Origin of the sequence: Acidovorax sp. JG5 (assembly GCF_017939685.1) — a bacterium.
Lineage (GTDB): Bacteria > Pseudomonadota > Gammaproteobacteria > Burkholderiales > Burkholderiaceae_C > Acidovorax.
On sequence record NZ_JAGKSE010000002.1, the window covers coordinates 1 to 57,252 of the forward strand.

The window sequence follows — 57,252 nt, forward strand, 5'->3', positions numbered from 1 at the left end:
ATTGGAGTTGGCTCAAAATGTTCTGCTGCCCAGACTCCTAGGTCAATATTCGCGGACAGGTATGCACGGGTCTGCGCTGTTTCGCGAGAGCATCAAAGAGTTCCTGAGAGCCCTGGCCTCAAAAAAAACGGCTGAGTTTTCCGCGCCGTTGAACGTCCTTTATTGCGGCGATCAGCTTATCGCGGCTCACCTAGGGCTTCTCGGTTCCGGAAGATTGCATTACTGGTTTCCCGTCTATGAACCAACATACGCGAAATACTCGCCAGGAAAAATTCTGCTGTCTGAGGTGATGAAGCACTGTAGTTCGTTAGGCGGTGACGTGATCGACTTCGGCGAAGGTCACGCAGACTACAAAGAGGCCGCCGCCTGCGAGACGCACGAGCTGGCTAAGGTGGTGATGGCGCCGGGCGTGCGGGGGGCTTTGTCCATGCTGCCGCTTCGATGGGCGTGGCGGAAGGGGCTGCAAAATTAAACTAACGTCCTTCGTAAAATATCGGCGATGGACGCTAATTCGTTGTCGGAAGGTGCTATTTTTTCTGCCTGATTGAGCTGCATTAAATAATCTGACCCAGGGAGTTTAAATGCACGCTGATGTAAAAATTCCAACATCGAAGCGTCTTGAGTTGCTCGACTCTGCGCGATTCTTGGCTGTGTTGATGGTGATGATGTTTCATTACACGTTCAACGGAATTGTGAACGGGAAAATCACCTCCATCGGACAAGAGATTTGGGTGGTCGACTTCACCAAGTATGGCTACTTGGGTGTTGAGCTGTTTTTCATGATCAGCGGGTATGTAATATTTTTCTCTGCGCAGTCTGGCAGCGCGTCGAAATTTGCGGTTAGTCGCGCTGTGAGGCTTTTTCCAGCTTACTGGCTTGCCGTTTTATTTACCTCATTTTTTGCGATCAGCTGGGGCGGTGACTTAATGTCAGTGACCCCAATGATGGTGCTTGCCAACTTAACAATGCTCCAGTCATTTCTTGGTGTCAACGACGTGGATGGATTTTACTGGACTTTAGCGTATGAGATCAGATTTTATGTCGCGGTCTTTGTCGTTCTTTTGGTGGGGTGGTAAAAGCATTTGCGTAAAATTTTCATGTGCTGGCCAATATTTTTTTGCATTGCTCTCTTTTTGGGTCAGAACCACCGAACTTATGCGGGTGGTTACTACTACTACTTTTGTGCAGGAGCACTGTTCGCTGTGCTGAAGGAGAGATTTGACTGGCGGGTCGTGGTGAGCTTGCTGATTACTTTTGTCTTGTGCATCACCTATTCTTCTGGCAAAGCAGCAGAAATCACGCTCGCCAAGGGTAGCGCCTACAGTGCAGCTGTCATCGGAGTACTTGTGTCATCCTTCTTCTTTTTGTTTTTTCTTCAAAATGCCAAGGCAATACAGCAAGCGAGGATTCCGCATTCAAAGATTTTTGGATCGCTAACTTATCCAATATATCTTGTCCATGCGCACTTTGGATACATTTTTCTTAATCAATTTGCGAGCGATGGCAACAAATTTTTCGCCTACCCGCTTGTGATTATTGTTGTCCTAGCTGTTGCATATTTCATCAACTCATTTTTCGAGGTTCGCTTGGCGGTGTTTTGGCGAGATATTTTTAACTCTACTCATCGGTCGGATGACCGATGCGGTGCAGGAAAAGTTGAAAAGTTTTATATCCCTTAGTGTTCCTCGTTGATAATTTAGGGGGCGATGCTTTTGAGTGTCCGCAAGTAACTTGCCAGAAGTTCTTGTCGTTGTGTTTTAATCTTCGTCCGCTCGCGTGCTGAATTTTGGAGAAGTTCAAATGATTTCTGTAGCAGCACGCCGAGATTGATTGGATTGGCTCTCAGGCAGTACTCGCCCCGCTTCATCAGCTCGAAGAAGCCGAAGTGCTTTTCGTCGTACGCCAGGCCTATGCAGGGTGTGCCGGCCGCGGTGGCGATAATGCAGGAGTGCAGCATGCCGCCGATGTGCAGGTCCATCTTGGCGTACTCGTCGGGCAGCTCGGCGGCATCTGTGTTGACCATCGCGATGGAAAGCCCTTGGTCCCGGATGAGGGCGGCGATCAGCACTTCTGAGTCGTAATGCACGAAGTAGGTGAACTCGCAGTCCGTGGCCTGCTGGAGCTTCTTCAAGGTCGCGACAAATTCCTTGAGGTACTTTTTGATCCACTCCGTGGGTTCATGCCCGTGAAAAGGAATGTTGATGCCGATTCTGGGTTTGGCGCTCTTGCAGTCTTCCGGGTGGACGGGTGAGCGGGTTTCCAGGAACAGGGCGGGGTCACCAATCACGGCGATGTCCTGGCCGGTGTAGTTGGCCAGGAATTTTCGCGTGTTCTCGTCGCGCACCGTGAGGGTTGCGGCCCGGGTGAGGAGTCGCCGGAGCAGGTCCACCGATTCCTTTGGCAGCCGCGATTCATTGGACGGCCGCCAATCGAGCAGGTAGTTGTAGCCCACGCCCAGAAAGTGCAGTTCTGCACCGGACTGCTCGATGGCTTGCAGGTCTTGGTGCAGGCGCCTGGGAAAGACGCCCTCAGGATTGGGAAAAAAATACCCGCTGCCGCATACCAACACCTTGTCGTCGCTGCTGAGGCCGCTGGAGCCCAAGTCCTCCCAGTTGACGGTCACGATGTTGCCCTGGGGTTTGAGCTTTTTCAGTTGTTGGGCGGTGGCCACGATGATCGAGTGATCGCCGCGGTTGTAGGTGTACGAGGCTGTGTAATTTCTATAGTTCAGTTTGGCCGTGTATCCCAGGCGAAATGCGATCCGGTCGAGGATCGTTTTTATCCACGTCTTGGTGTCCGACGCCGACTGAATGGGTTTGTTGGCGACGGCACCATAAAGAACGTAGCGTGCACTTTCTTGGGATGCATTCATTTTTGTTGTTGATTCTGGTTCTAATGGGATCGGTTCAGCGCGAGATCGATGATTTTCTTGATGGCTGGGTTTGAAATGGCTAGGTAAAGAATGGACCTGAATCGTCGGTGCTCACCCGATAGAGATTGTTGGAAATGCCGTCTCGCCACCGCCAGATCGCCATGCCAGAAATGGGAATAGGCATGGTCAAAGTGGGTGATGGCCACCCGCTTCTTGAAGGCGTCTGATGAGGCCTGGTTGCCGTGTTGGTCGTTCAAGCCCCATCGCATAGTCGCCATCTTCAGGAGGATGGAGAGCTGGTTGTCCTCGCTCAGCTTGTGCATGGCGCTGGCGGAGTGAATGCGGTAGAGCGCGACATTGCCCTCCAATGAATGCATCTGGGCAATGCGGGAAGCCTTGAGCCAGAAATCGTAGTCCTCGCCCTGCCGCATGGCCTCGTTGAAACCACCGATTGCTTCGTACACCGACCGTCGCACCACGGCGGTGTTCATGCCCACCAGCAAGCCATCGAGCAGCCTCGTGTACAGCCACCCCGACCGTTCGGGCTCTGCCGTCGTGAGGTGACTCGCGTCTTGTATCAGCGAACTGGCCGGCGCAAACCCGCCCTCAGGCAGGGCATGCCACCGAATGAACTTGCCAAAGACGACGCCTACATCCGGGTGCTCGTCAAAGTACCTGACCTGCGCCTGCAGTTTGCCGGGAAACCAGACGTCGTCGGCATCGAGAAAGGCGATCAACTCGCCACGCGACTGGGCCATGCCTGCATTGCGCGCCCGCGAAACGCCAGTGCCCGTCAGATGAATCACCCGTATGCGTTCGTCCTGGAGGGCGTATCTGTCGTAGTCGTCATCGGTGGAGCCGTCGTCGATCAGCAGCAACTCAAGGTCGGTGAACGATTGTTGCAGCACGCTGTCCAGGGCTTCCTGCAGGTAGTCCTTGCCATTGCGCACCGGGATGACGACGGAGACTCGTGGGTTGCTCATGGCTGCCTTGAGGGTATGGGCGACGGCATCATTTCTGTAAACCTTGTACTCCGTGCGATCGGGGCGGCCTAATGCTGCAAAGCGTTTGAGTGCAACCTGTTCCACGTAGAGCGGCACGGCGTCATGTCTTCTGCCTGTGCTGTAACAGGGTTTTCTGCATTCGCTTTAACTCGTCGGCCATGGGCAGCGAAAGCAGGAAGCAGCCAGCCAGGAATGCAGCCGCTGCACCAACACCCGTTATCAATATAGCCGCCCACGGGGCCAGGCCGAGGGGCAACGCACCGCGGATGCCCAGGCAAACGCCTCCCACCAGCAGTGCGTGCGCCAGCACAGGCAAGGTGCTCCGGGTCCATGTGGCCCATCCCAGGTTCAGGTGCCGCTCATGAATCCACAAGTTGTACGGCACGCTCAGCAACTGACCAAGCGCCATGGCCAGGGCGAAGGTGCCCAGGGTGCCGTCCATCAGCCACGCAGCGCACGCCACCTTGGTCACCACCAACAAGGCGTTGGGCCCGATAGCGGCACAAGGCTTGCCCACGCCGGTAAGGGCCGGGGCGCTGAGCGTAAACAAGCTGTTGATTGCATAGGCCAGGCACAGCCACGGGATGGCGGGCACGGCCTGCAGCCACGCGTTGCCATACAGCAAACTCACGATGTCGTGCGCCAGCACTGCAATGGCGGCGAGTGCGGGCAGTATCAGCGCATTGATCAGCGATGTGGCTCGAAGGTATTCCCCGGCCACTGGTCCGTTGGCGTGGTGCACCTTGGCCATGTAGGGCAAGGCGAAGTAGTTGACTGTGGGCAGGAGGGCTGTGCTCACCATGTTCACGGTAGAGTTGGCGCGGCTGAACAGGCCCACTGCGGTGGGTGTCATCCACCGGCCGAGCAATATGTCGGGCAGGGCGCTGTCGGCGGCCTTCAACAGGGCCGTCAGCAGGTTGCCCAGGCCGAAGTGCACGATGCCCTTGAGTTGGTGGAAGGCCGGCAACCAGGGCAGGGGGCGGGCTACCGCCCAGCGGGCCATGGCCCCGGTGACGAGGATGTTGATCAGGTTGGCCCAGGCCATGGTCATAGGGCCAAACCCATCCAGGGCCAGTCCCACCGAGGCTCCGAAATACACCACGGTGGTCACCGCGGTGATGCGTGCCGACTTCTCCACGGCCATCTCGCGCGAAATGATGGCCATGGGAATGGCCCCAAAGGGAATGAACACAAAGCCCAGGGCCAGCACCTGCACTACGGGCACAACCCGCGCTTCGTGGAAGAAGTACGCCCAGTACGGTGCACTCAGGTACATGGCCGCCGCCACGCTCCAGGAGGTGACCAGCAGCACGCCGAGCGCGTTGCGCAGGCTCTCGGGGGTCAGTTCCTTCTCGCGCCGGATGAACGCAGTGACGCCGAAGTCGCGAAACACATGGGCCACCGTCATGAGCACAGCGCTCATGGAAAAAATGCCGATGTCTTGTGGGCTGAGCAGGCGTGCCAGCACGATGGTCAGTACAAAGTTGGCCACCAGGGCCAGGTTGCTGACGATGAATTGCAGGGCGACTTTTTGGCGAACCGAGGACACGTGGACAGTTTCCAAAGACCAGATGGGCCACCTGAGCGATGCTCAGGCAGCGAATGCTACAGGGTTAGTCTTGGCGCACACATCTTTTCCTGAGCCGATCGGTTTTGTCGCGAGAAAAATAGCGCACTCCACTTGCTTACTAGTTAAAGTGGCTCTCGTGCTCAAGACAACCTTTGTTGGGGCTGCCTCACGAGACTCGTGCAAGGCTGACTCTGTCAAGGTTGACCCAGTTATTTAGTGCATCACACGCAGTGGCCTGTGCCACTTGGTTTGCGAGCGGGATGCGCTGACTCAACGCTAGGCAAGAAGATGGACAAACGGTCTACTGAATACCGACGAGGAATGGGCAACTGGGAGGCTTGGGGCGACGACGTTGCACCCATCTTTCGTGCCGCCGAAAAATGGGCGACGGCATTGTCGGGGGTGCAACGCCCGTGGCTCTGTTGGAACGTCGACTCGGACTGGTGTCTTTTGCAGCAGAGATTGGTGAAGAACGCTGGATGGACCCCAGTGGTGGGGTTTGACCCGAGGGTGGGGGTGCCAGAGCATGTGGTGCCGGGCGCGGTGGTGGTTGATTTCAACGCCGATCTGCAGTTGCCGGTGCTGTACCCGCACTTTCCCCTGGAGTTCGCCTTTTTGTTTGTGGACCGCATTGCTTTTTGGCACTCAGATCTCTTGCTGCCAGAGTTCAAGATGCGTGAGATGGCCAAGCTGTTCGCTGATCTTCCCGATGGCGCCACTGTGGCTGTCAGCACTGCTGGGTGGCGCGACCTCTTTTTCCTGAGCCACCGCCGTTATTGGGAGTTGATCGGTTGCACCACGCGTTCAGCTAGCCGTGATCAATACGAGAGGGGTTGTGGTTGGTGGCTCAATTTCCAGTCTCACCGAAATCGCTCGGTCAACTCAGATGATCCGCAGCTTTCTGATTACTACTGGGATCATGGAACCGGTATTTATTACTGGAAACGGCGCTATGGTGGCAAGGTCTTGGCTGTGAAGGAAAATGAATTTAGTGCAGGGCATTTTTCTCAGATCAAATTTGAAGGATACAAGCGGATATCTCCAAATAATGAGTTTCGTGATTTGTCTCGTGATTTGAATGGAAATTTTGAACTAAAAGCTTGTGCACAAAAAGTTGGCGTCGCACACTTGCTTGATGGTGTTGGAGTGATTAAATGAGTGTTCGGGTCTCTGTCGTCATTCCCACCTTCAATCGATCTGATGATATTGCTGCTCTGTTGATGGATATATCTGCTCAGAGTGAAAAAGACATAGAGGTTGTGGCTGTTGATGATGGTTCGGACGAGTCCCATCTTTTGCATTATCAGGAGTTGATGCGCAAACATGGCGAGCGTTTTCGCTTCATAGAGAAAGACCCCTCTGACAAAAGCAAGGGGCCGGGTGCTGCCAGAAACCGTGGAATGGTTGCTTCTCAAGGAAGATTCATTGCCTTTTGTGATGACGACGATCGCTGGATCAGAACAGATCACTTGGAAATTGCTTGCGATAGCATGGACGCATCCGGTGCTGATATGTTTTGGGCAGACCTGCAGACCCATCATGGTGACGAGGTGCTGAACCAAGGTATGTATGGAAGCTTCTCGATGCTAAGACGGCGGAGGGCTCCCGGTTTTCAAGATATATTTGAAGTGGATCACAATGCGCTGAGTCAATTTTTGAGGCACAGAATTATTTCCTGTGACTCGTTGGTTGTGAAGAAGGCATTGGTCGATGTATCTGGCCACTACTGGGAGCACCTTCGGTTTGCGGAGGACCACGATTTCTGTTTTCGCGTGGCAGACGCGTCCCGTAAAGCTTTGTATCGAAACGTGCCGACTGCCTCTGCTAATGTGAGCCAGCACGTGAGTGTGGCGCGATCGATTGATGCGCGCGATCGCTTGTTGTACGGGATCATGGCATTGAACCATGCTGAGGCGGTTTTGAGTGATGAGCGTCTGATAGCAACGGCTCGAGCAAATCGGAGTTGGAAGCTTTTGGAATTATCGGAAATTATGGCGTCGTCAAAAAACAAAGGCGCCGCGAGGCGCCTTGTTTGGGAAAGCTTTTTTGTTAAGCCTTCGCTTGCAGGAATGGCCCGGTGCTTGCGGACCATTTGGTAGTTTATTTATCGGGGAACGATTGCCCAGGTCGGATCGGCAGCCATAGTTGAATCCATGCCGCTGGTCAGTTGTTTCCACCTCGTGTAGGCCGAAGAGGCATTGATCACTCCTGCGTTGGTTGCAGCGCCAAGCATCCCCCTTGAGTAAGCTGCATAGCCATCCGCCGCATTGGGGGAACCCATGATGGCGAGATCTGAACTGCAGGTGACGCCTGGCCAGTTCCGCTGGAACAATTGTGCCCAGCTGTTGATTGTTTGGTTGTTGCTATCGAGGTCGTAGACGTCATACGCCGGGGCATAAGCGGTGCAATAACCCTCGCTCTGTTTGTTGAAGCGCTCGACCGTGAACCGCGTTATCCAGTTCAAGTAGGTCGCTGCATTGGGAACTTCATTCTCGACGAGTTGCGAAAGAACAATTGTGACAAAGTCATTCTGCCAAGGGCTCGTGACGTATGGTGCGCTTGTCTGCGGCATCATTCCCATGGGAGGAGCTTCTGGGCTTTGCGCGGCGTTTGGATAGTTCTGAACCAACCAGTCGACGTTGTATTGCAGCAGGTTGGAAAAATAGCCCCGCAGAGGGTGATTGTCGGGCGTAGCTCGTGTCGCCTCTCCTAGTGATCGAATACCCCAGGCGCGGCCTCTTACCTGCTCACTGTAAAAAATCCCTTTCTCCATCATCCGGTAACCGGGATTGCGAGCGGCCACATTCCAAGTTGCCCAGAACTGAATTTCGTCGAGATAAAAGGCATCACCGGTGATTAAGTAAGGTACGTATGCGAAAGATGCTTGGTGCGGCGTATCCGGCGTCCAAATGGTCGTTCCATTGACGACGGCGGGCAGCAAGGGCTCCGATGGTCCTTCGGTTGACAAGTTTACCTTCGGATATTTGCTGATTTCGATCGGGTTTTTTGTGCCTTCATCCCGATAGTGAGTGGGAGCCGCGGCTGCTGCGTCAGCATTGGCTAGCATGACTTCTCGTAGTCGCGAATCTTGATTCAAGAGGTACATCGCCGTCCATTGCGGGTAAGGACCAATTTCCATTCGTCCACCTGTCGTCGGGAAATAAGCCGTGAGCATCAGATTGGCCATCGGGCCTAAACTGGCTTGCTCAGCGCGGCGCTGTGTCAGGAGCGAATATTGCCTTTCTATGGCTGAGTCGGGAATAGTCAGACCCAAGTCGTAATTCCACACCGCCTTGCTCGCCATGAAGTAAGGCATGTTGTGCCGCACCCGGGCCTGCGGCTCGGCCGACGAACCCGTCCACAACACCTTGTGCCACCGCGCATGGTGGTAGTGGGTGAACTTGGGTTGGGTGTAGATGGTGCTGCCGTTGCGCTTCACAGCGAACGAATACGTGATGTTGCCGGGGTTGGCCGTCCAGGTGCGGGTGTTTTCCATCACCACGTCGGTGCGGATGCGCTGGCCGTTGTCCACCAGGCGGGTGTGCAGCCGGGCGCTCAGGTGCGGGTGCGGGGCGCCGGTGGCCTTGTCCTTCAAGGGCAGGGCCACGGTGTACTCGGTGGCCACGGCGCCAGCCAGGCGGCGCCCGGTGTTGTTGGCGATTTGCGTGGCCAGTTGGGTTTGGGGTTGTGCCACCAGCGTGGAGGTCACATTGCCGTTGGCGTCATACACCTGGGCTTCGAGTTCCAGGTTCCAGTCAGGGGCTGCGGGCACGCTGGGGGTGCTGCTGGTTTTGGCGCCTGGGAAGATGTTGATGATGCGTGCTTCGCCCGGCTGGACGTTGCTCAACTGGGCGCTGAGCACGGCGAAACGGGCGGAGCCGTCGCGGTGCGACGAGATCTCGTCGGTCTGCAGGGGAATGGTTGCTCCGCCTACCTGTGCCACAAGGCCTTGCGTTGTGTGCAACCAGTCGCCCGCCTTGAAGGGTTGACCAAAGGTGACTGGCAGGCTGGCCTGCGCCTGAGAACTGGTGGATGCCACCTCGACGCAGGTGATGGCACCGGCAGCGCAGCTGAATGGGGCTTTGGCAATCGGGGCCGGGGCCGGTGGTAGGGCTGGAGCTGGAGCTGGAGCTGGAGCTGGAGCTGGAGCTGGAGCTGGAGCTGGAGCTGGAGCTGGAGCTGGAGCTGGAACGATGCCCGGGGTTGAAATAATGCCCGGCGTTGCTGCAACTTGGGTGGACGTTGAAGACGATGGGCGCTGCCGTTGTCGCTGCAGTTCCAGTGCGGATTCTGACGCTTGCGCGGACTCGACTCCGACTGCAGCGCTGTCGCTGCCCCCCCCCGCACGCGGACAGGGTTACTAAAAGGAGCAGGCTTGTAATTCCGTTGCGACAATCGTGTCTGATTGTGGTGGGATGAGTGGGCTCGGTGATCATGTGAATTGGATCGTTCAATTGGAGGTTTTGCAGGAGTGGCGGCATAAGGTTTATGCCTATGCAGGGTGACGCCATGGAACCAGGTCGAAATGGCGGCGCGCCAGCAATAACTGGGTCGCGCAACATGTGGGGTTTGCGGGTATTGGTTACCGAAAATGCTCGTTTCGGCCTGCAGCAGACGATCGATTGTCCGAGAGGGTGCGATCTCAGACGAAACTGGTTGTCACAGCCAGAAATCGAGTTTTGCCTTGTTTTAGACTGTGGATGGGTGCTGTTCGAAGAACTTGAAAGAACCTTGAGCGCATGATGCCCAAAGCGAAAAACGTGTAGCACTCAACCCAGGTTAGGTGTGCGATTGGGTTGAATAAGTCAGCTAAAAAATCGCCATCTGCTTTAACAATGCTGCTACTGCATTTAACGCGGGCATACACGCCGAAAGATGGGTATGAACTGCCCCACTCGCCTGCAACATCTTCAAACATATTTGTGTTAACTGGCTTGTGCGGGCCCGCGACCGGCGCAAGTTTGAATCGCTGCCAATGGCACCCTGCCGTGCCGGTTGGCGTTGTCCGCATTGCAATTCGCTGGAATGCTATGATTTAAATAGCTTTCAGCGCTTTATTGACGTGCGTTTTAGCCCATTTTCTTTATGATCTGTGGGGCTGCAGCGTGCAGAAAGAAAGCGGGATTTTTCGGGATATCTGCTACAACTTGCCTCACACAGTGAAGGAGGGGCGGATGGGGGATACATCGAACATGCCGTTGGTCGTGGACTTGGACGGCACCCTCACGCCCACCGACACCTTGCAGGAGTCATTGGTCCGCCTGCTCAGGCATTCTCCGATGAGCCTCCTGTGCCTGCCGCTGTGGCTGATGCGGGGCCGGGCAGGGTTCAAGGAGGCCATCTCAAAGCGCGTCACCATTGACGCCCAAAAAATCCCCTATTGCGCACCGTTGCTGGCGTATCTCCATGAGGAAAAATCCAGGGGCCGCCAGATCGTCCTTGCCACGGCGGCGCATCACACGACCGCCGAGGAGGTGTCCAGGCACCTTGGCATTTTTGACAAGGTGCTTGCCACCCACGCTGGAAACAACCTGAAGGGCCTGGCGAAACTCAAGGCGATCCAGGAAAACGTGGGCGGGGCTTTTGTGTATGCGGGCGATTCCAAGGCTGACCTTCCCATCTGGAAGCAGGCCCGGGCGGCGATCCTGGTGGGTGTGGCGCAACGCACGGCGGCGCAGGTGCGGTGCGAGGTGCCGATTGAACGCGAATACCCGAAGCTGAGCAGTGGCGTGGCCGTGTGGCTGCGGGCATTGCGGGTGCACCAATGGATCAAGAACCTGTTGCTTTTCGTGCCTCTGCTCACCACGTTCGCATTTGCCGACATCAACAAGCTGGGCAGCGTAGTGCTGGCCTTCTTGGCTTTTTCCTTCGCTGCATCAGCGACCTATATCGTCAACGACCTGTGGGACCTCGAAAGCGACCGTGCTCACCCCCGCAAGCGTCTGCGCCCTTTTGCCTGTGGCGCGCTGCCGATCCTGCATGGGCTCCTTGTGGCGGGCGTGGTTCTGGGGCTGTCGCTTGGGGTAGCCAGCGCGGTATCGCACGGCTTTTTGGGGATGCTGGTGACCTACCTGGTGTTGACCAGCCTCTACAGCTGGGTGATCAAGGAATACGTGTTGATGGACGTGCTCATGTTGTCGCTGCTCTACACCATTCGCATACTGGCGGGCTCCGTGGTGATCGGTGTGGTCATCAGTTCCTGGCTGCTGGCGTTTTCGGCCTTCCTGTTTCTGAGTCTGGCGTTGGTCAAGCGCTGTGCCGAGCTGGTGTCGTTGAACGAGGTCGGCGCGGGTGCTACCCGGGGACGCGACTACAGGGTCAGCGACCTGGTGGTGCTTTGGCCGCTAGGTGTTGGCGCTGCGCTTTGTGCCGTGGTGGTGTTCGGCCTGTTCATCAGCGCCCCCGAGACCCAGGCACGTTACGCCACCCCGAAAATGCTGTGGCTGGTGGCTATTGGGCTGGTGTATTGGATGGCCCGCCTGTGGGTCAAGACTTCACGCGGCGAGATGCACGACGATCCGGTTGTCTATGCCATCAAAGATCGGGGCAGCCGCCTAACGGTGATCGCCATGATTGGTGCAGCCATGGCTGCTTATTTTGTTACTTTGGAGCTTCAGCCATGAACACCTTTGCGATTGCCCTGTTGAGCGTCGCGCTGTCGGTGGCTGCGCAGTTTGCGCTGAAAGCCGGCATGTCAGACCAGGGGGTGCGGGAAGCAATGGCCCAGCCATATTCGCTGGGCAATATCGCGTCGGTGATTGCCAACAAGTATGTCTTGGGGGGCTTTCTGCTCTATGCCCTGGGGGCGGTCGTCTGGCTGGGCGTGCTGTCGAAATGGGACGTGAGCAAGGCCTACCCGCTTGTCGGGCTGGGGTTTGCATTGACTGTGGTGGTGGGGCTCATGGCGGGCGAGCAGGTTTCGCCGCTGCGGGTGGGGGGTGTGGTGTTGATCTGCGCAGGGGTTTTTTTGGTTGCACGCTCCTGAAAAATTGGCTCCCGCGCTTTGATGGGGCGGCATTGCAGATTCAACTTCCATGGCAATTTTGCTTTGCTCTTTTGCCCACGTTGTACGTGCAACTTGGCAAGTTGTGGCAGCCTGGTGCACTGTTTGCACGAGTGCGTTCAACCTGATGCCGTGGCTATGATGCATTTGTTGCATTCCCAAGTGGTATGGCTTTTTTTAAACAGGTGTCATGAAAATTACAGTAATCGGGACAGGGTATGTGGGGCTGGTCAGCGGGGCTTGCCTGGCTGAAGTCGGCAACGATGTTCTGTGTTTGGACCTCGACCTCGAGAAGATTCGCGTTCTGGAGGCAGGTGGCATCCCTATTTTCGAACCCGGCCTGCAGGACATGGTGCAGCGCAATGTGGCGGCTGGGCGCCTGCACTTCACCACCGATGTGGCGCGCGCCGTGCAGCACGGCACCATCCAGTTCATTGCGGTGGGCACGCCGCCTGATGAAGACGGCTCGGCCGACATGCAATATGTGCTGGCGGCGGCGCGCAACATTGGCCGCCTCATGACCGATTACAAGGTGGTGGTGGACAAGAGCACGGTGCCGGTGGGCACGGCCGACCAGGTGCACGCAGCCATTGCCGACGAACTGCGCCAGCGCGGCGTGCAGACGCCTTTCGCGGTGGTGTCCAACCCCGAGTTCCTCAAGGAAGGCGCGGCGGTGGAAGATTTCATGCGCCCCGACCGCATCATCGTGGGCGCGTCCGACGAGCAAGCCATTTTGCTCATGCGCGCACTCTATGCGCCGTTCCAGCGCAACCGCGAGCGCCTGATCGTGACCGACGCGCGCAGTGCCGAACTGACCAAATACGCCGCCAACGCCATGCTGGCAACGCGCATCAGCTTCATGAACGAGCTGGCCAACCTGGCGGAAAAACTGGGTGCCGACATTGAAATGGTGCGCCAGGGCATGGGCTCAGACCCGCGCATTGGCTATCACTTCCTGTACCCGGGCTGCGGCTACGGCGGCTCATGTTTTCCCAAGGACGTGAAAGCCCTTATCAAAACCGCGTCCGGCGAAGATGACCTGGACCTAAAAGTGCTTATGGCTGTGGAAGCGGCCAATGAGGCGCAAAAACACGTGCTCGGCCGCAAGATCAAGCAACGCCTGGGCGACGATCTCACGGGCCGGCATTTTGCTGTGTGGGGCCTGGCGTTCAAACCCAACACCGATGACATGCGCGAAGCTCCCAGCCTGGATCTGGTGGCCGACCTGCTGGCCGCCGGTGCCACGGTCACCGCTTACGATCCGGTGGCCATGCCCGAAGCGCAACGCGTGCTGGGTAACGAGCCACGCGTTCGCTATGCGCAGGCGCTCAACGATGCGTTGGTGGGGGCGGACGCGCTGGTTATCGTGACCGAATGGAAAGAGTTCCGTAGCCCGGACTTTGACCTCATCAAGGCACGGCTCAAACAACCACTCATTGTGGATGGCCGCAACCTGTACGACCCTGCGCTGGTGCGGAGTCAGGGGTTTGACTATCTGGCCATTGGCCGCTGAGCGAAGCAGGCAGGGCGGCGGCATGCCCGGCGACGTGTTCGAGACAGAGGCCTGGTTTGCCAATCTGCTGGCCCATGGTTTCGAGCGGCCCCCCCATCAGCACCGGGCCTGGCAGCTGCCTGCCGCGCCGTGCGGCGAAGCAGCCCACTTTCACTTGATGCAGCAACGGCCTGGCGGCCCACTGCTCGCTTTGGGCAATTACTACAGCGGTCTTTATGGTCCCGTGGGCTCGGCCGAAGCGGTGCATGGACTCTCGGCAACGCAGTGGCACGCCGCAGCCGAGGCCTTGCGACAGCTGCCCGGCAGCGCCGTGCTGCGGCTGCAGCCGCTGGATGCCGCCAGCCACTGGCTGCCCGCGCTGGAGGCCGGTCTTCGCACCGCCGGCTATTGGACCAGCCGGTACTTCGCCTTTGGCAACTGGTGCCAGCCCGTGCCCGCTGGCGGGTTCGCCCTCTACTGGGCCGACCGGCCTTCAGTCCTGCGGCACAGCGTGGAGCGCGGCCGGCGCCGCTTGCAGAAAGCTGGCGCCTGGCGCATCGATATCGTGACCGCTGGTGCGCCCGCGGATGCCGTTGCGCTCGACACTGCGTTGGCGGCTTACCAGGCTGTCTATGCCCAGAGCTGGAAGCAGCCCGAGCCATGCTCGGATTTCATGCCAGCCCTTGTCCGCCTGGCAGCGCGCAAGGGCTGGCTGCGGCTGGGCGTGCTGTGGCTCAACGATCAACCCCTGGCCGCGCAGGTCTGGCTGGTCTTTGGCGCCAAGGCCAACATCTACAAGCTGGCTTACGTGAAGGGGCAAGACAGGCTGTCCGCCGGCTCCGTGCTTACGGCGGCGCTGATGCAGCACGCCATGGATGTGGACAAGGTGCAGGAGGTGGACTACCTCAGCGGCGACGACACCTACAAGGCCGACTGGATGGCCCTGCGGCGCGAGCGTGTCGGGCTGGTGGCGTTTGACCGCAAGCGCCTGTCCGGACTTTGGGGCGCCGGGCGGCATGCGCTGGGGCTCGCGAAAAAACGCCTCATGGATTGAGGGTGGTGGGGCCGGGTACCAAGCCCGTTGTGCTGAGCGAAACGGAAAGAAAAGAGGGGTGCTTGGCACCCCTCCTTTTGTCACGGACTGTCTTGCCAAGGGCACCGACTCCCTCCGCTTGGATGGCTTTACTTCGTTGCATTTTTCCGGCGGCTGGCACCCAGGCCCAGCAAGGCAATGCTCAGCAGTGCGAGGCTGGTCGGCTCGGGAACCTGAAAACTGCCGCCTTCCAGTGCCAACCGGATCACCAAGTCGTCGTGGTTGTCGTCACCGCTGGCGCCACCGTCATCCAGGAAGAGCCAGGCAACCTGGCCTGAGCTGGGTGTGCCATCAGCCAAGTTAGTGTCGAAGGCGTTGCCGAGTGTGACGAAAAAGTTGGGCACAGCCTGCGAAACATCGCCGTTGTTGGCACCGTTAAAAAGAGTCGGTGCCCCGTTCATGCCTGTGAAGAAAAAGTTGAGCAAGCCAGAGGCTACGTTGGTCAGGTTGCAAGTCGATCCGACTTGGGCGCCGCCGGCAAGGATTGTGTTTCCGCCAGCATGGGTAAACCCGCAGGCGCCAAAAGTGAAGGAGTTGCTGTAGGTGCCTTCGCCGCCGAAAAACTGCACAGAAATGTTGGCGGGCCCACCGAACAGGTAGAGGTCGGCGTTGAACCAGCCTTGAACGGGTCCACTGCCAATGGCCCCGAGGTAGTCGTTGGTAGCGGCTCCACCGGGAATAGATCCGACGAACGCTGCATTGGCTGGTGCGGCAGCCAGCGCGGCCACTGCCAGTGCGCCTGCTGTCAGGGCTTTGCTAAAGAACTTCATATCGTGCTCCTTGGGTTCAAAGGGTGCTACAGATGACCGCTGGATTGCGGTGTGCACTGAGAATGCATGTTGCATGCCAGCTTTGAAAATCCAATGAAATCAATGGTTTGCGATGAATTTTGTGCGGTGCAACGATCGGTGTGTAATAAATTTCGACGGTGTTTCCAAAGAGGGCGGCGCGTGCTGGGCGACGAGCCGCGTATCCGTTATGCGCAGTCCCCCAACGAGGCCCTGGTGGGGGCAGACGCGCTGGTCATCGTGACCGAATGGAAAGAGTTCCGCAGCCCGGACATTGACCTGATCAAGGCGCGGCTCAAGCAGCCGCTCATCGTGGACGGCCGCAACCTGTTCGACCCTGCGCTGGTGCGTGCCCAGGGGTTTGACTACTTGGCCATCGGCCGCTGAGCGACCAAGGCAGGGCGGCAGCATGTCCGGCGACCTGTTCGAGACCGAGGCCTGGTTTGCCAACCTGCTGGCCCATGGTTTCGAGTAGCCGCCCCATCAGCACCGGGCCTGGCAGCTGCCTTCAGCGCCGTGCGGCTAGGCAGCCCATTTTCATTTGATGCAGCAACGGCCTGGTGGCCCACTGGTCGCTCTGAGCAATTACTACAGCGGCCTTTATGGTCCCGTGGGCTCGGCTGAATCTGTCCACGAACTTTCGGCCCTGCAGTGGCAAGCGGCGGTAAAAGCCTTGCGGCGGCTACCCGGCAGCGCCGTGTTGCGGCTGCAACCGCTGGATGACGCCAGAAACTGGCTGCCCGCTCTGGAGGCCGGCCTTCGCACTGCCGGCTTTTGGACCAGCCGGTACTTTAGCGTCAGTGCCGCCAGTGGTCCAGCCCCGATGGCTTTCCAAAAAACTCTATTGAACGGTTGCTCGATTTGTCAAATCTTCTGACTCTCGAGGGTTTTTTCTCTGAGGGGAATCAAAAAAGGGTTTTCAAAGCACTTTCTTGATCAAAAAATGTCTTCAGGGATGCTTGGATATGCTGTAGCGCCATGAAATGGCGCGCCGCTTAGGGTGCGAGTGCCTGTGCTTGCAGCTTTGAATGAAGAAGGCGACCCGGAGGTCGCCTTCTTCATTCAAGAAAATGCACAACCGAGGCTCAATACGCGTTCCTGCGGCGGTTAAAGAACACCAACCCTGCCATGGCCAAGCCCAGAAGCGCCAGGGAACCTGGTTCTGGTACTTGCTGGATTTCGCGTCCGATCTTGTTGGTTACTGCGGTAGAAAAATCTGCAAAATCATCCACCCGAACCACGAAGCCGTTGGCACCGCCCTTGATGTTGGTGTTGTACCAAGCTTCGAGGGCCAGACCACCAATGGCCAGGCCGTTGATGGCGTCCACGCCCGCTGCAAGGGCGGCGTTGCGCGCAGTAGCAGTGTTAGCGCCGTCATTTTGCTCACCGTCACCCGAGACATCGATGACTTGTCTGGTTGAATCGAAGGTGTTCGAAAACATCCCAGTCACTGCATAGTTGATGGCGCTTCCTGGTGCAGTCGAACCGCCGAAGTTACGAGTGGCGCCGCTGATGGCCGCCGCGAAAGCTGAAGCACTAGCGGCATCCGTGATATGGGTCCACGCCACTTCGGTCGACTGTTGAGCGGCGCCTGACCATTCAATGTAAGTCACTGCAATGCCATTGGCGAAAGAAGCGATGGCGCTCTGTATGGTTGCATTGTTGAAAGCGTTGACATATCCCTGTTTTTGCAGGGCGTATTCGCCGGCATCGACGCTTCCAGAAACGTCCACCAACAGAGCCAGTTCAAGTGCCACAGGCACAGCCTGGGCGCCACTTGCGAAGCCGAGAGCACTTGCGGCTACGGTGAGGGATATCGCCAATTTTTTAAACAACATGATGACCTCCAGTTTGTTCAGATGGTTGATGCGTTTGCCTACGTGTTGCCTGAGTGACGAGGTGGTTGCATGCTCAAGCACTTCAGCAACGAGCGTTACAAAGCACCAACTGTGCCAATCCGTGGCGGGGTGAAAATCACGAGAAAATTCAAGGGGTTAGGAGGTGTGGCGTGCCGACAAGGCAGAGCGTAGTGCGCCGGATGTCAACTTTCTCGACACCATGCTGCCACCAACTCACCCACCGGCGAGCCGTTCAAGAGCGTGGTTGCGGGTGTGCCGTCGAGCCCAGCCAGTCCCTTACCAGGGCTTGCACAGCTTGCTGTGACTGGGGCGCAGAGCAGGTGTGGTCGGCCCGGGGGAGCGTGTGCCGGGTGAGGGTGGCTTTTTGGGCCCAGCCAGCCCAGCCCGCATGGCTGTTCGCGTGTTCTGCGAATTCCTGCGCCGTCAGGTCCCGCTCGCTCAGCAGCAGCAGGATAGGGCCGGGAAACGCTCGCCAGCCCTGCGCCATGCGCTCTTGAAATGTGAGTGACTGTGCTGTGGTCTGGCGCATGGTGCGCAGGTTTTTCCACAGCCCGTGCAGCGCCCTCCAGCCCACACCGCCGTGCAACAGCTTGCGCCAGAAGCCAGATTCCAGCAGGCGCTGGCGGTAGTAGTGCTTCACCTGCGCCCGTGCCAGGCCTGCTTCGGAGCGCACCCAGGGATTGAGCAGCGCCAGCCCCGTCACGCGCGGGTCTTGCGTGGCCTGCACATACAGCAGGCTGGCCGAGGCGCCGTCGCACAGGCCCCAGAGCACGGTGCGGTCTACGTGGGCCGCAAGTTGCATGGCTCCAATGGCGGCAGCGATGTGGGGGGCTGTGTCTTCAAACGGCACGGGTTCGCCCGGACTGTCACCCATGCCGGGCAGGTCAAAGCGCAGCACGGGGTAGCCGGCCGTGGCCAGGTGGCGCGCCAGCCGCACGAACTGCCGGTGGCTGCCCACGCGGTACTGTGTGCCGCCCACCACAATCACCACGCCTGTGCGCTGGACGGGCGTGCCGGACGCGGGCAGGCTGAGAATGCCCAGCATGTCGAAGCCGTGGCCCGCAATCTGAAGGGGCTGTTCCGGGGCGTTCATGGCGGTGGCGTGCCGGTATACGTGGCAACTGCTGTCAGCGTGGCGTGAATCAAGGCCGGGGCTTCGTCGGGACCCACGGTTTGCCAGAAGGCCGGGCCGCTTACCGCCTGTGCCTGCACCTGCCAACCGGCTGCGCGCCAGGCGGTGAGTGGCTTGTCGGCAGCGGGGCTCAGTGTGGGGGCTTCTTGTTGGGACACCTCAAGCCACACGAGCCGCGCCGCTTGCGGCAATGCGGGGGGGCTGCAGGCGGGCGTCGCCCAGGCCTTGGGCCAGGGCAGGGCTCAGGGTATAGCCCGCAATGTCGACCGGCTGGCCTTGTGCCAGCGCCTGTGGTGGCGGCGGCTCGCTGGTGTTGTTGGCGCCCAGCCACTGGCTGGCGGTGCGCAGGCGCAGAAACTGCTGCAGCATTTGCTGACCGCTGGCCACGGGTTGCCAGAACAGCAGGTGGGCAGGTTCGCTTTCGTTGTGCAGCAGGCTGGCCAGTTGCGCTGCGAGCAAGGCCCCCGAGCGTATGCCCCAAAGCCACAGCGGGCCGCTGCCATGCTCGGCCAGCCAGCGGTGGGCCAGTTGCGCGTCGCTCAGCCAGGCGGGCCAGGTGGCGTCGGCAAAGTCGCCAGCGCTGTCGCCGCAGCCCAGCAGGTCGATCTGCAGCACGCTGTATCCAGCGTGGGCGAGAGTACGCGCCTGCTGCGCCACCATGCGGCGTGTGCTGTTGAGTTCTTCGGCAAAGGGGTGCAGATACAGAACTCGCCCCTGCGGCGCGGCGCCTTGCGCGGGGTGGAACAGGCAAAAGCGCGGCCCGGTGCCGGTCGGCAGGAAGAATGCCTGTGGCAGCGCAGCGCGCTCGGGAGGGCTCATGTGGCTTGCCGGGCCCGCGCCTGCTCCACCAGGTCGCTCAGGCTGCCCACGGTGGCAAAGACCGAACCATGGATTTCATCGTCGCTGAAGGTGACGCCAAAGTGGTTCTCCAGCCCGGTTAGGAGGGCCAGCACCGCCATGGAATCGAGCTCGGGCAGGGCGCCGAGCAGGGGGGTTTCACGCGTGAAACTGGCGGCGCGCCCTTGCAGGTGGAGTGCGCCGTCGAGCACGTGCAGGACTTGTTCGGTCAGGTTCATGGCGAGTACTTTTTTGTGGCGGAGTGTTGGCTGGATTCTATGGACTGGCGCAGATTGCGTGTGGCTGACCACCGGGATGCGTGGCAATGGCTTACCATCCGCCACATGCCCCAAGCGCCGGATTTCAACAGGGGAGTGCCCCCCGTTTTGCTGCACGAGTTGCCGGCCCGGGCAGCCGTCTGTTGGCCTGCTCACCAGGCCTTGACGGTAGAGGGGCGGCATTGGTCGTATGCCGACCTGCAGTCGCAGATGGAGCGCTGCGCAGCGGGCCTGCAGGCCCTGGGGCTGGAGCGCGGTGCACGCGTGGCGGTGTACCTGGAAAAGCGGGTGGAAACCGTGGTGGCCAGCTTTGCGGCGCCTGCTGCGGGTGGCGTGCTGGTGCCCGTGAATCCCTTGCTGAAAGCGGCGCAGGTGGCGCACATTCTGCACGATGCGCAAGCGCAGGTGCTGGTGACATCCGCTGCGCGGCTGGCGGGTTTGGCCCCGGTGCTGGCCCACTGCCCCGGCTTGCGGCATGTGGTGTTGTGCGACGGGTTCGCGCAGGCCATTCCTGACGCCTGGCCTGCCCGCCTGGCCTTGCACGCCTGGCCTGGTGTGTTGGCGACTGCGCCGGTTGAACTGCCCGCCTTGCTGGACACCGATGTGGCGGTGATTTTTTACACCTCGGGCAGCACCGGCCAGCCCAAGGGGGTGGTGCTGTCGCACCGCAATCTGGTGGCCGGTGCCACCAGCGTGGCGAGCTACCTGCACAACAGCGCCGACGACACCTTGCTGGCCGTGCTGCCGCTGTCGTTCGATGCCGGATTCAGCCAGCTCACCACGGCCTTTCTGGTGGGCGCGCGCGTGGTGCTGCTCAATTACCTGTTGCCGCGCGATGTGTTGCAGGCCATGGTGCGCGAGCGGGTCACGGGCCTGACCGCCGTGCCGCCGCTGTACATGCAGCTGGCGGCGCTGGAATGGCCGGCCGGTGCCACGCAGCATCTGCGCTATTGGGCCAACACCGGCGGGCGCATGCCCCGGGCTACGCTGCAGCGCTTGCGCGATCTGGCGCCAGCGGCTGCGCCCTATCTGATGTATGGATTGACCGAGGCGTTTCGTTCCACCTACCTGCCGCCCGACGAGGTGGACCGGCGGCCCGATTCGATCGGGCGGGCGATACCGAACGCCGAGGTGCGCGTGCTGCGCGAGGACGGCAGTGAATGTGCGGTGGACGAGCCCGGCGAGCTGGTACATCGCGGCCCGCTGGTGGCCTTGGGGTATTGGCGGCGGCCCGAAGAAACCGCGCGCCGCTTCAAGCCCTGGCCGCAGGCCTTGCTGCCGGTGGGTGGCGACTGGCGGGCGCCCGAGCTGGCGGTGTATTCGGGCGACACCGTGCGCCGCGACGCCGACGGGTTTCTGTATTTCGTGGGCCGGCGCGACGAAATGATCAAGACCTCGGGCTACCGCGTCAGCCCGACCGAGGTGGAAGAGGTGCTGTACGCCAGCGGCCTGGTTGCCGAAGCGCTGGTGCACGCGGTGCCCCATGATGCGCTGGGCAGCGCCATCTGCGCGGCGCTGCTGGCTTCGCCCACGGCCAGCGGTATGGTCGATCAGGACAATGCGGCCCTTATGGCGCATTGCCGCGAGCACCTGCCGGCGTTCATGCTGCCCAAAGTGCTGAACTGGGTTACCCAGCCGCTGCCGCGCAGCCCCAACGGCAAGCTGGACCGCCAACGCTGGATACTGGAATATGGATCGATTCGACACCTCCCGCAATGAACTGCAGGTCGGCGGCCTGCCGCTGTCCTTGCTGGCCGAGCGGGTCGGCCAGACGCCGTTTTACGCTTACGACCGCGCCCTGATTGCCGCGCGCATCCACGCGGTGCGCCAGGTGCTGCCGCAAGAAGTGCGCCTGCACTACGCCATCAAGGCCAATCCCATGCCGGCGCTGGTGGGCTTGGTGCGCCCCCTGGTCGATGGCATGGACGTGGCCTCGGCTGGTGAACTCAAGCTGGCTCTGGACGCCGGCGCCGATGTCCAGGCCATCGGTTTTGCCGGGCCGGGCAAACGCGATGCCGAGTTGCGCCAGGCGGTGGCCGCGGGTGTGCTGCTGCATGTGGAGTCCGCCCGCGAGTTGCGGGTGCTGGCCGATGCCGCACAGGCCCTCGGGCGGCCGGCGCGCGTGGCATTGCGTATCAACCCGAATTTCGAGTTGCGGGGCGCCGGCATGCACATGGGCGGCGGGCCCAAGCCCTTCGGAATCGACGCCGAGCAGGTGCCGGCCCTGTTGCGTGGCATGGCCCACGATGGCCTGGCGTTCGAAGGCTTCCATGTGTACCCCGGCTCGCAGAACCTGCGGGGCGAAGTCATTGCAGAGAGCCTGCACCGATCACTCGATCTGGTGCTGCGCCTGGCGCACGATGCCCCCGCACCCGTGCGCCACGTCAACCTGGGGGGCGGCTGGGGTATACCTTATTTTCCGGGTGAGCGGGCGCTGGACCTGGCCCCGGTGGCCGATGCCCTGGTGCAGGTGCAGACGGATCTGGCGCGTGCGCAACCTGCGGCGCGGCTGGTGCTGGAACTCGGGCGTTATCTGGTGGGCGAGGCGGGCATTTATGTGGCGCGGGTGATTGACCGAAAGGTGTCGCGTGGGCAGGTGTTTCTGGTGACCGATGGTGGCATGCACCATCATTTGGCCGCCTCTGGCAATTTTGGCCAGGTGATTCGGCGCAACTACCCGGTGGTGATTGGCAACCGGCTGCAATCGCCTGAGCGCGAAACCGCCTGTGTTGTGGGGCCGCTGTGCACCCCGCTGGACGTGCTGGCCGACCGGGTGGCGCTGGCCGTGGCGCAGCCCGGTGACCTGGTGGTGGTGTTCCAGTCTGGGGCCTATGGCGCAACGGCCAGTCCGCAGGCCTTTCTGGGGCACCCGCCGTGTCCCGAAGTGCTGGTGTAAGCGCAGGCAGCACAGCGTCCGCCGCGGTCCGGGCGGGCGTGCCGGGCTTGTGGGGTGGCTTGTTCGCTGCAGCCGCCTTGGCTGGCGCCCTGCAGCATCCGGTGGCCCCGGTGCTGGCCGTGCTGGTGCTTTGCGGTGTGGTGGCCTGGGCCGCACGGCGGCCTGCCGATTTGTGGTTCATGCTGCCGGCCTTGCTGCCCGTGGCCAGTTTCACGCCCTGGACGGGCTGGTGGCTGGTGGACGAATCCGACCTGCTGATCCTGGCGGCCATGGGCGGCGCCTGCCTGCGCTGGAGCCTGGATGCTGCGGGCCAACCGGCAGCGGCCTTCTGCCGGACGCCGCGCAGCATGGCGTGGGTGTACGTGGTCATGCCGGTGCTGCTGCTGGTGGGCGTGTGGCGCGGTTTGGACGACGCGCGGGGCGCCACACCTTGGGCCGCGATGCTGGCCGACCTGTGGGCCCAAGGCGTCTATGGCGACTACGATTTGCCAGGCAATACGCTGCGCGTGGCCAAGAGCATGGTGTGGGGGCTGCTGCTGATGCCTGTGCTGTACCGGTATGGTCAAGCTGCGCCGGTGCGGCTGGCGCGCGGCATTGTCTTTGGGCTTTTTGGGGTGTGCTTCGCAGTGCTGTGGGAGCGCGGCATGTATGTGGGCGCCATGGATTTCAGTGACCACACTCGCATCACCGCCTGGTTTTGGGAAATGCATGTCGGTGGCGGCGCCATCGACGTTTACCTGGCGTTGGCGGTGCCGTTTGCCTGGTGGGCGGCTTGGACTGCACCACATGGCTGGCGCTGGTGCGCGGCGGGGGCGCTGGTGCTGTTGTCGATTTATGCGGTGCTGATGACGTATTCGCGCGGCGTCTATCTGACCGTGGCGCTCGCCTTGATTGCTCTGGCTGCGTTGGCGCACCAATACCGCCTTGTTGCGCCCGATGGCTCTGTATGGCACCGGCGCGCCATGGCGCTCCTGGTGCTTGCGTTGGTGATTGAGACGCTGGGCGTTTTCATGGGCGGCAGCTTCATGCCGGACCGCGTGGGCCGGTCGAATGCGGACCTCTACCAGCGCGTCGCCCATTGGCAGCGCGGTGTTGACTTGTTGAAGACGCCAGGCCAGTGGATTTTGGGACTGGGCGTGGGAAGGTTGCCTGCGCACTACAGCACGCAAACCCCTGAGGGCGCCCTGCCGGGCCAGGTGCGCTGGGTGCGCAATGCAGAGGGCCACACCCAGGCGTGGCTTTCGGGGCCGGTACAGTCTGGCGTCAAGGGCGAACTGGCGCTCACCCAGCGCGTGGCTTTGGCGCCTGGGGGGGCTTACGGGGTCCGCTTGCGGGGGGGCGCGCAGGCACCTGCGCGGCTGTTGGTCCAGTTGTGCGAGCAGCATCTGCTGTATGCCTTCGAGTGCCAGGCGCAAACGGCCCATGTGCCTGCATCCAGCGCTGCCGCTGCCGCTGGCGGCTGGACGGCGTTGCAACTGCACGGCCCCGCTTTGGCGTCCACCGGAACCCGCTCGGCCTGGCGATCGGGCGTGCTGTCGATCGCGGTGCTGCAAGCGACGACGCCTGTGCGCCTGGATGCGGTGGAGCTGGTCGATCCCCGGGGCCGGCAGGTGCTCAAAAACCCGGCTTTTGCGCAAGGGCAGCGCTACTGGGGCCGCATCGCCCAGGCGAACTTCCTGCCCTGGCACATGGACAACCTGTATCTGGAGTTGTTGATCGAACGCGGCCTGCTGGGCCTGGCGGCGCTTGCCGCCTTGGCCGTATGGGCGCTGGTGATGGCGGCTCAGGGCGTTGCACGCCAAAAACCCCTGGCTCTCATCGTCGGGATATCTATTGCAGCCACCCTTTTGATTGGCGCGGTAATAAGTTTTATTGAAATTCCACGTGTATCCACTATGCTGTGGCTGTTGCTTGCCGTATCACCATTCATCCGTGATGGCTAGCTGAATGCGCGTCAATTATTTTCGATCCGCAGGGTGTTTGCCGCTCAAGGAGCGAACTGTCAAGAAAATTTTGCCACATCAGGGGCGGCGATTATTTAAACGTTTTGTTTCATAAATTGCCGGATGTGGGTGATTTTTTATCTGAATTTTTGGCATCAGAGGTCGGGTGCGGCAGGAAAAAATGATAAATATTTCCAGTCATTATTTTCATCGGCGAACCATTTTGCAAATAATGGTATACGCCGTACTGATTGTTGGCGCGTTGATTGTTTCGTTGACAATGCAGGCGGGAACGGGCATGTTCAATGTCTCAGCGATCGTCTCGGGTGTCATTCGGGGCGCTTTGATGGCCATCGGAATTCTCACAGTGAATTTTGCCCTTGGTTTATACGAGCATCCAAGCACACTGACGGTTGGTCAGGTCCGGGCGCGGGCTGTTTTGTCTTTTTTCTTTTCCATGGCCATTGCTGGTGGTGTTTTGTTTATATTGCCCCTCAATTTTCCATATCGTAATGAGCAGGCACTGGTCGCACTGCTAATTATGATTAGTGGAATGTTGATTATCCGGCTGTTTGGTGGGGATATATTTCCCGCTTCCTATACGCGCCAGCGTGTTCTTATTTTTGGTACCGGATCGCGTGCCGATGTGGTGGGTCAATCTCTGCAGGAGAATGATCCAAACATTGAATTGGTGGGGTATTTTTCCAGTTCCACTGAAAAGGAACCCGCTGTTTCCGCATTGAGAGTTATTTCCTCTGGGCAAACGCTGACCGATGCCGTAAATAAGCACCGCGTCGACAAAATTGTGGTGGCACTGAGTGAGCGCCGTGGCGGCAGCATGCCGATGCGTGAATTGCTCGATTGCAAGGTCAATGGTATCCAGGTCATCGACATTGCAACTCATTTTGAGCAGTTTCTTGGGCAAATCCATCTGGAAGCCGTTTCGGCGGGGTGGCTGATTTTTGGAGACGGATTTAAACAGGGGCTTGTACGATCCATTGTCAAATGGCTCTTTGACATGATCGGAGCAAGTTTGTTGCTGATCATTGCATCTCCTGTGATGCTTGTTACCGCATTTTTGATTTGTATGGAAGGTGGAGGTCCCGTTCTTTATCGCCAGGAGCGTGTCGGCCGCAATGGTCGGATTTTCAATGTGATCAAGTTCCGTAGCATGCGCAACGATGCGGAAAAAGACGGTATGCCGCGCTGGGCCAGCGCCGGAGATGCGCGGGTTACGCGCATCGGAAAAATCATCCGCAAAATGCGCATCGACGAACTTCCCCAGCTGTTTTGCGTACTCAAAGGGGACATGAGCCTGGTGGGGCCTCGGCCAGAGCGGCCCTATTTCGTGGACCGCCTAACACTTGAGATTCCCTACTATGCCTTGCGGCATGGCATTAAGCCGGGATTGACCGGATGGGCACAGGTGCGTTACCAGTATGGCGCGTCCATCAAAGACACCGAAAACAAGTTGCAATACGACCTTTACTACGTCAAAAACCATTCATGGTTTCTTGACCTGGTCATCCTGTTCGAAACGGTGGGCGTAGTCCTGACCGGCAAAGGCGCGCAGTAAGACGGGTCCACCCGCCCATTGTCATGAACAACAGTGAAAACGCGCTGGTTTACTGGGGGTTGGCCTTGGCTGCGGGCGCGTACTCCTTGTTGTTCCTGCGCTTGCTCCGCCAGGAATATCTGCATGCGCCAGCCAATCGCATCGGCGTGGCGATGCTTGCCGCAGCGCTACTTACCGTGGTCTGGAGTGTTTTTAGCCTGCTCGCGCTGGCAGTCAGCGCTGCCTGGTGGCTGGGTGCGCAGTCGGCCGACATGCTGCGCTACCTCTGCTGGGGTGTCTTTGTCGCCCTGTTCTTCAAAGCCAACGCCGGTGAGGGGCAGGGTCCGTGGTATCGCTGGTTGCCTGGGTTGGCATCGGCGGGTTTGCTGGGCGTACCTGCACTGATTGTGCTCGTGAACGTTCTGGGGGGAGCCACGGGTCACATGTTTCTCATGGTGCTGCTGACGCTCGGCGGACTGGTGCTGGTGGAACAGTTGTTTCGCAATCTGCCCGAGGATTCGCTGTGGAGCGCCAAGCCGGTGTGCCTTGGACTGGCGGGCACCTTCCTGTTCGATCTGTACATGTTTTCCCAAGGCGTGCTGTTTCAGGGCGTGGACCATGACGCACTGACTGCCAGGCCCTTCGTGCACGCGCTGATGGTGCCACTGCTGCTGCTGGCCACCACGCGGCATCGCAACTGGATCGCCAAGATTCGCGTCTCGCGCAAGGTCGTGTTTCACTCCGCCACACTGGTGCTGGTGGGGCTTTATCTGCTGTTCATCGCGGGCGTTGGCTACTACGTTCGCTATTTCGGCGGCGAATGGGGGGGCGCCCTGCAGTTGGGATTGGTTTTCGTGGGATTGGTGCTGGCGCTGGCGCTGGCGCTTTCAGGCTCGTTGCGTGCCAAGTTGCGGGTGTTTCTGGGCAAGCATTTCTTTCGCTACCGCTTTGATTACCGCGAAGAATGGTTGAAATTTACTGCCACGCTGTCGAGCCAGGCCCATCCCCAAGAGGCGGGCCAGAGCGTGGTGAAGGGCCTTGCCGACATGCTGGAGAGCCCCGCAGGAGCCTTGTGGCTGCTGCGTCCGGACGACGACCAGTACCGGCAGGTGGCCCGGTGGAATCTGGCCTCGACCACCCAGACCGTAGACCAGCAGGCCGAACTCCCGACGTTCATGCGATCCACCGGATGGGTGGTCAATCTGGAGGAATTCCGCGCTTCGCCCGGGCGTTACCGCGATTTGCGCCTGCCCGAGTGGCTGGCAGAGTACCCGCAGGCTTGGCTATTGGTTCCGCTGTGGCAGGGCAAGGACTTGCTGGGCTTTGTGTTGCTGGCCAGTCCGCGCACGCTGGTGGACGTCAATTGGGAGGTCACTGATCTGCTCAAGACCGCCGGCCGCCAGGCCGCGAGCTTCCTGGCGCAACTACAAGCCACCGAAGCATTGCTGGAGTCGCGCAAGTTTGAAGCCTTCAACCGCATGTCGGCTTTCGTGGTGCACGACCTGAAAAACATCGTCGCCCAGCTGTCGCTCATGGTCAAAAACGCCAAGCGACTGCAGGACAACCCCGAGTTCCAGGCCGACATGCTGATGACGGTAGAGAACTCGCTCGATCGCATGCGCCAGTTGATGCTGCAATTGCGCGGAGGCGCCGCGTCCGGCGATGCGTCGGTGGGCGTGGATCTGTGCAAGATTGCTGAACGGCTGACAGCCAATGCCTTGTGTCGCGGGCGCACCGTGCAGCTGGATGCCTCGCCACAGGTTTTTACCCGTGGACAGGCCGACCGATTGGAGCGCATCATCGGGCACCTGGTGCACAACGCCTTCGACGCGACGGACACCGATGGCCGGGTGTGGATGAAAGTGGATCGTTTCGGCAGCCATGCCCGCATCGAAGTGGGTGATGAGGGCCAGGGAATGACCGAAGAGTTTGTCCAGACGCGCTTGTTCAAGCCGTTTCAGACCACCAAAGAGGCTGGCATGGGAATTGGCACTTACGAGAGTTTTCAGTACGTGCAGGAGCTCGGCGGCAAGGTTTCTGTGGACAGCCAGGTCGGCAAAGGAACCGTGGTGCGTCTCCTGCTTCCCTTGTTTGAAATCGGTCGTGATTTCGGATTACAGCCACGGGAGGAGGCATGAGCCCGGACAAGTTGCAGCCCCTGCTGGTGGTCGAGGATGACTTGGCGCTGCAAAAGCAGATCAAGTGGTCGCTGGATCGTTTTGAATCCGTCACCGCCGATGATCGCGAAAGTGCCATGACGCAGTTGCGTCGGCATGCCCCCGCGGTGGTTACGATGGACCTGGGCTTGCCCCCTGATGCCGACTCGGTCTCCGAAGGGTTCAAGCTGCTAGAGCAAATTTTGAGCGTCGATCCTGACACCAAGGTGATCGTGCTCACCGGACAGAACGACCAGTCCAACGCGCTCAAGGCCGTGGCCATGGGTGCTTACGATTTCCTGGCCAAGCCGTTTGAGCCTGAAGTGCTCAACCTGACCGTGGAGCGTGCCTTCCGGCTGCACCATTTGCAATCCGAGAACAAACGGCTGCGGGCGATGCAGATGCCCGACACGCTCGCCGGCTTGCTGACGCGCGACCCGCAGATGCTGCGCATTTGCCGCACCATCGAAAAAGTCGCCAACACCAATGCCTCCGTCATGCTGCTGGGCGAAAGCGGCACGGGCAAGGAGGTGCTGGCGCGCGGCCTGCACCAGCTGTCCAATCGCAAGGACGGCAAATTTGTTGCCATCAACTGCGCCGCCATTCGTGAAAACTTGCTGGAGAGTGAGCTTTTTGGCTACGAAAAAGGGGCCTTCACGGGCGCTGCCAAGACCACGCCGGGCAAGATCGAGACCGCGCACGCTGGCACGCTCATGCTCGATGAAATCGGGGATATGCCTATGCCACTGCAAGCCAAACTGCTGCGATTCTTGCAGGAGCGTGTGGTCGAGCGCCTGGGCGGTCGCCAGGAAATCGCCGTCGATGTGCGCATTGTGTGCGCGACCCACCAGAACCTGACGCAATGCGTCAAGGAAGGGCGGTTTCGCGAAGACCTCTACTACCGCTTGGCAGAAATCGTGGTGGAGATCCCGCCCCTGCGTGCGCGGGTGGGCGACGCCGCACTGCTGGCCCACGCCTTCGTGCGCCGATTTGGCCAGGAGCACCGCCGCAACCTGGCGCTGGCCGATGATGCGCTGCGCGCCATCGAGGCGCACCCCTGGCCGGGCAATATCCGCGAGCTGGAGAACTGCATCAAGCGCGCCACCATCATGGCCGATGGCAACCAGATTACCGCCGACGATGTCGGTCTTGCGGGCGCTGCCAACGCCGAAGGCGATCGGTCCCTCGACCTGCGCGTGACGCGCGAGGCGGCCGAGCAGCGGGCGGTGCTTGCGGCGCTTGCCCGGGCCGACGGCACGGTGGCCAAGGCCGCCGACCTGCTCGGTGTCAGCCGCCCCACTTTGTACGACCTGATGCATCGCCTGGGCATCAAGCTCTGAACAATTTTGCCTGGAGAACGACCATGAAGGCTCCCATTTCCCGTTCCCTCATTCCTGCCGCCACGCTTGTCGTGGCCTTGCTGGTGTCGGCATGCGGTAGCGACAATCCCGATGCGCTGTTGGCGTCGGCGCAGGACTACCTGAACCGCAATGACGTGCCTGCGGCCATCATCCAGCTCAAGAATGTCTTGAAGGACCGCCCGGATTCCGCCAAGGCGCGCCTTTTGCTGGGTCAGGCCTTGCAGGCCACCGGTGATATAGCGGGTGCTGAAACCGAGTTCAGGAAAGCGCAGGATGTGGGCGCAGCCCCTGATGAAGTGATTCCGCAACTGGCCCAAGCCTTGTTGCTGGGAAGGCAGTACAGCAAGATCACGACCGACTATGACGGCCTGCAACTGGCCAGTGCCCCAGCGCAGGCCAGTCTCAAAACCATCGTGGCCACTGCCTGGCAGCGCCAGGGCCAGGAAGACAAGTTCCGCGCCAGCATCGACCAGGCGCTCAAGGCCAAGGCCGACCATGTGCCCGCGCTCATCGAGCTGGCCCGCGCCAGTGCCCAGCGCGGCGATATCGAGGGGGCCCTGGCAGGTCTGGACAAGATCCCCGGGCAGTCTGCAGGCGCCGATGAGGCGCTCAAACTGCGCGGTGATTTGCTGCTGTATGGTCAGCGCGACATGGATGGGGCGATGGCGGCATACCGGCAGGCGCTTCAGGTCAATCCCTCTTACCTGGAGGGGCAGGCTGCCGTCGTTCGGCTGCTGCTGCTCCAGGGCAAGACCGATGTCGCCGCCGAAACCCTGCAGGGGCTGGCAAAGGCGGCGCCTGGCAAGCCGCAGACCTTGTATTTGCAGGCGATGCTGGCATACGCCAAAAATGACCTCAAGGCGGCGCAGGAACACGCGCAGAAGCTGTTGAGTCTCACGCCCGAAAATTTTCGCGCGCTCGAATTGGCTGGCATGACGGAGCTGCGTCTGGGCGCGAACGTGCAGGCAGAAGCTTTGCTCGCCAAGGCCTTGCAGTTGGAAGCTGGGCTGCCGATGGCGCGGCGTGGTTTGGTGACGGCTTATGTGCGTCAGGGCCGCCTCGACAAGGCCATGTCCGCACTGCCTGCGGACGTCGAGCGCAACGAGCGCGACCCCGGCATGATGGCGCTGGCCGGGCAGGTGTACATGCTCCATGGCGATGTGGACCGTGCACAACGCTACTTCGCGCGAGCGTCCAGCCTCGATCCTAAAGACCCCGCCAAGCGCACATCGCTGGCGGTCAGCCGTCTGGCATCGGGGCAGGGCGATGCTGCGCTGGGTGAATTGCAGAGCATTGCGGCCTCGGATGACGGGGTGGTGGCAGACATGGCCCTGATCAATGCACTGCTGCAGCAGCGCAAGGTCGATCAGGCCCTGAAAGCCATCGATGCGCTGGAGAAAAAGCGGCCTGCAGACGTATTGCCTGTGTTCTTGCGTGGCCGTGCCCTGTTGCTCAAGCGCGATGCCGCCGGGGCGCGCAAGGCCATGGAAAGGGTTCTCGAGATCGACCCCAACTATTTTCCCGCGGTGGGTGTGCTGGCGATGCTCGATAACGCCGACAAGCGGCCAGACGATGCGCGTGCGCGGCTGGAGGCCGCCATCAAGCGCCAGCCAGGCAACGTTCAGGCGCATCTGGCCTTGGTGGAGTTGCGCCAGGCCAATGGCGCGGACAAGACAGAAATCGCGACGCTCTTGCGCAAGGCAGTAGAGGCGGCGCCCAGTAGTCCCGTCCCGCGCCTGCTTCTTGCCGAGCACCATTTGCGCAACAGCGAACCCAAAGAGGCGCTGGTCCTTACGCAGCAGGCGGTGTCCGCACTGCCTGACAACGTGCAATTGCTTGATGTCTTGGGGCGCGCGCAGTCGGCCAACGGTGAACACAACCAGGCGCAGGCCAGTTTCAACCGTATGGCGGCACTGCAGCCGCAGTCTTCCCTGCCCTACTTGCGCATGGCCAGTGCCAACTTGATTGCCGGGGACCGTGACGCTGCCAGTCAGAATCTGCGCAAAGCGCTGGAGATTGAGCCCAATTCGTTGGAGGCCCAGCAAGGCCAAGTCAGTCTGGCCATGGCGGCGCAGAAGCCCGGCGATGCCTTGGCTATCAGCCGCGCGGTGCAAAAGCAAAGGCCTAAGGAGCAGGTGGGCTATGTGCTCGAAGGCGAGATCCATGCAGCAGGCAAAGCCTGGGACAAGGCCGCCGACGCTTTACGCGCGGGGCTCAAGCAGGTGGCCAGCCCGGAGCTGGCAGTGCGGCTGCATGACGTGCTGTTGTCGGCCGGCAAGAAGCCAGAAGCCGATCGATGGGCGGCTGAATGGCTGCGAACCCAGCCCAAGGATGCGGCCTTTCCCTTCTATCTGGGAAACCGGGCGCTGACCCTCAATGAGTTGCCTGAAAGTCTGCGCCAGTTCGAGCGGGTGGTGGCGATTCAGCCCAACAACGCGGCTGCCCTGAACAATCTGGCCTGGCTCAAAGGCCAGGTTGGCCGCGACGGCGCACTGGCCGATGCCGAGCGCGCCAATGCGTTGGCACCCAATCAGCCGGCGTTCATGGACACCTGGGCCATGTTGCTGTCTGCCGCCAACCAGCATGAGCGGGCGGTGGAAATGCAGAAAAAGGTGGTTCAGCTGCAGCCGCAGGTTTTGGAATTCAAGCTGAATCTTGCCAAGATCCAGATCAAGGCAGGCAACAAGGATGCTGCCCGTGCATTGCTCGATGAGCTCAGCGCTGCAGGAGATCGGTTTTCTGCCCAGGCGGAGGTGGATCGGCTCAAGAAAACGCTTTGAGGTCTGGCCATGAATGTGCGGTCCATACCATGGGAGCATCGGTTGATGCGGCCATGGGCCGAGCCAGGCACCCTGCGCAGTTTTTTAGGATGCGGACTTTGCATGCGCCGGATGTGCGAATTCCCGGATTGCCTCGTGAAAGCGATATTGCCGGCGAGACCAACGGATTTCTTGGGAGAGCACGATGAAAAAAACCGAAACAACGCCGACACTGTCTGGCGCTACGCCAGATGGAAATGCACAAGGTGTCAGCCGCCGACAGATTGTGCGTGCGGGCCTGAGTGCCGCGCCCGTGGTGGCCGCGCTCAAGAGCAATACCGTTCTGGCTGGCGCAGTGGGCGGCGGCCAGGGCAATGGAGTGACCACATCGGCCTTTGCGTCGTTGCAGGCCAACCAGGGGCGGGTCAGTAATGCCCGCTACAAGACCGACTGCATCGTTCGCACGCCGGCAGAGTGGAAGCTCAAGCAAAGCGAGTTCAAGAAAAAGAAGTTCCAGGAGTGCGGCTTCGCAGCCAACCCCGAAGGCAGATTTGGACGCCGCGTGACGCTGGAGGATGTGCTGGACTACGAGGGCCATGACCGTGACACGGTGTTGGCCCGCTATGTGGTGGCGGCGTATCTGACAGCGCTTGAGTTCCACGATGATCGTGACGTGCTGGCGCTCACCACCTCGCAGTGCAATGCCATCTGGAGCGGGCGCGGCAACTGGATTCCGTTTGCTGGTGCCCTGTGGGACTATGCACAAACCATCGCCTACTTTGAAACCATCTACAGTGCTCGCCGTTTCGGCTGATGCCGCCCCGGTGCAGCCCGCGCATGCTGTGCGCTGGCATTGCCCACGGCGCGCAGACTATCTGCTGCAGCTGTGGCCCGATGGCGCGGTGGTGTACGACGAAGCCAGTGGCGATATCCATGCTCTCAGCCCCATTGCGGGCGAGCTGCTGCAGCAGGTGCTCGCTGTGCCACAGTCTTGTTCCGAAAATCTGGCCCAGGCGCTGCTGGGTGAGCAGCCCACTGCGCAAGATGTTCGCGGGGTGGACAAGCTGTTGCAAGATTTTGAATTTTTGGGGTTTATCGAACCCTGCGGCGCGTGAGCACGCAGGGTCTGCTGTCTTCTCTGTCCAGATCCCAACTGGACAGGCTGTTGGGCGGCGAAGGCCTGGGCATCGTGGTTCCACCGTTTGTGGTCCGGGTGCGCAGCCCCATCTCCGTTGTGGCCGATGGCCTCGAGCGTCTTTATTCAGACCATCCCTTGGCCACCCAGGACGGGGCGGTGTTCTATGACTTCCATGTGGCAGTCGAGGTACGCCGCACATGGTTTCGACCGCAGTGCATTTTTGCGCTGGACGGGCGCCAGCCGTTCACACCGCTGGCGCTGGGTGAAGCGTTCGCGCTGTTCGAGTGGGGACTGAACTGGTGCGTGACCAGCCACTGCCACCAGTGGATCAGCCTGCACGCAGCCGTGCTGGAACGGGGCGGGCGCGCCGTGGTGTTGCCGGCCCCGCCGGGTGCGGGCAAAAGCACGCTGTGCGCAGCCCTCATGCTCCACGGCTGGCGCCTGTTGTCCGATGAGTTGACGCTGCTGGAACCCGTCAGTGGCCTGGTCGTGCCGTCGCCACGACCCATCAGCCTCAAAAATGCCTCCATCGATGTGATCCGTGAGCGCAATCCGGGCTGCGTGCTGGGGCCGGTGGCGCGCGATACGCAAAAAGGCACGGTCGCGCACCTCAAGGTGCTGCCAGAGAACCTGGCGCGTGCCAACGAGCGCGCCCTGCCGGCCTGGGTGGTTTTTCCCCGGTATGAGCGCGGCGCGGCGCTGCAGGTGCAGCCGCGCGCCAAGGCCACTACCGTGGTGGAGCTCGCGCGCAACAGCTTCAACCAGCATGTGCATGGCCGCGCAGGCTTCAAGGCCCTGGTGCGGCTGGCCGATGCCTGCGACAGCTTCGACCTGCGTTATAGCCAGCTTGACCAGGCGCTGGCCTGGTTTGATGCGCTGGAGCCACCATCTCCAGCGAGGTTTGCCTGATGCAGGACAACGCCATGCAGCCGCTGTTGACCCTGCTGGGCCCGTCGCCGCAGCCGCAGCGGCTGAGCTTGGCTGAATGGGATCTTGTGGTGCGGCAGGCGCGCCGCGCCAATGTGCTGGCCCGTATCGCCGCCCTGGTGCAGGCCCATGGCAAGTGGAATGCCGTGGCCCCTGCGCCGCGCCAGCATCTGGCCTCTGCGCTGGCCCTGGCCACGCGCCAGCAGCGTGAGCTGCGCTTCGAGGTGGCGCAAATAGCGCGCGCCCTGCAGCCAACGGGCCTGCCCGTGGTGCTGCTCAAAGGCGGCGCCTACGCCCTGGCGGGCCTGCAGGCATCGCTGGGGCGCATGGTGTCGGACGTGGATATTCTGGTGCCGCGTGAGCGCCTGGTCGACGTGGAAACGGCGTTGATGATGGCCGGCTGGGTGCAGACCAACCATGATGCCTACGACCAGCACTACTACCGCACCTGGATGCACGAGCTGCCGCCGATGCGGCACCTGCAGCGTGGCACGGTGCTGGACGTGCACCATGCTCTGGTGCCTGCCACCGCCCGGGTCCGGCCCAGCACGCAGCGTCTGTTGCAGGCGGCGCAGGCGCTGCCCGGTCAGCCGGGCGTGTGCGTGCTTGCACCGGCGGACATGTTGCTGCACAGCGCGGCCCACCTGTTCCACGAAAGCGACTTTGCGCAAGGATTCCGGGGCGTGGTGGACATCGACGCCCTGTTGCGCGAGTTTTCCGCAGTGCCCGGCTTCTGGCCGGACCTGCTGGAGCGCGCGGCGGTGCTGGGCCTGCAGTGGCCGCTGCACCACGCGCTGCGTTATGCGCAGGCCATCACGCAAACACCTGTGCCGGCCAGTACCATGGCAGCGCTGGCGCCGGGCGTGGGCCAGCAGGCCTGGCAGCATCGCTTGCGCGACGCCCTGTATTTGCGCACACTGCGGCCCGACCACGCCTCCACCGCGGACGCGTGGACACCGCTGGCGCGCGGCTTGCTCTACCTGAACGGCCACCGCCTGCGCATGCCATTGCACCTGTTGCTGCCGCACTTGTTGCGCAAGGCGCTGGGCGGGCTGCTTCCCAAGGAAAAACCATGAACCACAAACGTTGGTGGGTGCGCTGGGCACTTGTTTTTTTGTTGCACGCGGCATGGAGCAGCAGCACCCTGGCGCAACTGCCGGACGCTATCGAGCGGATCAAACCCGCCGTCGTGCTGGTGGGCACCTACCGCGCCACGGATACGCCGCGGTTTCGCTATGTAGGCACCGGCTTTGTGGTGGGCGACGGCTTGCGCGTGGTGACCAACGCCCACGTTACAGCCGCCATCGGCAATGTGGGTGCCGATGGGCCGGCCCTGGTCGTGCAACTGCGCGCAGGGGCGAGCGCGTGGGCCATGCGCCAGGCGCGGGTGCTGGAGACGGTTCACGAGCACGATCTCGCCCTGCTGGAAATCGACGGGCCGGCCGCACCGGCGCTGAACGTGGTGGCGTCCGAGCCGGTGCGCGAGGGGGACGAGCTGGCCTTCATGGGCTTTCCCATCGGCGGGGTGCTGGGATTTTCCAGCGTCACGCACCGCGCCACCGTCTCGTCCATCACCACCATGGCCCTGCCCAGCCCGACAGGCCAGCAGCTCAGCGAGCGTGCCATCCGCAGCCTGCGCGCCGGGCCTTTGCAGGTGTTCCAGCTCGACGCCACGGCTTACCCGGGCAACAGTGGCGGCCCCTTGTTTGATCCGCGCAGTGGCACGGTGCTCGGCGTCATCAACATGGTGCTGATCAAGAGCACGCGCGAATCGGCCATGAGCCAGCCCTCGGGCATTTCCTACGCGATTCCAAGCCGCTACGTGCTGGAGTTGATGTCGCGGCACCGGTAGATGCGGGCGCGCTGTGTGTTGGTGCAACATGCCATGCCGCTCAGGTGCAGCGCAGTAACATCCGGCGCATCGTTGTGAACCCTGCTGGCCCATGCTGAACTTGAAGTCTTCTGAATCGAACCTTGCTCCCCTGGCCGCCGTCATCATCGACCTCGACGGCACGATGGTGGATACCCTGGGCGACTTCGCCGAGGCCCTCAACCGCATGCTGAGCGACCTGGCGCTGCCGGCGATTGCCGCACCGGCCATCGAGCAGATGGTGGGCAAGGGTTCCGAACATTTGTTGCATTCAGTGTTAAATCACGTGCTAGCGCAATCTGGTAAAGCGCCAGCAGCTATCGAAATAGAAGCGCTCTACGCCCGTGCCTGGCCCAGCTACCAGCAGCACTACCTGGCCATCAACGGCGACTACGCGCAGGTTTATCCCGGCGTGGTGGAGGGCCTGCAGGCACTGCGCGATGCTGGCCTGCGGCTGGCGTGCCTGACCAACAAACCGATCTCGTTTGCGGTGCCGTTGCTGCGCGCCAAGGGGCTGGACGGTTATTTTGAGCAGGTTTTCGGGGGCGACAGTTTCGAGAGAAAGAAGCCCGACCCGTTGCCGCTTTGGAAAACCTGTGAGGCCTTGCAGACCGACCCCGCCCGCACGTTGATGGTGGGCGATTCATCCAACGACGCGCAGGCCGCTCGCGCCGCCGGCTGCCCCGTGGTGCTGGTCACCTATGGCTACAACCACGGCCTGCCGGTGCAGGGGGTGGATGCGGACGGCTACGTGGAATCGCTGGCGTTGCTGCGGGTTTGATCCTTCCGCTTGTCGCACGCCTGTGGCGATGCCGTACTGCCCGCCGTTGCTGCGCCTGCGCGCATCCGCGAATCCGTGCTCAGGCCGGCTTGCCCAGCAAGGCGTCCTTGAGCTTCCAGTCGGCGGGCGCATTGCCCAGCCAGATACCCATCAGCGCATTGAAGAACTCGGGTTCCTTGAAGGGCTCGCCCTGGGGCTTTCCCTTGACGGTGATGACCGTGCCCGTGCCGGGAATCCAGTCGATCATGAACTGCTCGCCAGCCTGCAGCTTCTTGTGCTCGGAGAAGATCTGGCTCATGCGCAGCACCCCAGGGATCAGCTTGGAGAACGCGGCCCGGTCCATGTTGTCTTCCATTCCGCGCGAAAACAGCTTGCCCAACTCGGCGGAATCGATCTCGCGCAGCATGGTGATACTCAGGCGCTTGGGGCCGCGCACGCCCGTTACTTCCTGCGCTGTCGATGCCTTCTTTTCGAGGTACAGCCCGGCTGTGTAGACCTTGAAGACGGCCTTGTAGCGCACACCCGCGCCATTGAGTTGGAGAGTGCTGCCATTCACGACGCTCGTTTCTTCGTATTTCACGTCGGCCACGGTAACGGGCTGGGCCACTGCGCTGGTCGCCAACACGAGAGCCCCGGCAAACAGGGCGCATCGAGGGAAGAAATTCATGCAGGACTCCTGAATCAGAACGATCGTTCGTTTCTGATTTTTGCAAGAATCGTTCACCGCTACCACAGGGTTTTCGCGCGGTTTTGCCATGCTCAGGGGCGTGGCGCCACCCAACGGGCCACAGACCTTTGCTACACTTTGGCCATGTTCATACACCACGTGTTCATCACAGGTTGCAGCGACCGGGGAGCCTGGCCCTGGCGCACGCCTGTCTTGTTGAACGCCTGAAGGCACCTGGAACCTCCAGCGTGCACCCGTGGCCCCGCCGGGGCCTGTCGAATGAACAGCGGCGCTTTGCACACTTAGCACCATGCGCTGCCTCAGCTGGGAGCTCTCCCCCGTGATCACGGAACTTGAATTCAAAAGCCTGGCCGGCGAAGGCTACAACCGCATTCCGCTCATGGTGCAAGCCTTTGCGGATCTGGAAACCCCGCTCTCGCTGTACCTGAAACTTGCGCACAGCAAGGATGGCGGCAAGCACAGCTTTTTGCTGGAATCGGTGGTGGGCGGCGAGCGGTTTGGCCGCTACAGCTTCATTGGATTACCCGCGCGCACCTTGCTGCGTGCCAGCGGTTTTGGGGCCGATGCGCGCACCGAGGTCGTCACCGACGGCCAAGTGGTGGAAACCGCGCAGGGCAACCCGCTCGATTTCATCGAGGCCTACCAAAAGCGTTTCAAGGTGGCCTTGCGCCCGGGCCTGCCGCGTTTTTGCGGCGGCCTGGCGGGCTATTTTGGCTATGACACGGTGCGCTATATCGAGAAAAAGCTCGAAACCACCTGCCCGCCCGATACGCTGGATACGCCCGACATCCTTTTGCTGCAGTGCGAAGAGCTGGCCGTCATCGACAACCTGTCGGGCAAGCTCTACCTGATCGTCTATGCCGATCCGGCCCAGCCCGAGGCGTATTCCCAGGCCAAGAAGCGCCTGCGCGCGCTCAAGGACCAGCTCAAATATTCGGTGAGCGCCCCCGTGGTCAAGGCCACGGAAAGCCACCCCGCGCAGCGCAGCTTTGCCAAGGCCGACTACCTGGCGGCCGTGGCCCGTGCCAAGGATCTGATCGAAGCCGGTGACTTCATGCAGGTGCAAGTCGGCCAGCGCATCCACAAGCGCTACACCGAAAGCCCGCTGAGCCTGTACCGCGCGCTGCGTTCGCTGAACCCGTCGCCGTACATGTATTTCTACAACTTTGGCGATTTCCATGTGGTGGGTGCCAGCCCCGAAATCCTGGTGCGCCAGGAGCAGACCGATGCGGGCACCAAGGTCACCATCCGGCCGCTGGCCGGCACGCGCCCGCGCGGTGCCACGCCCGAGAAGGACAAGGCTGCCGAGGTGGAGCTCATCAACGACCCCAAGGAGCGGGCCGAGCATGTGATGCTGATCGACCTGGCGCGCAACGACATCGGGCGCATCGCCCAGACCGGCACGGTCAAGGTGACCGAGGCCTTTGTGGTCGAGCGCTACAGCCATGTGATGCACATCGTGAGCAACGTCGAAGGCCTGCTGAACGAGGGCATGACCAGCATGGATGTGCTCAAGGCCACCTTCCCCGCAGGCACCCTCACGGGCGCGCCCAAGGTGCATGCCATGGAGCTGATCGATCAGCTCGAACCCGTCAAGCGCGGGGTGTACGGCGGCGCCTGCGGTTACCTGAGCTACGCGGGCGACATGGACGTGGCCATTGCGATCCGCACCGGCATCATCAAGGACGGCACCCTGTATGTGCAGGCCGCCGCGGGTGTGGTGGCCGACTCGGTGCCCGAGCTGGAGTGGAAGGAAACCGAACACAAGGCGCGCGCCCTGATGCGCGCCGCCGAACTTGTCGAGGAGGGGCTGGAATGACCCAGGCCATCAACAACGTGCAGCATTGCACCACCATGGACGATGTGCGCCGCCACATCGATGCGCTGGACGACGTGCTGGTGCCTTTGCTGGTAACGCGCGGCGGCTACATGACCCAGGCCGCGCGCATCAAGCAGGATGCGTCGCAGGTGCGTGACGAAGAACGCATCCAGGCCATCGTGGACCGCGTGCGCGCCCGCACCCAGATCGAGGGCGGCGAGCCCGACGTGATGGAGGCCATCTACCGCAGCATGATGGAGGCCTACATCGCCCATGAACACCGCGAGTTCGCGCGCCTGCGCCCAACCGCCACGCAGGAGGGGTGAGGCCATGAAACTTTTGATGGTCGACAACTACGACAGCTTCACCTACAACATCGTCCAGTATTTCGGCGAACTCGGCGCGCAGGTGGAGGTGTTCCGCAACGACGAAATCACCGTGGCCGAGATCGAAGCGCGCCTGAACGCCGGCCAGCTCGATCGCCTCGTGATCTCGCCCGGCCCCTGCTCGCCCGCAGAGGCCGGTATCTCGGTGGCTGCCATCCAGCACTTTGCCGGCAAGCTGCCCATTTTGGGCGTGTGCCTGGGCCACCAGGCCATTGGCGCGGCGTTTGGCGGCAGCATCGTGCGGGCCCAAGAGCTCATGCACGGCAAGACCAGCGTCATCACCACCACGCAAAAAGGCGTGTTTGCCGGGCTGCCCGCGCAGTTCACGGTGAACCGCTACCACTCGCTCGCCATCGAGCGTGCCACCTGCCCCGAGGTGCTGGAAATCACCGCCTGGACGGAGGACGGCGAGATCATGGGCGTGCGCCACAAGACGCTGCCGATTGAAGGCGTGCAGTTCCACCCCGAGAGCATCCTCACCGAGCACGGCCACGCCATGCTGCGCAATTTTCTGGAGCAGGCAGTTTGATTGCTATTTTTTAGATAGCTGTTGCCGCTTGCCTGTATTGGACTTTCGGCCAATTTCATTGAAACGCACACCGGAAAGAACACCATGCCCATCACCCCCCAGGAAGCGCTGCAGCGCACCATCGAACACCGCGAAATTTTCCACGACGAGATGCTGCACCTGATGCGCCTGATCATGCGCGGCGAGCTCTCGCCCGTCATGACGGCCGCCATCGTGACCGGCCTGCGCGTGAAAAAGGAAACCATTGGCGAGATCACCGCCGCCGCGCAGGTGATGCGCGAGTTTTCCACCCAGGTGCATGTGCCAGACACCACGCACATGGTTGATATCGTGGGCACGGGCGGCGACGGCGCCAACACCTTCAACATCTCCACCTGCGCCACCTTTGTCATCGCGGCGGCGGGCGGCAAGGTCAGCAAGCATGGTGGGCGTAGCGTGAGCAGCAAGAGCGGCAGCGCCGACGCCATGGAAGCCCTGGGCGTGCACATCAACCTGTCGCCCGAAGCCATTGCCCAGTGCATTGCCGAGGTGGGCATCGGCTTCATGTTCGCGCCCAACCACCACCCGGCCATGAAGAACGTGGCGCCCGTGCGCAAGGAACTGGGCGTGCGCACCCTCTTCAACATCCTGGGGCCGCTGACCAACCCGGCGGGTGCACCCAACATCCTCATGGGCGTGTTCCACGAAGACCTGGTCGGCATCCAGGTGCGGGCCCTGCAGCGCCTCGGTGCGCAACACGCCCTGGTCATTTATGGGCGCGACGGTCTGGACGAAATCAGCCTGGGCGCTTCCACCCTGGTGGGCGAGCTCAAGGACGGCGCCATCCGCGAATACGAAGTGCACCCCGAAGACTTTGGCCTGGCCATGACCAGCACCCGCCAGCTGCGCGTCGAAAACCCCGAGCAGTCGCGCGCCATCGTGCTGGATGTGCTGGACGGCAAGCCCGGCCCCGCCCGCGACGTGGTCTGCCTGAACGCAGGCGCCGCGCTGTATGCGGCCAACGTGGTGGACAGCATCGCCGCGGGCCTCTCGCGTGCGCAGCAGGCCATCGACAGCGGCGCCGCCAAGGCCAAGCTGGGCGAGCTGGTCACCCGTACCCATGCGCTGGCCGCTTAAACCGTTGCGAGGTTCGAACCATGAGTGACATCCTGAACAAAATCGTCGCGGTCAAGCACGAAGAAGTTGCCGCCGCGCAAAAGCGCATGCCCCTGGCAGCCATGCGCGCCGACGCCGAGAGCCGCGTGCTCACCCGCGACTTCGAAGGCGCGCTGCGCGCCAAAATCGCCAAGGGCCAGGCCGCGGTGATTGCCGAGGTCAAGAAAGCCAGCCCGAGCAAGGGCGTGATCCGCGCCAATTTCATCCCTGCCGACATTGCCCAGAGCTACGCCGATGGCGATGGCACCGTCAGTGCGGCCTGCCTGTCGGTGCTGACCGACAAGCAGTTCTTTCAGGGCAGCGTGGACTACCTCAAGCAGGCGCGGGCCAGCTGCCAGCTGCCGGTGCTGCGCAAGGATTTTCTGGTGGACGCCTACCAGGTGTACGAAGCGCGCGCCATGGGCGCCGACGCTGTTCTGCTGATCGCCGCCAGCCTTGACGACGCACAGCTGGCCGACTTTGAAGCCATTGCCCGCAGCCTGGACATGGCCGTGCTGGTGGAAGTGCATGACCGCCCCGAGCTGGAGCGCGCCTTGAAGCTCAAGACCCCGCTGGTCGGCATCAACAACCGCAACTTGCGCACCTTCGAGGTGACGCTGCAGACCACGCTGGGCATGCTCAAGGATGTGCCGGCCGACCGCTTGCTGGTCACCGAGTCGGGCATCCTCACGCCTGTGGACGTGAAGACGATGCGCGACGCCGGCGTGCACGCCTTTCTCGTGGGCGAGGCGTTCATGCGTGCGGAAGATCCGGGTCTGGCGCTGGCCAAGCTGTTTGCCTGAATATCAAAATTGATAGCTGCTTGCGCTTTCTGTATAAGCGCTGGAGGCCATTTTGACTATGAATGACCTGTTTGCCGACCCAGCGACCGCCCCTGCGCAATTGCAGGGTGCCGACCCCGCCGACTGGCCTGTGGCACCGGGCTGGCAGCCGCTGGTGGATGGGTTTTTTGCCAGCGCGTCCGGCCAGAAGCTGCGGTCATTTCTGCAAGCGCGGCTGGACGCCGGCGCCACCATCTTTCCCCCGCGCCCGCTGCGCGCACTGGAGTTGACGCCGCCCGAAGCGGTGCGCGTGGTCATCCTGGGCCAGGACCCCTACCACGGCCGGGGTCAGGCCGAGGGGTTGGCGTTTTCAGTGGCGCCGGGCGTGCCGCTGCCCCCGTCGCTGCGCAACATTTTCAAGGAGTTGCAGCGCGACCTGGGCACGCCACCGCCTGCGTTTCCGCAGCCTGGCGGCAGCCTGGTGCGGTGGGCGCGTAATGGCGTGCTGCTGCTCAATACCTGCCTTACTGTGGAAGAGGGCCAGCCCGCCAGCCACGCGGGCAAGGGCTGGGAGGTGCTGACCGATGCCGTCATCCGCCAGGTGGCCGAAGGGCCGCGCCCGGTGGTGTTCATGCTGTGGGGCGCGCATGCGCAAACCAAGCGGGTGATCATTCCTGGTGATCGCGGGCACCGGGTGTTGTGTGCCAACCATCCCTCGCCGCTGTCGGCGTTGCGGCCGCCGGTGCCGTTCGTCGCGTGTGGGCATTTTGGGCGGGCGGGGGTGTTTCGGGAGTGGTTGGCTCAGGGGTGAATTCGTGGTTTTTGCTTGGTAGATAAGCACCAGCAGCCAATTCCTCGCAAAAACGGCGCCACCCTCAAAACCTCGGCAACTCCGGATGGCTGATCTGCCCGCCGCGCACCAGCATCTTCCCGTATTCCGCACAGCGGTTCAGCGTAGGAATCACCTTGCCGGGGTTCAACAGCCCCGCTGGATCGAACGCATGCTTGAGCCCCAACATCTGCGCGTTCTCTTCCGCCGAGAACTGCACGCACATGCTGTTGAGCTTCTCCACCCCCACCCCGTGCTCGCCCGTCACCGTGCCCCCCATGGCCACGCTGGTCTCCAGGATGTCCGCGCCAAACAGCTCGCAGCGGTGCAGCTGGTCGGCATCGTTGGCGTCGAACAAGATCAGCGGATGCAGGTTGCCATCGCCCGCGTGGAAGACGTTGGCGCAGCGCAGCTGGTACTTTTTCTCCATCGCCTGGATGGCCAGCAGGATGTCGGCCAGGCGCTTGCGCGGGATGGTCGAGTCCATGCACATGTAGTCGGGGCTGATGCGGCCGCTGGCCGGGAAGGCGTTTTTGCGGCCGCTCCAAAAGCGCAGGCGTTCGGCCTCATCGCGGCTGACCGAGATGGCGGTGGCGCCGGCGGCGCGCAGCACGTCGCTCATGCGGCCAATTTCTTCTTCCACCTCTTCGGGCGTGCCGTCGCTTTCGCACAGCAGGATGGCCTCGGCCGACAGGTCGTAGCCCGCGTGGACAAAATCTTCCACGGCGGCGGTCATGGGTTTGTCCATCATCTCCAGGCCAGCGGGGATGATGCCGGCGGCGATCACGGCGGCCACCGCGTCGCCGGCTTTGCGCACGTCGTCAAAGCTGGCCATGATGCAGCGCGCGAGCTGGGGCTTGGGGATCAGCTTGACGGTGACCTCGGTGGTGACGGCCAGCATGCCCTCGCTGCCGATCACGGCGGCCAGCAGGTCGTAGCCGGGGGCGTCCAGTGCTTCGCTGCCGAATTCGACGGGTTCGCCCTCCACCGTGAAGCCGCGCACCTTGAGCACGTTGTGCACCGTGAGGCCGTATTTGAGGCAGTGCACGCCGCCCGAGTTCTCGGCCACGTTGCCGCCGATGGTGCAGGCGATCTGGCTGCTGGGGTCCGGCGCGTAGTACAGGCCATACGGCGCTGCCGCCTCGCTGATGGCCAGGTTGCGCACACCACACTGCACCACGGCCGTGCGGCTTTCGGGGTTGATGTCGAGGATGCGGTTGAACTTGGCCAGTGACATCGTCACACCCATGGCGTGGGGCATGGCGCCGCCGGACAGGCCTGTGCCCGCGCCGCGTGCCACCACGGGCACCTGCAGCTGGTGGCACACCTGCAGCACGGCCTGGACTTGCGTCTCGGTCTCGGGCAGGCACACCACCAGCGGGCGCTGGCGGTAGGCGGTGAGGCCGTCGCATTCGTAGGGCGTGGTGTCTTCGGTGTGCCAGAGCAGTGCGTGTGCGGGCAGCACACGGCCCAGGGACTGGACAACTTCGGCCTGGCGTGCGGCGCGCTCGGACAGGGCTGCGGTGGGGGCGGCGGCAGTATTCATGGCTGTCACTGTAGGGGATGGCCATGCGCCCAGGCTTGAGCTTTTTTGCGCGTGGCCGTGAAAAATAACGATGGAATGGCTTGAATGCTATCTTAATAATAGCTGTCGGCGATTGCCCAGAAAGCGCCAGAGATGTATTTTGCTTGGAAAATCTTATGCCATGGTTTTGCGCAGCCATTCCGCAAACGCCGCGCACTCCCACCGATCCATGGTGCCGGTGCGCCAGCACAGGTAGTGCGCGTGCGGGCTGGCGGTGTCGGTGGCAAACAGGCGCACCAGGGTGCCGTTTTCCAGCCAGGGCGCGCCGAGCTTGAGGCGCACCAGCGCCACGCCCATGCCGGCGGCGGCGCCGTCGCACATCAGGCCGATGTCGTTGAACTGCGAGCCCTCGCTGGGCTCGGCCCAGTTCAGGCCCGTGGCGGCAAACCAGGTGCGCCAGGGCTCCAGCGGGCTGCGCAGCAGGGGCACGCCTTCGAGGTCTTCGGGGCGCTCGAAAGGCCCGTGCTCGCGCACGAAGGCGGGAGATGCCAGGGGCGTGACCACATCGCGGGCAATTTCCACATGCTCCACGTCGGCATAGTGACCGGGGCCAAAGCGCACCATCAGGTCGGCGTCTTCGGCCACCACGTCCAGCAGCGGAATGGACACCTGCAGCGCCAGGTCGATCTCGGGGTAGGCCGCGGTGAACTGGCGCAGGCGCGGGATCAGGATGGCGCGCGCAAATGTGGGCGTGACGGCCAGCTTGAGCCGTCGCCGGCCCGGTGCCGAGGCAGCGCCCGGAAAGCGCTGCAGCGCGCCCAGGCCCTCGCGCACATGGGCCAGGTAGGCGCTGCCCTCGGTGGTCAGCGAAAAATCGGCCCGGCCAAACAGCCGCACGCCCAGGATCTGTTCGAGCTGCTTGACGCGGTGGCTCACGGCGCTGGGTGTCACACAAAGTTCGTCGGCCGTCTGCGTCACGCTGCGCAGCCGGGCCAGCGCTTCAAACGTCAGCAGGCACTGGATGGGTGGAATGCGCTTTGCGGCGCTGCTGAGGAAGGAGGACGGGGCTGCAGTGGCCATGGGTGGCCGGCTAACGGAAGACAACCGTCTTGTGGCCGTTGAGCAGCACGCGGTGCTCGCTGTGCCACTTCACGGCGCGGGCCAGCACCTGGCTTTCGGTGTCGCGGCCGCGGGCGGTGAGGTCTTCCACCGTGTCGGTGTGGTCGGCACGGGCCACGTCTTGCTCGATGATGGGGCCTTCGTCCAGGTCGGCCGTCACATAGTGGGCGGTGGCGCCAATCAGCTTCACGCCCCGGTCATGCGCCTGGTAATAAGGCTTGGCGCCCTTGAAGCTCGGCAGGAAGCTGTGGTGGATGTTGATGGCCCGTCCCGCCAGTTTTTGACATAGGTCAAGAGATAGTATCTGCATGTAGCGCGCCAGCACCACCAGCTCGGCCCCTTCGGCCTCGATAATCTCGTACTGTTTTGCCTCGGCCTGCGCCTTGGTCGTGCCGGTCAGTGGGATGTGGTGAAACGGCACGTCGTAGCTGGCCGCCAACTGGTAAAAGTCGCGGTGGTTGCTGATGATGGCGCGGATGTCGATGGGCAGCAGGCCGCTTTTCCAGCGAAACAGCAGATCGTTCAGGCAATGGCCTTCCTTGCTGACCATGAGCACGGTTTTGACGGGCTGGGCCGTGGCATGCAGGCTCCAGCGCATCTGGTGGGGCTCTGCAAAGCTGGTCAGGCGGGCCTGAAGGGTGGCGTGGTCGTGCTGGTCGCACGCAAACTGCACGCGCATGAAGAACAGGCCCGTGGCGTGGTCGTTGTACTGCGCGGCTTCTTCGATGTTGCCGCCGTGCTCCAGTAAAAAGCCCGAGACGGCGTGCACCAGCCCCAGGCGGTCGGGGCAGGACAGGGTAAGGATGTAGGCGTTGGTCATAGCTGCGCCATTGTCGCAGCAAGGGCCGTAGGTGTTGGAATAAGGAGCTTTATGCGAATCACGGGTTGCATCCCGAAACTGGCGCCTTGGTGGGGTGTGGTGCTTTACCTCGTTTTTGGCGTGGCATGGGTGTTTGCGGGCGACGCATTGTTGGCGCAATGGGCCGGCACGCCCGGGCAGATCACGCAGTTTCAGACCTGGAAGGGCTGGCTGTATGTGCTCATCACCAGCGCCATGGCTGGCTGGCTGCTGGGGTGCATGCGCAAGGTGGAGCGGCAGCGCTCGGCAGTGGCGCGCGAGCTGGCGCAGATCGTGCACCACGCTCCGGTGGGCATGGCGCGGGTGGCGATTGACGGGCGCATTCTGTGGGCCAATGGCTGCCTGTGCAGGATGCTGGGCGAGGACCTGCAGGCCCTGCAGGCGCTGAATTTTCGCGACGTTGTCCAGGCCGCAGACCCGGACCACGCCATGCAGCAGATCGAGCGTCTGTTGGCCGGCGAGATCGACCATTACCTGGGGGCGCGGCAGTGCCACCGGCCGTCCGACGGACGCATCGTGCATGTGCTCAACATGGTGACCTTTGTGCCCGCAGAAGGCGATGAGCCGGCCCATCTGGATTGTGTGCTGCAGGACATGGGCGAGATCCAGGCTGCGCGCACCGCGCTGGAGCGCAGCGAGACGCGCCTGCGCCTGGCGGTGGAGGGCAGTGGGGGCGGCATGTGGGACCGTGACCTGGGGCGGCCCCGTACCGTCTTTTCGCCCAGCGTGGCGCGCATGCTGCACTACCAGGGCGACGATTTCGCGCGGGATTTCCGCCTGCGCGAGCGGCTGCATCCCGATGACAGCGAGCGCGTGCGGCTGGCCGTGCGCTATGCCCTGGCCTCGGGCGAGCCCCTTGTCGAAAAGGCCCGGCTGCGCTGCTTTGACGGCAGCTATCGCTGGTTCATGGCGCGGGGGGTGCGCCATCTGAACGCGGCGGGGCAGCCCGAGCGCTTCTCGGGCATCCTGACCGACCTGACCCGCGAGCGCCAGGTCGATGAGCGCCAGCGCCTGGCATCCACCGTGATGGACCACATGAGCGAAGGCGTGATCGTGACCGACACGCACAACCGCATCCTCTCGGTGAACGCATCGGTCACGCGGATGCTGGGCTACACCGAGGACGAATTGCTGGGCAAGACCCCGCGCGTTTTCAAGTCGGGCCGGCACGACCGGGCGTTTTACGAGGCGATGTGGGAGTCGATGAGGCGCACCGGGCGCTGGCAGGGCGAAATCTGGAATCGGCGCAAGAGCGGCGATGTGTTTCCAGAGCACATGTCGCTGAGCGTGGTGCGCGATGCCGCTGGCACGGCCACGCACTATGTGTGCATGTTCACCGACATCTCCGACGAGAAGGCGCAGCACCAGCGCATGGAGTTTCTGGCGCACAACGACGCGCTCACCGGCCTGTCCAACCGCCTGTGGTTCTGCGGGCAGCTGGAAGACGCCGTGGTGCAGGCACGCGGCAGCGGCGAGCGCATGGCCGTGCTGCACCTCAACCTGGACCGGTTCAAGGACGTGAACGACAGTTATGGCCATGCCATTGGCGACCAGGTGCTCAAGGACATCGCACGCCGGGTGCAAGCGGCCATGCGGCCGGGCGACCTGCTGGGCCGCATGGCCGGGGATGAGCTGGCCGTGGTGGTGCGCCATCTGCGCCATGCCGATGGTGCGGCGGCGGTGGCACAGCAGCTGATCGCCGTGGTGGCGCAGCCCTGGCACTCGCCCGACGGGTTCGAGGTGGTGGCCGGCGCGAGTGTGGGTATTTGCATGTTTCCGGAGCATGCCGCCACGGCTCAGACCCTGTTGCAGGGCGCCCATACTGCCGTCTATGGGGCCAAGGCGCTGGGGCGCGGGGCCTGGTGTTTTTACACCGAGGAAATGACCCAGTCCGCGCGCGACCGGTTGGCGCTGGAGTCGCGCCTGCGCCTGGCGCTGGCGCACGGCCACATGGTGCTGCATTACCAGCCGCAGATCGACATTGCCACGGGGCGCATCGTGGGCGCCGAGGCGCTGGTGCGCTGGAATGACCCCGAGGAAGGCCTGATTTCGCCAGCCCGCTTCATCCCTGTGGCCGAGGTGTCGGGCATCATCGGCCCCCTGGGGGAATGGATCATCGGCGAGGCCTGCCGCCAGGGGCAGCGCTGGCGCGACGAGGGGCTGCCTGCGCTGACGCTGGCGGTGAACGTGTCGCCGCGCCAGTTTCAGCTGACCGACCTGGTGGGTTGCACCGCGTCGGCGCTAAAGGAAACCGGATTCCCGGCCGCGCTGCTGGAGCTGGAAATCACCGAGAGTGCGCTCGCCGAGCGCGAAGACGAGGCACGGCTGACCATGCGGCGCCTGCGCGAACTGGGCCTGCGGCTGGCGGTGGATGATTTCGGCACCGGCTATTCGTCGCTGGCGCAGCTCAAGCGCTTTCCCATCGATGTGCTCAAGATCGACCAGGGCTTCATCCGCGACATTCCGCGCAGCGCCGACGACATGGCCATCAGTGCGGCCATCATCGCCATGGGCCACAGCATGGGCCTTCAGGTGCTGGCCGAGGGGGTTGAGACGGCGGAGCAGCTGGTGTTTTTGCGCGAGCGCGGCTGCGACAGCTATCAGGGCTATCACTGCAGCCGTCCCCTTGCGGCCGAGGCGTTTGCCGCGCTGGTGCGGGCCCGGCAGGCCGTGTAGGCGCGGGCCGCCGGGGTCTGGGCGTTGTCGGCGGCAGGGGGGCATGCTGCGCGCCCTGGTCTTGATTCAAGTCAAGGCATGGGGCGCGCGACCTTCCTACACTGCGCCCATGCGCACCAAGTCCCCGCTGACCTTCAAGCTGCTGGCCATGGGCGGGGGCTTTCTGTTGGTGGCCCTGGCATCCATCGGCTTGACGCTGTGGGTGGCCTGGAAACTCGAAGGGGGCGCCGCAGCCGTCAACGAGGCCGGGCGCCTGCGCATGAACATGCTGCGCATGGTTCTGGTGCAGCAGACTGAGTCGCCCGAAGCGGTGCAAAGGCATGCGCGGCAGTTCGACGCCAGCCTGGAGTTGCTGCGCACGGGAGATCCCTCGCGACCCCTGTTTGTGCCCTGGGGGGCAGATACGCGGGCGCGCTTTGAAGAAGTCCGCACCACCTGGGCGGCATTGCGCAAGGAGTGGGCTGCTGGCTTGCCGCCAGACCGCGCCCGCTCGCTGGCCCAGGCCGACAGCTTGGTGCAGAAGGTGGACGGCTTTGTCGAGGCCATAGAAATCCAGATCGCCGGTTGGACGGCCGTGTTGCATGTGTTTCAGCTGATCATGATGGCGGTGGCCATTGCGGCTGCGGTGACCTTCATGGCGGTGAGTTATCTGCTGGTGCTCAATCCGGTGTCGCAACTGCAGCAGGCGCTGGCACGGCTGCGCCAGGGCGAATGGGGGGCGCGGCTGCCGGTGGAGACTGACGACGAATTCGGCCAGCTCTCGGCGGGCTTCAACCAGATGGCCCATGCATTGCAGGCCTCGCACGACGATCTGGAGCAAAAGGTGCGCGAGAAGACCGCCAGCATCGCCGTGCAGAACCAGCGCTTGGCGGCGCTGTATGAAGTGAGCGCGCTGGCCTCCACGGCGACCGGGCTGGACGCCCTGGCGCAAGGCTTTGTCAAGCAGATCCGCCGTGTGGCGGGTGCCGATGCCGTTGCGGCGCGCTGGTCCGACGAGGCCAATGAGCGCTATGTGCTGCTGGCTGGCGACGGTATGCCGCGCGCTATGACCGAAGAGGAGCATTGCCTGCACACGGGCACTTGCATGTGTGGCCAGCCGCAGAGCCAGGCACACACCCGCGTCATACCGATCATGGCGTCCACTACGCTGGCGTATCCGCATTGCCGCGATGCTGGCTATCAGACCCTGGTGGCTATTCCCGTGCAGATGCAGCAGCGGGTGCTCGGCGAGGTCAATCTGTTCTTTCGCTCCTCGGTAGAGCTGACCGATGAGGTGCGTGAACTTCTGGAAGCCATGACGCGCCACCTGGCCAGCGCCATGGAAGGCTTGCGCGCCACCGCCCTGGAGCGTGAGGCCGCCGTGGCGCATGAGCGCAGCTTGCTGGCGCGCGAGCTGCACGACTCGATTGCCCAGTCGCTGGCTTTCCTCAAGATCCAGACGCAGCTGCTGCGCGATGCCGTGGCCAAGGGCGACATCGCGGCGCGGGACCGCAGCATGGGCGAGCTCGATGTGGGCGTGCGCGAGTGCTATAGCGATGTGCGCGAACTGTTGCTGCACTTTCGCACGCGCACCAGCGAAGAAGACATTGAGGCGGCGCTGCGCACCACCCTGTCCAAATTCGAGCACCAGACCGGCATCGCCACCACGCTCACGATGGTGGGCCATGGCCTGCCCCTGCCGCCAGATGTGCAGATCCAGGTCCTGCACATGGTGCAGGAAGCATTGACGAACGTGCGCAAGCATTCGGGTGCCACCCGGGTGGAACTGCGCGTGCACCGGCATCCCCGCTGGCGCTTTGAAGTGCAGGACAATGGGACGGGGTTTGAAGTTCGGGCCGTGCCGCCCGACTCCGTGCATGTCGGCCTGGGCATCATGCGCGAGCGTGCACAACGCATCGGTGCGGTGGTGCAGGTGGAGTCGGCGCCGGGCGCTGGCACCCGCGTGTGCATCGAGCTTCCCACCCTGTCCACCGCGCAGGAACCCCGCGAGCCGCCCCTGCCCGTCATTGCCGATCCTGCCCATTCCGTCCATTGATGCCCATGCCTACTTTTGCGCCTGTCAGCTTGCTCGTGGTGGACGATCACAACCTGTTTCGCCGGGGCCTGGTGGCCTTGCTGGGGCAGGACCCGGGCCTGCAGGTGGTGGGCGAGGCGGGCGACGCCGCGCAGGCGCTGCGCCTGGCCCCCGCGCTGCGGCCCGACGTGATCCTGCTCGACAACCATTTGCCCGGGGTGACGGGGGTGGATGCGATCCGGGGGCTGCGCGAGGCCTCGCCGGCTTCCCGCGTGCTCATGCTCACAGTGAGCGAAGACGCACAGGACTTGGCCACGGCGCTGCGCAACGGCGCGCAAGGCTATCTTCTCAAGACCATTGACGGGGATCTGCTGGCGCAGGCCATTCGCCGCGCTGCTGCCGGCGAGCCCGTGGTCAGCCCCGAGCTGATGGGCAAACTGGTGGCAGCCTTCCAGTCGCAGGGCGCGCCGGAGGCGGACGACGCACTGGCCTCGGCCCTGCCCGGCAAGGCGCAGGCGCCTGCGCCGGCAGAGCCGAGCACACCCCTGTCGCCGCGCGAGGAAGACGTGCTGCGCGAGATTGCACGCGGCGCCAGCAACAAGGAAATCGCGCGGGCGCTGGACATTGCCGAGACCACCGTGAAGATCCATGTGCAGCACATCCTGCGCAAGCTGGGGTTGAGTTCGCGCGTGCAGGCCGCCGTGTACGCCTCTGATCGCCAGCGCTAGCGCGCATCCCCCGCTTCCTGCTTCCCCATAGTTCTTTCGAACGATGGCGGCGTAACCCCCTCGTTCTTTTTGCCACGCTGACCCCTCCTGAAGAGGGATGGGCAAACCCCTGCCCATGCGGGACGATGCATGCCATACAGGAAAGAGGGAACAACCCATGGCAAACGCATCGCTTTCGGTGGGCGACAGTCCGCAACGCAGCCGGCAGGCCTGGTCGGTGCTTTTGGTGAGCACGCTGGCCTTCACCGTCTGCTTCATGGTGTGGATGATGTTCGGGGTGATCGGCATTCCCATCAAGAAAATGCTGAACCTGAGCTCCACGCAATTCGGCCTGCTCACGGCCATGCCGGTGCTCACCGGTTCGCTGGTGCGCGTGCCGCTGGGCATCTGGACCGACCGGTTTGGTGGGCGGATCGTGATGGCGGTGCTCATGGCCATTACGGTGCCGGCGATCTGGCTCATGAGCTATGCCACCGAGTACTGGCATTTCCTCACGATCGGCCTGTTTGTCGGGCTGGCGGGTGGCTCGTTCTCGGTGGGCACGCCCTATGTGGCGCGCTGGTTCCCCAAGAACCGGCAGGGCATGGCGATGGGTGTTTATGGGGCGGGCAATTCGGGCGCGGCCGTGAACAAGTTTGTCGCGCCGGTGCTGCTGGTGGCCTTTGGCTGGGCCATGGTGCCGCAGGTGTATGCCGCCATCATGCTCGGCACCCTGGTGCTGTTCTGGCTGTTCAGCTACAGCGACCCGGCCCATCGGGTGCCCAGCAACGTCAAGTTCACCGACCAGCTCAAGGCGCTCAAGGACCCCAAGGTCATCAAGTATTGCCAGTACTACAGCATTGTGTTCGGTGGCTATGTGGCGCTGTCGCTGTGGATGGTGCAGTACTACGTGGGCGAGTATGGCCTGGACATCCGCGTGGCGGCGCTGCTGGCGGCCTGCTTCTCGCTGCCGGGCGGTGTGCTGCGCGCCATTGGTGGTGTGCTCAGTGACAAGTATGGCGCCCACAGTGTCACCTGGTGGGTGATGTGGGTGAGCTGGATCTGCCTGTTCCTGCTGAGCTATCCGCAGACCGATTTCACCATCCTCACGGTCAACGGCCCCACCACGTTCCACATCGGTTTGAACGTCTATGCCTTCACCGCGCTGATGGGGGCGCTGGGCGTGGCGTTTGCCTTCGGCAAGGCCAGCGTCTTCAAGTACATCAGTGACGACTATCCGGAAAACATTGGCGCCATCAGCGGCATTGTCGGCCTGGCCGGTGGTTTGGGGGGCTTTGTGCTGCCCATCCTGTTTGGCGCCTTGATGGACCTCACTGGCATCCGTTCCAGCGCCTTCATGCTGATGTATGGCGTGGTCTGGGTCTCGCTGATCTGGATGTATTTCACCGAAGTCCGTCGCACCGATGTGATGGATCCGACCGGTGCTTCGGCGCACCAGGCCGCCCACTAAATTTTTAAGGGAACACCATGTCTGCCAACCCACACAGCAGCGGCCGCCAGGGGCGTCTGCTCACCATCTGGTCACCCGAGGACAAGTCGTTCTGGGAGCGTGAAGGCGAAGCCGTCGCCAAGCTCAACCTGTGGATCTCGGTGCCTGCATTGTTCCTGGCCTTTGCCATCTGGCAGGTCTGGAGCGTCGTGGCCGTCAGCCTGCCAGGGCTGGGGTTCAAGTATTCGACCAACCAGCTGTTCTGGCTGGCTGCGGCGCCTGCGCTCAGCGGTGCCACGTTGCGCATTTTTTACTCGTTCATGGTGCCGTTGGTGGGCGGTCGCCGCTGGACGGCCATCTCCACTGCAACCTTGCTCATCCCCGCCATCGGCATCGGCTACGCGGTGCAGGACAACACCACCAGCTATCCGACGATGCTGGTGCTGGCGCTGCTGTGTGGCCTGGGGGGCGGCAATTTCAGCTCCAGCATGGCCAACATCAGTTTCTTTTTCCCGAAGGAGCGCAAGGGTTCGGCCCTGGGGGTGAATGCGGGCCTGGGCAACCTGGGCGTGTCGGTGGTGCAGTTTCTGAGCCCGCTGGTGGTGACGGCAGGCATCTTCGGCATCTTTGGCGGTGACCCGCAGACGATCGTGAAGAGCGGCCAGTCGGTCGAGGTGTGGACGCAGAACGCGGCCTTCATCTGGGTGCCATGGATCGCGCTGGCCTCGCTGGCCGCATGGTTCGGCATGAACGACATTGCCGACGCCAAGGCGTCGTTTTCCACCCAGGCCGTCATTTTTCGGCGCAAGCACAACTGGCTGATGTGCGTGCTGTACCTGGGCACGTTCGGTTCGTTCATCGGCTATGCCGCCGGTTTCCCCTTGCTGATCAAGAGCCAGTTTCCCGGCATCAACCCCCTGGCCTACGCCTGGCTGGGGCCGCTGGTCGGTGCCGTGGTGCGCCCCTTTGGCGGCTGGCTGGCGGACAAGCTCGGGGGCGCGCGCGTCACGCTGTGGAACTTCATTGTCATGGCGCTGGCCGTGGTGGGCGTCACGTTCTTCCTGCCCTCGGGTGGCAACGAGGGGCAGTTCACAGGGTTCTTTCTGTGCTTCCTGGTGCTGTTCCTGACCACCGGCATCGGCAATGGCTCCACCTTCCGCATGATTCCCGTGATTTTTCTGACCGAAGCCATGCGCGGTGTGGACCGCAACAACACCGCCGCGGTGGCGCAGGCCAACAAGGAGGGCAACACGCTGGGCGCTGCCACCCTGGGTTTCACGGCCGCCATGGCCGCCTACGGTGGGTTCTTCATCCCCAAGAGCTACGGCAGCTCCATTGCGCTGACCGGTGGCCCCGACGCCGCACTGTGGACCTTTGTTGCCTTCTATGTCATTTGCATCGTGATCACCTGGTGGTACTACGCCCGCAAGCATGCCGAGATGCCTTGCTGAAAAAAATGGAACACCCCCTGAGCCACTTCGTGTCTTCCCCCTCCAGGGGGACGCCGCCAGCGGCCTGGCAAAGCCAGTTCCGCGGCGACTGCTGGCTTGGAGCGTGCCGGTTTCACACGCGGTGCGCTGCGTATAAGAACCATGGACAACTGAAAAATTAAGGAGCCCCCGATGAGCCATTTCCTCGATCGCCTCTCGTACTTCTCGCAACCGCGCGAAACCTTTGCCCAAGGCCACGGCCAGACCAACGGTGAAGACCGCACCTGGGAAGACGCCTACCGCGACCGCTGGGCGCACGACAAGATCGTGCGCAGCACCCACGGTGTGAACTGCACGGGTTCGTGCTCGTGGAAGATCTACGTCAAGGGCGGCATCGTCACCTGGGAAACCCAGCAGACCGACTACCCCCGCACCCGGCCCGACCTGCCCAACCACGAGCCCCGTGGCTGCGCACGCGGTGCCAGCTACAGCTGGTACCTGTACAGCGCCAACCGCGTGAAGTACCCCATGGTGCGTGGCCGCCTGCTCAAGCACTGGCGCGCCGCCATCGCACTGGCCAAGAGCCCGGTGGACGCCTGGGCCAGCATCGTCGAAAACGATGCCTCCAAGCGCGAATGGCAAAAGCAGCGCGGCCTGGGCGGCTTCGTGCGCAGCACCTGGGACGAAGTCAACCAGATGATCGCCGCCGCCAACGTGTACACCATCAAGAAACACGGGCCCGACCGCATCATCGGCTTCTCGCCCATTCCGGCCATGTCGATGATTTCGTACGCTGCAGGCAGCCGCTACCTCAGCCTGATCGGCGGCGTGTGCATGAGCTTTTACGACTGGTACTGCGACCTGCCTCCCAGCAGCCCGCAGACCTGGGGCGAGCAGACCGACGTGCCCGAGTCGGCCGACTGGTACAACAGCTCGTACATCATTGCCTGGGGCTCCAACGTGCCCCAGACACGCACGCCTGACGCTCACTTCTTGACCGAAGTGCGCTACAAGGGCACCAAGGTCGTGTCCATCACGCCCGACTATTCCGAAGTCGCCAAGCTGGGCGATTTGTGGATACACCCCAAGCAGGGCACCGACGCTGCCGTGGCCATGGCCATGGGCCATGTGATCCTGAAGGAGTTCTACTTCAAGGACGGTGGCAAAGGCCGCAGTGCGTACTTTGACGACTACGCGCGCCGCTACACCGACCTGCCGCTGCTGGTGGTGCTGAAGGAAAAAACGCTGCCCGATGGCCGCACGGTGATGGTGCCCGACCGCTATGTGCGCGCCAGCGACTTCCCCGGCCAGCTCGACCAGTCGAACAACCCCGACTGGAAGACCGTGGGCTACGACGAGCTGGGCCAGGTCACGCTGCCCAATGGTTCCATCGGCTTTCGCTGGGGGGCGGACGGCCGCCCCGACCAGGGCCTGTGGAACCTGGAGAACAAGGAAGCACGCACCGGCAACACCGCCCGGCTCAAGCTCTCGGTGATCGAAGACGGCGCGCAGGCCCACGACATTGCCGATGTCGCCTTCCCGTACTTTGGCGGAGTGGCAACACCCAACTTCACGGCCAACGAACAAGGCGGCGACGTGATGGTGCGCCGCGTGCCGGTGTCCCACCTGGAGCTGGCCGGGCACGAAGCCCAGGGCCGGGTGATGGTGGCCACCGTGTTCGACCTGCTGGCCGGCAACTACGGCATTGACCGTGGCCTGCCTGGCGAAGAGCAGGGTGTTACTTACGACAGCGACCGTCCGTACACCCCCGCCTGGCAGGAAAAGATCACCGGCGTGCCGCGCGATCAGGTCATCACTGTGGCCCGCCAGTTTGCGGACAACGCGCACAAGACGCATGGCAAGTCCATGGTCATCATCGGCGCGGCCATGAACCACTGGTACCACAGTGACATGAACTACCGCGGCATCATCAACATGCTGATGCTGTGCGGCTGCATTGGCCAGAGCGGTGGCGGCTGGGCGCACTATGT

The 57,252-nt window shown here is 62.3% G+C and carries 49 protein-coding genes and 1 pseudogene (1 of these 50 only partly in view); 36 read left to right on the forward strand and 14 right to left on the reverse strand.

The genetic code is table 11. From position 1 onward, the window contains the following. From J8G26_RS02415 to J8G26_RS02425, 3 genes are all read left to right on the forward strand, one after another. Positions 1-472 (forward strand): GNAT family N-acetyltransferase (locus J8G26_RS02415; RefSeq protein ID WP_210567812.1); only part of this gene is annotated, 472 nt, incomplete at its 5' end. A 109-nt stretch (positions 473-581) separates the two neighbouring features. Beyond that, entirely contained in the window at positions 582-1,076 is a 495-nt protein-coding gene (locus J8G26_RS02420) for an acyltransferase family protein (protein ID WP_210567813.1), read from the forward strand. A 21-nt stretch (positions 1,077-1,097) separates the two neighbouring features. Beyond that, positions 1,098-1,679, forward strand: a complete 582-nt coding sequence (locus J8G26_RS02425; RefSeq protein WP_210567814.1) for a hypothetical protein — start codon at positions 1,098-1,100, stop codon at positions 1,677-1,679. A 17-nt stretch (positions 1,680-1,696) separates the two neighbouring features. Here J8G26_RS02425 and J8G26_RS02430 read toward each other — a convergent pair whose 3' ends face one another. From J8G26_RS02430 to J8G26_RS02440, 3 genes are read right to left on the reverse strand one after another with little or no spacing between them, the layout of a single operon-like run. Further along, on the reverse strand, positions 1,697-2,872 hold the full coding sequence (locus J8G26_RS02430) for a polysaccharide pyruvyl transferase family protein (RefSeq protein ID WP_210567815.1): 1,176 nt from the start codon (positions 2,870-2,872) through the stop codon (positions 1,697-1,699). Positions 2,873-2,892: 20 nt separating this feature from the next. Continuing rightward, a complete protein-coding gene (locus J8G26_RS02435) occupies positions 2,893-3,972 on the reverse strand; it encodes a glycosyltransferase family A protein (RefSeq protein WP_349238294.1) in 1,080 nt (359 codons plus the stop codon). 4 nt (positions 3,973-3,976) lie between these two features. Beyond that, positions 3,977-5,425 carry an oligosaccharide flippase family protein gene (locus J8G26_RS02440; RefSeq protein WP_349238295.1) on the reverse strand — a complete coding sequence of 483 codons (1,449 nt, stop codon included), beginning with the start codon at positions 5,423-5,425 and terminating at the stop codon, positions 3,977-3,979. A 309-nt stretch (positions 5,426-5,734) separates the two neighbouring features. Here J8G26_RS02440 and J8G26_RS02445 point away from each other — a divergent pair, with 309 nt between their 5' ends. Together J8G26_RS02445 and J8G26_RS02450 are read left to right on the forward strand one after the other, a co-directional pair. Continuing rightward, positions 5,735-6,604 (forward strand): hypothetical protein, encoded by an 870-nt coding sequence (locus J8G26_RS02445; RefSeq protein ID WP_143218341.1) that lies wholly within the window; start codon positions 5,735-5,737, stop codon positions 6,602-6,604. Next, positions 6,601-7,545 (forward strand): glycosyltransferase family 2 protein, encoded by a 945-nt coding sequence (locus J8G26_RS02450; RefSeq protein WP_087747829.1) that lies wholly within the window; start codon positions 6,601-6,603, stop codon positions 7,543-7,545. Before J8G26_RS02445 ends, J8G26_RS02450 begins: the two co-directional genes overlap by 4 nt. Before the next feature lie 5 nt (positions 7,546-7,550). Here J8G26_RS02450 and J8G26_RS02455 read toward each other — a convergent pair whose 3' ends face one another. After that, positions 7,551-9,485, reverse strand: a complete 1,935-nt coding sequence (locus tag J8G26_RS02455) for a hypothetical protein (RefSeq protein ID WP_349238296.1) — start codon at positions 9,483-9,485, stop codon at positions 7,551-7,553. Positions 9,486-9,520: 35 nt separating this feature from the next. Here J8G26_RS02455 and J8G26_RS02460 point away from each other — a divergent pair, with 35 nt between their 5' ends. The 5 genes from J8G26_RS02460 (at position 9,521) to J8G26_RS02480 (ending at position 14,995) form a co-directional block, all read left to right on the forward strand. Then, the gene (locus J8G26_RS02460; protein ID WP_210567816.1) at positions 9,521-9,658 is read left to right on the forward strand and encodes a hypothetical protein; all 138 of its coding nucleotides are present in this window, start codon (positions 9,521-9,523) and stop codon (positions 9,656-9,658) included. 893 nt (positions 9,659-10,551) lie between these two features. Beyond that, positions 10,552-12,069: a UbiA family prenyltransferase gene (locus J8G26_RS02465; RefSeq protein WP_349238297.1), complete on the forward strand. Its 1,518-nt coding sequence runs from the start codon at positions 10,552-10,554 to the stop codon at positions 12,067-12,069. After that, positions 12,066-12,431 carry a hypothetical protein gene (locus J8G26_RS02470; protein ID WP_087747827.1) on the forward strand — a complete coding sequence of 122 codons (366 nt, stop codon included), beginning with the start codon at positions 12,066-12,068 and terminating at the stop codon, positions 12,429-12,431. Before J8G26_RS02465 ends, J8G26_RS02470 begins: the two co-directional genes overlap by 4 nt. 208 nt (positions 12,432-12,639) lie before the next feature. After that, entirely contained in the window at positions 12,640-13,962 is a 1,323-nt protein-coding gene (locus tag J8G26_RS02475; protein ID WP_087747826.1) for a UDP-glucose/GDP-mannose dehydrogenase family protein, read from the forward strand. A 22-nt stretch (positions 13,963-13,984) separates the two neighbouring features. Further along, positions 13,985-14,995 carry a GNAT family N-acetyltransferase gene (locus tag J8G26_RS02480; RefSeq protein ID WP_232476429.1) on the forward strand — a complete coding sequence of 337 codons (1,011 nt, stop codon included), beginning with the start codon at positions 13,985-13,987 and terminating at the stop codon, positions 14,993-14,995. A 128-nt stretch (positions 14,996-15,123) separates the two neighbouring features. Here J8G26_RS02480 and J8G26_RS02485 read toward each other — a convergent pair whose 3' ends face one another. Next, a complete protein-coding gene (locus J8G26_RS02485; RefSeq protein WP_157667141.1) occupies positions 15,124-15,804 on the reverse strand; it encodes a PEP-CTERM sorting domain-containing protein in 681 nt (226 codons plus the stop codon). Positions 15,805-16,002: 198 nt separating this feature from the next. Here J8G26_RS02485 and J8G26_RS02490 point away from each other — a divergent pair. Next, positions 16,003-16,209: pseudogene (locus J8G26_RS02490) on the forward strand (UDP binding domain-containing protein); the annotation flags it as partial. Between the two features lie 698 nt (positions 16,210-16,907). Here the strand turns inward: J8G26_RS02490 and J8G26_RS02495 are convergent. The 5 genes from J8G26_RS02495 to J8G26_RS02510 all read right to left on the reverse strand — a co-directional run bounded on the left by J8G26_RS02495 (position 16,908) and on the right by J8G26_RS02510 (position 19,889). After that, on the reverse strand, positions 16,908-17,660 hold the full coding sequence (locus tag J8G26_RS02495) for a DUF1194 domain-containing protein (protein WP_210567817.1): 753 nt from the start codon (positions 17,658-17,660) through the stop codon (positions 16,908-16,910). Between the two features lie 253 nt (positions 17,661-17,913). After that, on the reverse strand, positions 17,914-18,774 hold the full coding sequence (locus tag J8G26_RS02500) for a hydrolase 1, exosortase A system-associated (RefSeq protein WP_210567818.1): 861 nt from the start codon (positions 18,772-18,774) through the stop codon (positions 17,914-17,916). Further along, positions 18,771-18,971: a hypothetical protein gene (locus J8G26_RS19280; RefSeq protein ID WP_246881209.1), complete on the reverse strand. Its 201-nt coding sequence runs from the start codon at positions 18,969-18,971 to the stop codon at positions 18,771-18,773. Before J8G26_RS19280 ends, J8G26_RS02500 begins: the two co-directional genes overlap by 4 nt. Before the next feature lies 1 nt (position 18,972). Continuing rightward, on the reverse strand, positions 18,973-19,632 hold the full coding sequence (locus J8G26_RS02505; RefSeq protein WP_246881210.1) for a hydrolase 2, exosortase A system-associated: 660 nt from the start codon (positions 19,630-19,632) through the stop codon (positions 18,973-18,975). Beyond that, the gene (locus tag J8G26_RS02510) at positions 19,629-19,889 is read right to left on the reverse strand and encodes an acyl carrier protein (RefSeq protein WP_210567819.1); all 261 of its coding nucleotides are present in this window, start codon (positions 19,887-19,889) and stop codon (positions 19,629-19,631) included. Before J8G26_RS02510 ends, J8G26_RS02505 begins: the two co-directional genes overlap by 4 nt. Positions 19,890-19,994: 105 nt before the next feature. Between J8G26_RS02510 and J8G26_RS02515 the strand changes: the two genes are divergently transcribed. The 13 genes from J8G26_RS02515 to gph all read left to right on the forward strand — a co-directional run bounded on the left by J8G26_RS02515 (position 19,995) and on the right by gph (position 37,314). Beyond that, complete coding sequence (locus J8G26_RS02515; RefSeq protein ID WP_210567820.1) at positions 19,995-21,647, forward strand: acyl-CoA ligase (AMP-forming), exosortase A system-associated; 1,653 nt, start codon at positions 19,995-19,997, stop codon at positions 21,645-21,647. Further along, positions 21,619-22,824, forward strand: a complete 1,206-nt coding sequence (locus J8G26_RS02520) for a pyridoxal-dependent decarboxylase, exosortase A system-associated (RefSeq protein WP_210567821.1) — start codon at positions 21,619-21,621, stop codon at positions 22,822-22,824. Before J8G26_RS02515 ends, J8G26_RS02520 begins: the two co-directional genes overlap by 29 nt. Positions 22,825-22,883: 59 nt before the next feature. Beyond that, entirely contained in the window at positions 22,884-24,767 is a 1,884-nt protein-coding gene (locus J8G26_RS02525) for an O-antigen ligase family protein (protein ID WP_246881211.1), read from the forward strand. A gap of 181 nt (positions 24,768-24,948) precedes the next feature. Further along, complete coding sequence (locus tag J8G26_RS02530; protein ID WP_210567822.1) at positions 24,949-26,343, forward strand: TIGR03013 family XrtA/PEP-CTERM system glycosyltransferase; 1,395 nt, start codon at positions 24,949-24,951, stop codon at positions 26,341-26,343. 23 nt (positions 26,344-26,366) lie between these two features. Continuing rightward, positions 26,367-28,460, forward strand: a complete 2,094-nt coding sequence (prsK, locus tag J8G26_RS02535; RefSeq protein WP_210567823.1) for an XrtA/PEP-CTERM system histidine kinase PrsK — start codon at positions 26,367-26,369, stop codon at positions 28,458-28,460. Further along, entirely contained in the window at positions 28,457-29,818 is a 1,362-nt protein-coding gene (gene prsR / locus J8G26_RS02540; RefSeq protein ID WP_210567824.1) for a PEP-CTERM-box response regulator transcription factor, read from the forward strand. The genes prsK and prsR overlap by 4 nt, the downstream gene beginning before the upstream one ends. A 23-nt stretch (positions 29,819-29,841) precedes the next feature. After that, on the forward strand, positions 29,842-32,619 hold the full coding sequence (gene prsT / locus J8G26_RS02545) for an XrtA/PEP-CTERM system TPR-repeat protein PrsT (RefSeq protein WP_210567825.1): 2,778 nt from the start codon (positions 29,842-29,844) through the stop codon (positions 32,617-32,619). 184 nt (positions 32,620-32,803) lie between these two features. Then, positions 32,804-33,412 (forward strand): hypothetical protein, encoded by a 609-nt coding sequence (locus J8G26_RS02550; protein WP_210567826.1) that lies wholly within the window; start codon positions 32,804-32,806, stop codon positions 33,410-33,412. Next, complete coding sequence (locus J8G26_RS02555; protein ID WP_157667139.1) at positions 33,378-33,713, forward strand: HPr-rel-A system PqqD family peptide chaperone; 336 nt, start codon at positions 33,378-33,380, stop codon at positions 33,711-33,713. Before J8G26_RS02550 ends, J8G26_RS02555 begins: the two co-directional genes overlap by 35 nt. Beyond that, positions 33,710-34,645 carry an HprK-related kinase A gene (locus J8G26_RS02560; protein ID WP_210567827.1) on the forward strand — a complete coding sequence of 312 codons (936 nt, stop codon included), beginning with the start codon at positions 33,710-33,712 and terminating at the stop codon, positions 34,643-34,645. Before J8G26_RS02555 ends, J8G26_RS02560 begins: the two co-directional genes overlap by 4 nt. A gap of 14 nt (positions 34,646-34,659) precedes the next feature. Further along, positions 34,660-35,739 (forward strand): nucleotidyltransferase family protein, encoded by a 1,080-nt coding sequence (locus J8G26_RS02565; protein WP_198314729.1) that lies wholly within the window; start codon positions 34,660-34,662, stop codon positions 35,737-35,739. Further along, positions 35,736-36,515 carry a trypsin-like peptidase domain-containing protein gene (locus tag J8G26_RS02570; RefSeq protein WP_087747813.1) on the forward strand — a complete coding sequence of 260 codons (780 nt, stop codon included), beginning with the start codon at positions 35,736-35,738 and terminating at the stop codon, positions 36,513-36,515. The genes J8G26_RS02565 and J8G26_RS02570 overlap by 4 nt, the downstream gene beginning before the upstream one ends. Positions 36,516-36,606: 91 nt before the next feature. Then, a complete protein-coding gene (gene gph, locus J8G26_RS02575) occupies positions 36,607-37,314 on the forward strand; it encodes a phosphoglycolate phosphatase (protein ID WP_087747812.1) in 708 nt (235 codons plus the stop codon). A 79-nt stretch (positions 37,315-37,393) separates the two neighbouring features. Here gph and J8G26_RS02580 read toward each other — a convergent pair whose 3' ends face one another. Further along, positions 37,394-37,981, reverse strand: a complete 588-nt coding sequence (locus J8G26_RS02580) for a chalcone isomerase family protein (RefSeq protein WP_087747811.1) — start codon at positions 37,979-37,981, stop codon at positions 37,394-37,396. 340 nt (positions 37,982-38,321) lie between these two features. Here J8G26_RS02580 and trpE point away from each other — a divergent pair, with 340 nt between their 5' ends. The 6 genes from trpE (at position 38,322) to J8G26_RS02610 (ending at position 43,463) form a co-directional block, all read left to right on the forward strand. Continuing rightward, positions 38,322-39,821 carry an anthranilate synthase component I gene (gene trpE, locus J8G26_RS02585; RefSeq protein WP_210567828.1) on the forward strand — a complete coding sequence of 500 codons (1,500 nt, stop codon included), beginning with the start codon at positions 38,322-38,324 and terminating at the stop codon, positions 39,819-39,821. Continuing rightward, on the forward strand, positions 39,818-40,147 hold the full coding sequence (locus tag J8G26_RS02590) for a chorismate mutase (RefSeq protein ID WP_087747810.1): 330 nt from the start codon (positions 39,818-39,820) through the stop codon (positions 40,145-40,147). Before trpE ends, J8G26_RS02590 begins: the two co-directional genes overlap by 4 nt. A 4-nt stretch (positions 40,148-40,151) precedes the next feature. Beyond that, positions 40,152-40,736 (forward strand): aminodeoxychorismate/anthranilate synthase component II, encoded by a 585-nt coding sequence (locus J8G26_RS02595; RefSeq protein ID WP_114655300.1) that lies wholly within the window; start codon positions 40,152-40,154, stop codon positions 40,734-40,736. A gap of 84 nt (positions 40,737-40,820) precedes the next feature. After that, positions 40,821-41,852 carry an anthranilate phosphoribosyltransferase gene (gene trpD, locus J8G26_RS02600; RefSeq protein WP_087748436.1) on the forward strand — a complete coding sequence of 344 codons (1,032 nt, stop codon included), beginning with the start codon at positions 40,821-40,823 and terminating at the stop codon, positions 41,850-41,852. A gap of 20 nt (positions 41,853-41,872) precedes the next feature. Beyond that, on the forward strand, positions 41,873-42,673 hold the full coding sequence (trpC, locus tag J8G26_RS02605; protein ID WP_210567829.1) for an indole-3-glycerol phosphate synthase TrpC: 801 nt from the start codon (positions 41,873-41,875) through the stop codon (positions 42,671-42,673). A gap of 58 nt (positions 42,674-42,731) precedes the next feature. Further along, positions 42,732-43,463, forward strand: coding sequence for a uracil-DNA glycosylase (locus tag J8G26_RS02610; RefSeq protein ID WP_210567830.1), 732 nt, complete (start codon positions 42,732-42,734; stop codon positions 43,461-43,463). A 64-nt stretch (positions 43,464-43,527) separates the two neighbouring features. Here the strand turns inward: J8G26_RS02610 and J8G26_RS02615 are convergent, their stop codons facing one another. The 3 genes from J8G26_RS02615 to purU form a co-directional block, all read right to left on the reverse strand. Further along, positions 43,528-45,027: an FAD-linked oxidase C-terminal domain-containing protein gene (locus tag J8G26_RS02615; RefSeq protein WP_087747794.1), complete on the reverse strand. Its 1,500-nt coding sequence runs from the start codon at positions 45,025-45,027 to the stop codon at positions 43,528-43,530. A 153-nt stretch (positions 45,028-45,180) separates the two neighbouring features. Beyond that, positions 45,181-46,086 (reverse strand): LysR substrate-binding domain-containing protein, encoded by a 906-nt coding sequence (locus tag J8G26_RS02620; RefSeq protein WP_210567831.1) that lies wholly within the window; start codon positions 46,084-46,086, stop codon positions 45,181-45,183. A 10-nt stretch (positions 46,087-46,096) separates the two neighbouring features. Then, the gene (gene purU / locus J8G26_RS02625; RefSeq protein WP_210567832.1) at positions 46,097-46,945 is read right to left on the reverse strand and encodes a formyltetrahydrofolate deformylase; all 849 of its coding nucleotides are present in this window, start codon (positions 46,943-46,945) and stop codon (positions 46,097-46,099) included. 51 nt (positions 46,946-46,996) lie between these two features. On the opposite strand from purU, the gene J8G26_RS02630 reads away from it, so the two are divergent. The 6 genes from J8G26_RS02630 to J8G26_RS02655 all read left to right on the forward strand — a co-directional run. Beyond that, positions 46,997-49,660, forward strand: a complete 2,664-nt coding sequence (locus J8G26_RS02630) for an EAL domain-containing protein (protein WP_210567833.1) — start codon at positions 46,997-46,999, stop codon at positions 49,658-49,660. A 109-nt stretch (positions 49,661-49,769) separates the two neighbouring features. Continuing rightward, positions 49,770-51,695 (forward strand): type IV pili methyl-accepting chemotaxis transducer N-terminal domain-containing protein, encoded by a 1,926-nt coding sequence (locus J8G26_RS02635; protein WP_210567834.1) that lies wholly within the window; start codon positions 49,770-49,772, stop codon positions 51,693-51,695. Positions 51,696-51,700: 5 nt separating this feature from the next. Beyond that, positions 51,701-52,402, forward strand: coding sequence for a response regulator (locus tag J8G26_RS02640; RefSeq protein WP_210567835.1), 702 nt, complete (start codon positions 51,701-51,703; stop codon positions 52,400-52,402). 157 nt (positions 52,403-52,559) lie between these two features. After that, entirely contained in the window at positions 52,560-53,852 is a 1,293-nt protein-coding gene (locus J8G26_RS02645) for a nitrate/nitrite transporter (RefSeq protein WP_087747790.1), read from the forward strand. Positions 53,853-53,869: 17 nt separating this feature from the next. Continuing rightward, positions 53,870-55,282 carry a NarK family nitrate/nitrite MFS transporter gene (locus J8G26_RS02650; RefSeq protein ID WP_087747789.1) on the forward strand — a complete coding sequence of 471 codons (1,413 nt, stop codon included), beginning with the start codon at positions 53,870-53,872 and terminating at the stop codon, positions 55,280-55,282. A 171-nt stretch (positions 55,283-55,453) separates the two neighbouring features. Continuing rightward, a protein-coding gene (locus J8G26_RS02655) for a nitrate reductase subunit alpha (RefSeq protein WP_210567836.1) crosses the window boundary here: on the forward strand, positions 55,454-57,252 show its beginning. 2,005 nt of this gene lie beyond the right edge of the window; the window shows 1,799 of its 3,804 coding nt (coding positions 1-1,799); its start codon is at positions 55,454-55,456; its stop codon lies off the right edge, out of view.

What these genes read in the sequence shown, in the direction of transcription:
- J8G26_RS02420 (WP_210567813.1), top strand. Translation starts at nt 582, where the DNA reads ATGCACGCTGATGTAAAAATTCCAACATCGAAGCGTCTTGAGTTGCTC.
- J8G26_RS02425 (WP_210567814.1), top strand. Translation starts at nt 1,098, where the DNA reads ATGTGCTGGCCAATATTTTTTTGCATTGCTCTCTTTTTGGGTCAGAAC.
- J8G26_RS02430 (WP_210567815.1), bottom strand. Translation starts at nt 2,872, where the DNA reads ATGAATGCATCCCAAGAAAGTGCACGCTACGTTCTTTATGGTGCCGTC.
- J8G26_RS02445 (WP_143218341.1), top strand. Translation starts at nt 5,735, where the DNA reads ATGGACAAACGGTCTACTGAATACCGACGAGGAATGGGCAACTGGGAG.
- J8G26_RS02450 (WP_087747829.1), top strand. Translation starts at nt 6,601, where the DNA reads ATGAGTGTTCGGGTCTCTGTCGTCATTCCCACCTTCAATCGATCTGAT.
- J8G26_RS02460 (WP_210567816.1), top strand. Translation starts at nt 9,521, where the DNA reads ATGGGGCTTTGGCAATCGGGGCCGGGGCCGGTGGTAGGGCTGGAGCTG.
- J8G26_RS02470 (WP_087747827.1), top strand. Translation starts at nt 12,066, where the DNA reads ATGAACACCTTTGCGATTGCCCTGTTGAGCGTCGCGCTGTCGGTGGCT.
- J8G26_RS02475 (WP_087747826.1), top strand. Translation starts at nt 12,640, where the DNA reads ATGAAAATTACAGTAATCGGGACAGGGTATGTGGGGCTGGTCAGCGGG.
- J8G26_RS02480 (WP_232476429.1), top strand. Translation starts at nt 13,985, where the DNA reads ATGCCCGGCGACGTGTTCGAGACAGAGGCCTGGTTTGCCAATCTGCTG.
- J8G26_RS02485 (WP_157667141.1), bottom strand. Translation starts at nt 15,804, where the DNA reads ATGAAGTTCTTTAGCAAAGCCCTGACAGCAGGCGCACTGGCAGTGGCC.
- J8G26_RS02495 (WP_210567817.1), bottom strand. Translation starts at nt 17,660, where the DNA reads ATGTTGTTTAAAAAATTGGCGATATCCCTCACCGTAGCCGCAAGTGCT.
- J8G26_RS02500 (WP_210567818.1), bottom strand. Translation starts at nt 18,774, where the DNA reads ATGAACGCCCCGGAACAGCCCCTTCAGATTGCGGGCCACGGCTTCGAC.
- J8G26_RS02505 (WP_246881210.1), bottom strand. Translation starts at nt 19,632, where the DNA reads ATGAGCCCTCCCGAGCGCGCTGCGCTGCCACAGGCATTCTTCCTGCCG.
- J8G26_RS02510 (WP_210567819.1), bottom strand. Translation starts at nt 19,889, where the DNA reads ATGAACCTGACCGAACAAGTCCTGCACGTGCTCGACGGCGCACTCCAC.
- J8G26_RS02515 (WP_210567820.1), top strand. Translation starts at nt 19,995, where the DNA reads ATGCCCCAAGCGCCGGATTTCAACAGGGGAGTGCCCCCCGTTTTGCTG.
- J8G26_RS02520 (WP_210567821.1), top strand. Translation starts at nt 21,619, where the DNA reads ATGGATCGATTCGACACCTCCCGCAATGAACTGCAGGTCGGCGGCCTG.
- J8G26_RS02530 (WP_210567822.1), top strand. Translation starts at nt 24,949, where the DNA reads ATGATAAATATTTCCAGTCATTATTTTCATCGGCGAACCATTTTGCAA.
- prsK (WP_210567823.1), top strand. Translation starts at nt 26,367, where the DNA reads ATGAACAACAGTGAAAACGCGCTGGTTTACTGGGGGTTGGCCTTGGCT.
- prsR (WP_210567824.1), top strand. Translation starts at nt 28,457, where the DNA reads ATGAGCCCGGACAAGTTGCAGCCCCTGCTGGTGGTCGAGGATGACTTG.
- prsT (WP_210567825.1), top strand. Translation starts at nt 29,842, where the DNA reads ATGAAGGCTCCCATTTCCCGTTCCCTCATTCCTGCCGCCACGCTTGTC.
- J8G26_RS02550 (WP_210567826.1), top strand. Translation starts at nt 32,804, where the DNA reads ATGAAAAAAACCGAAACAACGCCGACACTGTCTGGCGCTACGCCAGAT.
- J8G26_RS02565 (WP_198314729.1), top strand. Translation starts at nt 34,660, where the DNA reads ATGCAGCCGCTGTTGACCCTGCTGGGCCCGTCGCCGCAGCCGCAGCGG.
- J8G26_RS02570 (WP_087747813.1), top strand. Translation starts at nt 35,736, where the DNA reads ATGAACCACAAACGTTGGTGGGTGCGCTGGGCACTTGTTTTTTTGTTG.
- gph (WP_087747812.1), top strand. Translation starts at nt 36,607, where the DNA reads ATGCTGAACTTGAAGTCTTCTGAATCGAACCTTGCTCCCCTGGCCGCC.
- J8G26_RS02580 (WP_087747811.1), bottom strand. Translation starts at nt 37,981, where the DNA reads ATGAATTTCTTCCCTCGATGCGCCCTGTTTGCCGGGGCTCTCGTGTTG.
- J8G26_RS02590 (WP_087747810.1), top strand. Translation starts at nt 39,818, where the DNA reads ATGACCCAGGCCATCAACAACGTGCAGCATTGCACCACCATGGACGAT.
- J8G26_RS02595 (WP_114655300.1), top strand. Translation starts at nt 40,152, where the DNA reads ATGAAACTTTTGATGGTCGACAACTACGACAGCTTCACCTACAACATC.
- trpD (WP_087748436.1), top strand. Translation starts at nt 40,821, where the DNA reads ATGCCCATCACCCCCCAGGAAGCGCTGCAGCGCACCATCGAACACCGC.
- trpC (WP_210567829.1), top strand. Translation starts at nt 41,873, where the DNA reads ATGAGTGACATCCTGAACAAAATCGTCGCGGTCAAGCACGAAGAAGTT.
- J8G26_RS02610 (WP_210567830.1), top strand. Translation starts at nt 42,732, where the DNA reads ATGAATGACCTGTTTGCCGACCCAGCGACCGCCCCTGCGCAATTGCAG.
- J8G26_RS02615 (WP_087747794.1), bottom strand. Translation starts at nt 45,027, where the DNA reads ATGAATACTGCCGCCGCCCCCACCGCAGCCCTGTCCGAGCGCGCCGCA.
- J8G26_RS02620 (WP_210567831.1), bottom strand. Translation starts at nt 46,086, where the DNA reads ATGGCCACTGCAGCCCCGTCCTCCTTCCTCAGCAGCGCCGCAAAGCGC.
- purU (WP_210567832.1), bottom strand. Translation starts at nt 46,945, where the DNA reads ATGACCAACGCCTACATCCTTACCCTGTCCTGCCCCGACCGCCTGGGG.
- J8G26_RS02630 (WP_210567833.1), top strand. Translation starts at nt 46,997, where the DNA reads ATGCGAATCACGGGTTGCATCCCGAAACTGGCGCCTTGGTGGGGTGTG.
- J8G26_RS02635 (WP_210567834.1), top strand. Translation starts at nt 49,770, where the DNA reads ATGCGCACCAAGTCCCCGCTGACCTTCAAGCTGCTGGCCATGGGCGGG.
- J8G26_RS02640 (WP_210567835.1), top strand. Translation starts at nt 51,701, where the DNA reads ATGCCTACTTTTGCGCCTGTCAGCTTGCTCGTGGTGGACGATCACAAC.
- J8G26_RS02645 (WP_087747790.1), top strand. Translation starts at nt 52,560, where the DNA reads ATGGCAAACGCATCGCTTTCGGTGGGCGACAGTCCGCAACGCAGCCGG.
- J8G26_RS02650 (WP_087747789.1), top strand. Translation starts at nt 53,870, where the DNA reads ATGTCTGCCAACCCACACAGCAGCGGCCGCCAGGGGCGTCTGCTCACC.